Source organism: Pseudomonas sp. MCal1, assembly GCF_026341415.1.
Classification (GTDB): Bacteria; Pseudomonadota; Gammaproteobacteria; order Pseudomonadales; family Pseudomonadaceae; genus Aquipseudomonas.
Map to the genome: position 1 here is coordinate 1 of NZ_JAKUMP010000008.1, position 55,352 is coordinate 55,352.

At 59.5% G+C, this 55,352-nt stretch carries 56 protein-coding genes, 1 tRNA gene and 1 pseudogene; 39 read left to right on the top strand and 19 right to left on the bottom strand.

The window, feature by feature from the left end:
- The first annotated feature begins 914 nt into the window (after positions 1-914).
- Positions 915-1,370, top strand: a complete 456-nt coding sequence (locus tag MKZ87_RS14330) for a DUF2214 family protein (protein WP_234204804.1) — start codon at positions 915-917, stop codon at positions 1,368-1,370.
- 204 nt (positions 1,371-1,574) lie between these two features.
- On the opposite strand, the gene csrA is transcribed toward MKZ87_RS14330, so the two are convergent.
- Positions 1,575-1,769: a carbon storage regulator CsrA gene (csrA, locus tag MKZ87_RS14335; protein ID WP_003179932.1), complete on the bottom strand. Its 195-nt coding sequence runs from the start codon at positions 1,767-1,769 to the stop codon at positions 1,575-1,577.
- Between the two features lie 250 nt (positions 1,770-2,019).
- Here csrA and MKZ87_RS14340 point away from each other — a divergent pair, with 250 nt between their 5' ends.
- Together MKZ87_RS14340 and MKZ87_RS14345 are read left to right on the top strand one after the other, a co-directional pair.
- A complete protein-coding gene (locus tag MKZ87_RS14340; protein ID WP_085705379.1) occupies positions 2,020-2,385 on the top strand; it encodes a penicillin-binding protein activator LpoB in 366 nt (121 codons plus the stop codon).
- A gap of 87 nt (positions 2,386-2,472) precedes the next feature.
- Positions 2,473-3,375 (top strand): siderophore-interacting protein, encoded by a 903-nt coding sequence (locus MKZ87_RS14345; RefSeq protein WP_085705377.1) that lies wholly within the window; start codon positions 2,473-2,475, stop codon positions 3,373-3,375.
- Positions 3,376-3,428: 53 nt separating this feature from the next.
- Here the strand turns inward: MKZ87_RS14345 and MKZ87_RS14350 are convergent, their stop codons facing one another.
- The 3 genes from MKZ87_RS14350 to MKZ87_RS14360 all read right to left on the bottom strand — a co-directional run bounded on the left by MKZ87_RS14350 (position 3,429) and on the right by MKZ87_RS14360 (position 5,667).
- Positions 3,429-4,118, bottom strand: coding sequence for an endonuclease (locus MKZ87_RS14350; RefSeq protein WP_085701235.1), 690 nt, complete (start codon positions 4,116-4,118; stop codon positions 3,429-3,431).
- Positions 4,119-4,122: 4 nt separating this feature from the next.
- The gene (locus tag MKZ87_RS14355; RefSeq protein WP_371917949.1) at positions 4,123-4,392 is read right to left on the bottom strand and encodes a DUF1654 domain-containing protein; all 270 of its coding nucleotides are present in this window, start codon (positions 4,390-4,392) and stop codon (positions 4,123-4,125) included.
- Positions 4,393-4,578: 186 nt separating this feature from the next.
- A complete protein-coding gene (locus MKZ87_RS14360) occupies positions 4,579-5,667 on the bottom strand; it encodes an asparaginase (protein ID WP_007956004.1) in 1,089 nt (362 codons plus the stop codon).
- 349 nt (positions 5,668-6,016) lie between these two features.
- Between MKZ87_RS14360 and MKZ87_RS14365 the strand changes: the two genes are divergently transcribed.
- From MKZ87_RS14365 to MKZ87_RS14400, 8 genes are all read left to right on the top strand, one after another.
- Positions 6,017-6,469: a hypothetical protein gene (locus tag MKZ87_RS14365; protein ID WP_085705375.1), complete on the top strand. Its 453-nt coding sequence runs from the start codon at positions 6,017-6,019 to the stop codon at positions 6,467-6,469.
- A 199-nt stretch (positions 6,470-6,668) separates the two neighbouring features.
- A complete protein-coding gene (locus MKZ87_RS14370; RefSeq protein WP_007956008.1) occupies positions 6,669-7,625 on the top strand; it encodes a sugar ABC transporter substrate-binding protein in 957 nt (318 codons plus the stop codon).
- 55 nt (positions 7,626-7,680) lie between these two features.
- Positions 7,681-9,234, top strand: coding sequence for a sugar ABC transporter ATP-binding protein (locus tag MKZ87_RS14375; RefSeq protein WP_085701232.1), 1,554 nt, complete (start codon positions 7,681-7,683; stop codon positions 9,232-9,234).
- Positions 9,231-10,208 carry an ABC transporter permease gene (locus tag MKZ87_RS14380; RefSeq protein ID WP_007956013.1) on the top strand — a complete coding sequence of 326 codons (978 nt, stop codon included), beginning with the start codon at positions 9,231-9,233 and terminating at the stop codon, positions 10,206-10,208. The genes MKZ87_RS14375 and MKZ87_RS14380 overlap by 4 nt, the downstream gene beginning before the upstream one ends.
- 3 nt (positions 10,209-10,211) lie before the next feature.
- Positions 10,212-11,231 carry a LacI family DNA-binding transcriptional regulator gene (locus tag MKZ87_RS14385; protein WP_085705373.1) on the top strand — a complete coding sequence of 340 codons (1,020 nt, stop codon included), beginning with the start codon at positions 10,212-10,214 and terminating at the stop codon, positions 11,229-11,231.
- A 23-nt stretch (positions 11,232-11,254) separates the two neighbouring features.
- Positions 11,255-12,172: a ribokinase gene (gene rbsK / locus MKZ87_RS14390; protein WP_085705371.1), complete on the top strand. Its 918-nt coding sequence runs from the start codon at positions 11,255-11,257 to the stop codon at positions 12,170-12,172.
- The gene (gene rbsD, locus MKZ87_RS14395; protein ID WP_085701228.1) at positions 12,169-12,573 is read left to right on the top strand and encodes a D-ribose pyranase; all 405 of its coding nucleotides are present in this window, start codon (positions 12,169-12,171) and stop codon (positions 12,571-12,573) included. Before rbsK ends, rbsD begins: the two co-directional genes overlap by 4 nt.
- Before the next feature lie 43 nt (positions 12,574-12,616).
- Positions 12,617-13,645, top strand: coding sequence for a nucleoside hydrolase (locus MKZ87_RS14400; protein WP_085705368.1), 1,029 nt, complete (start codon positions 12,617-12,619; stop codon positions 13,643-13,645).
- A gap of 33 nt (positions 13,646-13,678) precedes the next feature.
- Here the strand turns inward: MKZ87_RS14400 and MKZ87_RS14405 are convergent, their stop codons facing one another.
- The gene (locus MKZ87_RS14405) at positions 13,679-13,891 is read right to left on the bottom strand and encodes a hypothetical protein (protein ID WP_085701226.1); all 213 of its coding nucleotides are present in this window, start codon (positions 13,889-13,891) and stop codon (positions 13,679-13,681) included.
- Positions 13,892-14,019: 128 nt separating this feature from the next.
- Here MKZ87_RS14405 and MKZ87_RS14410 point away from each other — a divergent pair, with 128 nt between their 5' ends.
- Positions 14,020-14,325, top strand: coding sequence for a hypothetical protein (locus tag MKZ87_RS14410; protein WP_085705387.1), 306 nt, complete (start codon positions 14,020-14,022; stop codon positions 14,323-14,325).
- A gap of 167 nt (positions 14,326-14,492) precedes the next feature.
- A complete protein-coding gene (locus MKZ87_RS14415) occupies positions 14,493-14,810 on the top strand; it encodes an I78 family peptidase inhibitor (RefSeq protein ID WP_085701225.1) in 318 nt (105 codons plus the stop codon).
- A gap of 72 nt (positions 14,811-14,882) precedes the next feature.
- On the opposite strand, the gene MKZ87_RS14420 is transcribed toward MKZ87_RS14415, so the two are convergent.
- Both MKZ87_RS14420 and MKZ87_RS14425 read right to left on the bottom strand, forming a co-directional pair.
- Positions 14,883-15,095, bottom strand: a complete 213-nt coding sequence (locus MKZ87_RS14420) for a cold-shock protein (protein ID WP_017904083.1) — start codon at positions 15,093-15,095, stop codon at positions 14,883-14,885.
- Positions 15,096-15,385: 290 nt separating this feature from the next.
- On the bottom strand, positions 15,386-15,688 hold the full coding sequence (locus MKZ87_RS14425; protein WP_266201171.1) for a hypothetical protein: 303 nt from the start codon (positions 15,686-15,688) through the stop codon (positions 15,386-15,388).
- 371 nt (positions 15,689-16,059) lie between these two features.
- Here MKZ87_RS14425 and thrS point away from each other — a divergent pair, with 371 nt between their 5' ends.
- The 9 genes from thrS (at position 16,060) to MKZ87_RS14470 (ending at position 23,515) form a co-directional block, all read left to right on the top strand.
- Positions 16,060-17,982: a threonine--tRNA ligase gene (gene thrS, locus MKZ87_RS14430; RefSeq protein WP_007956031.1), complete on the top strand. Its 1,923-nt coding sequence runs from the start codon at positions 16,060-16,062 to the stop codon at positions 17,980-17,982.
- Positions 17,982-18,533: a translation initiation factor IF-3 gene (gene infC / locus MKZ87_RS14435; protein ID WP_170929631.1), complete on the top strand. Its 552-nt coding sequence runs from the start codon at positions 17,982-17,984 to the stop codon at positions 18,531-18,533. The genes thrS and infC overlap by 1 nt, the downstream gene beginning before the upstream one ends.
- 60 nt (positions 18,534-18,593) lie before the next feature.
- Positions 18,594-18,788 (top strand): 50S ribosomal protein L35, encoded by a 195-nt coding sequence (gene rpmI / locus MKZ87_RS14440; RefSeq protein WP_002553160.1) that lies wholly within the window; start codon positions 18,594-18,596, stop codon positions 18,786-18,788.
- 30 nt (positions 18,789-18,818) lie between these two features.
- Positions 18,819-19,175: a 50S ribosomal protein L20 gene (gene rplT / locus MKZ87_RS14445; protein WP_002553161.1), complete on the top strand. Its 357-nt coding sequence runs from the start codon at positions 18,819-18,821 to the stop codon at positions 19,173-19,175.
- A gap of 109 nt (positions 19,176-19,284) precedes the next feature.
- Positions 19,285-20,301 carry a phenylalanine--tRNA ligase subunit alpha gene (gene pheS / locus MKZ87_RS14450; protein ID WP_011333387.1) on the top strand — a complete coding sequence of 339 codons (1,017 nt, stop codon included), beginning with the start codon at positions 19,285-19,287 and terminating at the stop codon, positions 20,299-20,301.
- 26 nt (positions 20,302-20,327) lie between these two features.
- The gene (pheT, locus tag MKZ87_RS14455) at positions 20,328-22,706 is read left to right on the top strand and encodes a phenylalanine--tRNA ligase subunit beta (protein ID WP_085705366.1); all 2,379 of its coding nucleotides are present in this window, start codon (positions 20,328-20,330) and stop codon (positions 22,704-22,706) included.
- A 3-nt stretch (positions 22,707-22,709) separates the two neighbouring features.
- Entirely contained in the window at positions 22,710-23,012 is a 303-nt protein-coding gene (gene ihfA, locus MKZ87_RS14460; RefSeq protein WP_002553164.1) for an integration host factor subunit alpha, read from the top strand.
- The gene (locus MKZ87_RS14465) at positions 22,993-23,349 is read left to right on the top strand and encodes a MerR family transcriptional regulator (RefSeq protein WP_003179985.1); all 357 of its coding nucleotides are present in this window, start codon (positions 22,993-22,995) and stop codon (positions 23,347-23,349) included. The genes ihfA and MKZ87_RS14465 overlap by 20 nt, the downstream gene beginning before the upstream one ends.
- Before the next feature lie 89 nt (positions 23,350-23,438).
- Positions 23,439-23,515, top strand: a tRNA-Pro gene (locus MKZ87_RS14470).
- 347 nt (positions 23,516-23,862) lie between these two features.
- Here the strand turns inward: MKZ87_RS14470 and MKZ87_RS14480 are convergent.
- Positions 23,863-24,120 carry a hypothetical protein gene (locus MKZ87_RS14480; RefSeq protein ID WP_085705364.1) on the bottom strand — a complete coding sequence of 86 codons (258 nt, stop codon included), beginning with the start codon at positions 24,118-24,120 and terminating at the stop codon, positions 23,863-23,865.
- 341 nt (positions 24,121-24,461) lie between these two features.
- Entirely contained in the window at positions 24,462-26,063 is a 1,602-nt protein-coding gene (gene rtcR / locus MKZ87_RS14485; protein WP_085705362.1) for an RNA repair transcriptional activator RtcR, read from the bottom strand.
- Between the two features lie 206 nt (positions 26,064-26,269).
- Here rtcR and MKZ87_RS14490 point away from each other — a divergent pair.
- The 5 genes and pseudogenes from MKZ87_RS14490 to MKZ87_RS14510 all read left to right on the top strand — a co-directional run bounded on the left by MKZ87_RS14490 (position 26,270) and on the right by MKZ87_RS14510 (position 31,553).
- A pseudogene (locus tag MKZ87_RS14490) lies at positions 26,270-27,816 on the top strand (RNA-binding protein).
- A gap of 238 nt (positions 27,817-28,054) precedes the next feature.
- Entirely contained in the window at positions 28,055-29,281 is a 1,227-nt protein-coding gene (locus MKZ87_RS14495) for an RtcB family protein (RefSeq protein WP_085705385.1), read from the top strand.
- Between the two features lie 39 nt (positions 29,282-29,320).
- Complete coding sequence (locus tag MKZ87_RS14500; protein WP_085705361.1) at positions 29,321-30,109, top strand: nucleotidyltransferase domain-containing protein; 789 nt, start codon at positions 29,321-29,323, stop codon at positions 30,107-30,109.
- Positions 30,110-30,117: 8 nt separating this feature from the next.
- On the top strand, positions 30,118-31,149 hold the full coding sequence (rtcA, locus tag MKZ87_RS14505) for an RNA 3'-terminal phosphate cyclase (protein WP_085705359.1): 1,032 nt from the start codon (positions 30,118-30,120) through the stop codon (positions 31,147-31,149).
- 74 nt (positions 31,150-31,223) lie between these two features.
- Positions 31,224-31,553, top strand: coding sequence for a hypothetical protein (locus MKZ87_RS14510; RefSeq protein WP_064378879.1), 330 nt, complete (start codon positions 31,224-31,226; stop codon positions 31,551-31,553).
- Between the two features lie 57 nt (positions 31,554-31,610).
- Here MKZ87_RS14510 and MKZ87_RS14515 read toward each other — a convergent pair whose 3' ends face one another.
- The 4 genes from MKZ87_RS14515 to MKZ87_RS14530 form a co-directional block, all read right to left on the bottom strand.
- A complete protein-coding gene (locus MKZ87_RS14515; RefSeq protein ID WP_085701217.1) occupies positions 31,611-32,024 on the bottom strand; it encodes a VOC family protein in 414 nt (137 codons plus the stop codon).
- A gap of 158 nt (positions 32,025-32,182) precedes the next feature.
- Positions 32,183-33,127, bottom strand: coding sequence for an alpha/beta hydrolase (locus tag MKZ87_RS14520; protein WP_085701216.1), 945 nt, complete (start codon positions 33,125-33,127; stop codon positions 32,183-32,185).
- A gap of 112 nt (positions 33,128-33,239) precedes the next feature.
- The gene (locus MKZ87_RS14525) at positions 33,240-34,238 is read right to left on the bottom strand and encodes an NAD(P)H-quinone oxidoreductase (protein WP_085705357.1); all 999 of its coding nucleotides are present in this window, start codon (positions 34,236-34,238) and stop codon (positions 33,240-33,242) included.
- Positions 34,239-34,302: 64 nt separating this feature from the next.
- The gene (locus tag MKZ87_RS14530) at positions 34,303-35,523 is read right to left on the bottom strand and encodes a YbfB/YjiJ family MFS transporter (RefSeq protein WP_085705355.1); all 1,221 of its coding nucleotides are present in this window, start codon (positions 35,521-35,523) and stop codon (positions 34,303-34,305) included.
- 112 nt (positions 35,524-35,635) lie between these two features.
- Here MKZ87_RS14530 and MKZ87_RS14535 point away from each other — a divergent pair, with 112 nt between their 5' ends.
- Positions 35,636-36,511 carry a LysR family transcriptional regulator gene (locus tag MKZ87_RS14535; protein WP_266201174.1) on the top strand — a complete coding sequence of 292 codons (876 nt, stop codon included), beginning with the start codon at positions 35,636-35,638 and terminating at the stop codon, positions 36,509-36,511.
- Positions 36,512-36,617: 106 nt separating this feature from the next.
- Here MKZ87_RS14535 and MKZ87_RS14540 read toward each other — a convergent pair whose 3' ends face one another.
- On the bottom strand, positions 36,618-37,340 hold the full coding sequence (locus MKZ87_RS14540; RefSeq protein WP_085701212.1) for a pirin family protein: 723 nt from the start codon (positions 37,338-37,340) through the stop codon (positions 36,618-36,620).
- 210 nt (positions 37,341-37,550) lie between these two features.
- Here MKZ87_RS14540 and MKZ87_RS14545 point away from each other — a divergent pair, with 210 nt between their 5' ends.
- On the top strand, positions 37,551-38,501 hold the full coding sequence (locus MKZ87_RS14545) for a GlxA family transcriptional regulator (RefSeq protein WP_266201175.1): 951 nt from the start codon (positions 37,551-37,553) through the stop codon (positions 38,499-38,501).
- A 90-nt stretch (positions 38,502-38,591) separates the two neighbouring features.
- Positions 38,592-40,064 (top strand): ATP-binding protein, encoded by a 1,473-nt coding sequence (locus MKZ87_RS14550; RefSeq protein ID WP_266201176.1) that lies wholly within the window; start codon positions 38,592-38,594, stop codon positions 40,062-40,064.
- On the opposite strand, the gene MKZ87_RS14555 is transcribed toward MKZ87_RS14550, so the two are convergent.
- Positions 40,026-42,812, bottom strand: coding sequence for an ATP-binding protein (locus tag MKZ87_RS14555; protein ID WP_266201177.1), 2,787 nt, complete (start codon positions 42,810-42,812; stop codon positions 40,026-40,028). The genes MKZ87_RS14550 and MKZ87_RS14555 overlap by 39 nt on opposite strands.
- A 333-nt stretch (positions 42,813-43,145) precedes the next feature.
- On the opposite strand from MKZ87_RS14555, the gene MKZ87_RS14560 reads away from it, so the two are divergent.
- The gene (locus MKZ87_RS14560) at positions 43,146-43,715 is read left to right on the top strand and encodes a flavodoxin family protein (protein ID WP_085701208.1); all 570 of its coding nucleotides are present in this window, start codon (positions 43,146-43,148) and stop codon (positions 43,713-43,715) included.
- Positions 43,716-43,722: 7 nt separating this feature from the next.
- Here MKZ87_RS14560 and MKZ87_RS14565 read toward each other — a convergent pair whose 3' ends face one another.
- Positions 43,723-44,124, bottom strand: coding sequence for a helix-turn-helix domain-containing protein (locus tag MKZ87_RS14565; RefSeq protein WP_085701207.1), 402 nt, complete (start codon positions 44,122-44,124; stop codon positions 43,723-43,725).
- A 244-nt stretch (positions 44,125-44,368) separates the two neighbouring features.
- Here MKZ87_RS14565 and MKZ87_RS14570 point away from each other — a divergent pair, with 244 nt between their 5' ends.
- From MKZ87_RS14570 to ycaC, 7 genes are all read left to right on the top strand, one after another.
- Positions 44,369-45,352, top strand: a complete 984-nt coding sequence (locus MKZ87_RS14570) for an MBL fold metallo-hydrolase (RefSeq protein ID WP_085701206.1) — start codon at positions 44,369-44,371, stop codon at positions 45,350-45,352.
- Between the two features lie 45 nt (positions 45,353-45,397).
- The gene (locus MKZ87_RS14575) at positions 45,398-46,321 is read left to right on the top strand and encodes a LysR family transcriptional regulator (protein WP_085701205.1); all 924 of its coding nucleotides are present in this window, start codon (positions 45,398-45,400) and stop codon (positions 46,319-46,321) included.
- A gap of 350 nt (positions 46,322-46,671) precedes the next feature.
- Complete coding sequence (locus tag MKZ87_RS14580; RefSeq protein WP_266201180.1) at positions 46,672-47,049, top strand: DUF6124 family protein; 378 nt, start codon at positions 46,672-46,674, stop codon at positions 47,047-47,049.
- Between the two features lie 234 nt (positions 47,050-47,283).
- The gene (locus MKZ87_RS14585; RefSeq protein ID WP_085698570.1) at positions 47,284-47,700 is read left to right on the top strand and encodes a DoxX family protein; all 417 of its coding nucleotides are present in this window, start codon (positions 47,284-47,286) and stop codon (positions 47,698-47,700) included.
- Positions 47,693-48,319, top strand: coding sequence for an antibiotic biosynthesis monooxygenase (locus MKZ87_RS14590; RefSeq protein WP_085698571.1), 627 nt, complete (start codon positions 47,693-47,695; stop codon positions 48,317-48,319). The genes MKZ87_RS14585 and MKZ87_RS14590 overlap by 8 nt, the downstream gene beginning before the upstream one ends.
- A gap of 45 nt (positions 48,320-48,364) precedes the next feature.
- Entirely contained in the window at positions 48,365-50,203 is a 1,839-nt protein-coding gene (locus tag MKZ87_RS14595; RefSeq protein ID WP_085698572.1) for an amidohydrolase, read from the top strand.
- Positions 50,204-50,269: 66 nt separating this feature from the next.
- Positions 50,270-50,896, top strand: a complete 627-nt coding sequence (ycaC, locus tag MKZ87_RS14600) for an isochorismate family cysteine hydrolase YcaC (RefSeq protein WP_040068711.1) — start codon at positions 50,270-50,272, stop codon at positions 50,894-50,896.
- A 58-nt stretch (positions 50,897-50,954) separates the two neighbouring features.
- Here ycaC and MKZ87_RS14605 read toward each other — a convergent pair whose 3' ends face one another.
- Together MKZ87_RS14605 and MKZ87_RS14610 are read right to left on the bottom strand one after the other, a co-directional pair.
- On the bottom strand, positions 50,955-52,382 hold the full coding sequence (locus MKZ87_RS14605) for a mechanosensitive ion channel family protein (RefSeq protein ID WP_266201182.1): 1,428 nt from the start codon (positions 52,380-52,382) through the stop codon (positions 50,955-50,957).
- 63 nt (positions 52,383-52,445) lie between these two features.
- Positions 52,446-53,462 carry an alpha/beta hydrolase gene (locus tag MKZ87_RS14610; RefSeq protein ID WP_085698574.1) on the bottom strand — a complete coding sequence of 339 codons (1,017 nt, stop codon included), beginning with the start codon at positions 53,460-53,462 and terminating at the stop codon, positions 52,446-52,448.
- Positions 53,463-53,624: 162 nt separating this feature from the next.
- On the opposite strand from MKZ87_RS14610, the gene MKZ87_RS14615 reads away from it, so the two are divergent.
- Positions 53,625-54,524, top strand: coding sequence for a LysR family transcriptional regulator (locus MKZ87_RS14615; protein WP_266201183.1), 900 nt, complete (start codon positions 53,625-53,627; stop codon positions 54,522-54,524).
- 152 nt (positions 54,525-54,676) lie between these two features.
- Here the strand turns inward: MKZ87_RS14615 and MKZ87_RS14620 are convergent, their stop codons facing one another.
- Positions 54,677-55,348, bottom strand: coding sequence for a hypothetical protein (locus MKZ87_RS14620; RefSeq protein ID WP_266201184.1), 672 nt, complete (start codon positions 55,346-55,348; stop codon positions 54,677-54,679).
- Positions 55,349-55,352 lie beyond the last annotated feature (4 nt).

Below are 55,352 nucleotides of genomic sequence, written 5' to 3' on the forward strand. Positions count from 1 at the left end.
GAAATACAAAACACCCGATGCGGTGCATCGGGCGTTTTGAGGCTGAAACAGGTGTAAACCTATTTCAGGACTAGACAGCTGAAACAGGTGTAAACCTATTTCAGGACTAGACACTGCGATTTCACAGCATTTGCAAATTTCGGTTCGGTCGATCACAGCTGCACTCCGGCACATTTGCAGGAATGTATTCATGATTCGCCAACTCAGGCGCGCGGGTTCAGGCGATATTGAAAGTTTGTTGAAGAATGATTCAGTCGCTGGAAAAGATAGCTTCTGTCGCAAGAGCCGTCAGAGTAGGGAGAGCGCTGGTTTGCATGCGAGATGAGCGCTCCCTCCGGCTACGGATGCCTGGGTCTAAATTTTCACAGTGAGTTGTTCATACGTCTTGTGGTCGTCTCCAGTGCGAACAGGCGTTGCGGCGTGGGACGACTGATACGTCCAACTCGCTGATGCGAGAGCTGCTGATCAATCTCGGGTATCCGCACAGCGGAACGGTGAAGAACCTTGATCCGGGCGATCCTGACTCATTCTTGTAAAATCCTGTGTCAGGCGCTTATTGGCTGCGATGGATTTTGATCCATTCGTCGCCGATTTCGCGATCTCCCTTTTAAATAGTGTGGATATTTAATGGGTTACGTATTTTATTAACCATCCGGTTATCAAAAATACGTTGTTACAAGACGAATAAATCAGTAATATCCGCCCCGCGTTCACCACCACGGTTTATGCATTTTTAAATCCCAAGCTTCCATCAGCTGCTTGGGATTTTTTTTGCCCGCGATTTGCCTTTCCCACACCTCTGCCCGTTTCTCGTCTCGCTCGCTCCTGTTTCCGGGAAGGGTGACAGGCAAGTCCACACTTTTTCGACTACTACTGTCAGGCGGATTTCAACTCTGCCGGACGGGAGCACATCGATGCTGGTTCACTGGTTTCTTGCGGCGATACATTTACTGGCATTTGCCATGGGTTTCTGGGCGGTGTTGACCCGTGGGACGTCTTTCAGCCGCCTGGCGTCCGGCTCGGGTGTGGTGGGGCGCGTATTGCTTGCCGACAATCTATGGGGGCTTTCGGCGCTGGTGTTGCTTATCACCGGTGGCATGCGGGCTTTTGGAGGTTATGAGAAGGGAACCGATTACTACCTGCACCAGCCGCTGTTCCATCTAAAGATGATGTTGTTTGTGCTGATTCTGCTTCTGGAGCTTTTGCCGATGATCACCCTGATCAAATGGCGCGTGGCCAAGGCGCGCGGCACTGCCCCTGATACTGGGCGAGCAAAGGTGTTCGCGCGGATCAGTCATGCCGAAGCGCTGCTGTTGATATTGATGGTCGTGGCGGCTACCGGGATGGCGCGTGGCGTCACATTTGGTTAAGCAGGCGAGATTCCCGGCTGCTATTCGGAAATGTCCGACAGCCAGCCCATTGAATGAAGGTTAGTATCGGTTGCGAAAAGGCTTGAGGCAGGAAGGGGCGTGGCGCGCGCCGTCACCAGGGAGGTGGGGGAATGGCAATACGGCGCTTGAATCTTTAGCCAGTCATTGCGCGCAGGCAAAACTGGCTACTGACTACGATAGGGCTCAGGGCGTTTGTGGCTTGTCCGGTGCGGTCAGGCCAGCCTGGATGCGCTGGTAGATTTCTTCCCGGTGCACTGCAACGTTCTTTGGAGCATTGATGCCGATTCGAACTTGCTGGCCGCTGACGCCAAGAATGGTGATCGTGATGTCATCACCAATGTTTATGCTTTCACCGACTTTGCGGGTGAGTATCAGCATGGTCTTCTCCTTGATTGCTTTGTAGGGCACCTGATTCAGACAGTGCAGAGGTCGGTGGTACGTATAGATTAGTGCGAAGTCTTACTGTTTGGGTGCCTCTTTCTGACGCGCAGCAGCGGCATTAATTCCCAGCGCGTAACTATACAGGGGCCGCCAGCATCAATCTCGTAGTTTTGTGCCCATTTTGCGGGGCTCCGAAACTATTCTCGAATGTTAAGATCGCCGCTTTGAAAATTCAGAGGGAAGCGTTGTGCGCAAATTGGTCTGGGTAGTCGCGGCACTGGCACTGGCAGGATGTGGCGAAGGCAAGAGTGTGGATGCGCAAAAGCCGAAACCGGCGGTGGTAACGGCGCCTGCTGCGGTGGGCCCGCAGTGGGATCTCGAAGTGCGCGGTGAAACACCTCAAGCCGTCAGCGACCTCAGCGGCTGGCTGATCGAGCATGGCTTTGTGGCCAGTGTCATCAAGGACGCCAGCGGCAAGACCCGGATTCTCCTTGGCCCTTTCAATTCGAAGGCTGACGCCGAGGCGCGTCAGGCGGATGTGGATGCCGCGCTGATCAAGGCGAAGAAGCAGAACATCGAGACGCTGGTACTTGCGCGCACGGCCGCGCAATAAGCGATCCATTCGGCGGAGCTGACTAAAGGGTGTCTCACGTGATTCGTTTTTAAAGCCATCACTGAAGATACTCAAAAGGAGCTCCGCATGGCCTCCACCAATCCTTACAAGTTGTTCGACGTTGTTTTGCGTCACAAGCAGCAGTTGAGCCCGCATCTCATGCGAGTCACGCTCGCAAGCCCCGCTGTCACCGAGATGGCAACCTGGGCACCGGATCAGCGAGTGAAACTGTTTTTTCCGGCAGCAGACGGTTCGCCCGCCAGGCTTTCTGAGGGGGAGGGGTGGTATGCCCGGTTTCGCTCGATGCTGGTTGATCGTCGCCCGGTGATGCGCACCTACACCATCCGTCATTTGCGCGCTGAGTCAGGTGAGGTCGATATCGATTTCGTCCTGCACGGCGAGACCGGCCCGGCCTCCCGATGGGCGTTGCGAGCACAGCCCGGCGAGTCGATGCAGATCCTGGCCCCCGACAGCCAATTTTCGGCACAAGAGGCGGGGGGATTTGAATGGAAGCCTCCGCAAACGCTCAAGCAACTTCTCCTGGTCGCCGACGCGACAGCATTGCCGGCCGCCATGGGAATTCTGGAAGAGCTGGCGACTCTGGCTGAACCGCCGCAGACTCAGGCGTTTTTTGAAGTCGAAAGTCGTGAAGACATGTTGGCCGTTCCTGACTGGCCCGGGCTTTCGGTGCAATGGCTGATTCGCGATCACGCGGCTGCGGGTACGTTGATGGTGGAGGCTGTGCGGCAGGCGACGTTGCCTGTTGACGCATCGCCGGTTGGGCAAGCGGTCGAACTGGCGGATGTCGACATCGAAGAAGAGATTCTGTGGGAGATCGCCGATACGGCCAGCGAGGGATTCTATGGTTGGGTCGCAGGAGAATCCGCGGCGGTCATGAGCCTGCGCAAATACCTGATAAAGGAGCGCGGCATCCCTCGCGAATCACTCAATCTGATGGGTTACTGGCGTTACAACAAGTCCGGCGGTTGAGCAAAAAAAGGCCTTGAGTTTATCGCTCAAGGCCTTTTCTTTTGATCAAGCAATCATCCGCAGGCTTTTAGGTTCACCGGACCGACGAAATCGTTGCCGCGTCCCATCACACACGCCACGCTCTGGTTTCGCTGGCGTTCCCAGTCTTGCACCGGGTAAGTCTTGTCCCAGGCTTCGTACAATTGCCGATCCTGCTTCGACAAGCGCAAGCCATATTGTTTGCTCATGTAAAAGTAGGTGCGGGCGATCATGCCGCGAATCGAAGGGCGGGGCATGACCTTCTTTGCCTTGAAGTCAACCTGTGTCAGGCATGAGCCGTACTGACCTTTTTCGACCGGCAGCCAACCGTAGCTGAAATTACTGCGGTCACCATTCACCTCGCCGATGCTCGGCACCAGATTGTGCAGGTCGGCTTCGGCTTTCTGATAACTCGGGTCGTAGCGGGTGCAATTCTTGCGTCCGCCTTCCTGCCAGCATTGGCGCTGATGGCCGAACTGCCAGGCCGGAACAATGTGCTCCCATTCGATGCGGGCCGCTCGCTTGGCGTTCTTGCGCGGGACATAGCCGCAGGCGGCCAGATCGACTTTGTTGCCGGTGTATTTGCACCCGCAATAGAACTCGGTGGATTGTGGGGCGTAGAGCTTCCAGGCGACCTTCTTGGCCTCGGTGAAAGTACGCGGCGCGCCAGCTTGCGCACCCACGGAAATGAACAGCAACAGCACAGCAGCAAAACGCAGAATCATTGAATCAATCTTCCTTCGGCACAACCCAGAAAATCTGCACGCCGCCATCGTCGCGGTAGGCGAGGGTGACGTTGTCGTTTTCGTCGATCTCTTCCAGCAAGCGCTCCCACTCATCCACCGGTTCGTCCGGAAGGCGGAAGATCAGTGCGGCTTTGGCTTTTTGTGCGGTGGGGGAGTTGATGATTTTCTGAACGCGCATGCCCATGCGTTCGTAAGCGTCAGGAGCATCAGGGGAAGTGACCACGAGGTTATCCTTATTAAGCTGTACGTGCATACAGTATTTAACTGTAGGCATTTTCGCAACTGCTTAAAATTCAAGAAAATCCTCTGACAATGGTTTTCCGGTTTTGATGTCACGCAGATGAAATTTTTCTTTGAGCGAGGCGGGAGCTTCACCCTCCGTCAGGTTGACGAAGGGTGAAACCAGTGGCCGATCAGGAAAGGATCGGACGAAGGCAAATCAATATTCCCAGAACATCCGTTGCAGCTCTTTGCTGTCGTTGGTCTTGGTCAGCGCGACCATGGCCAGGATGCGGGCTTTCTGTGGGTTCAGGTCGTGAGCCACCACCCAGTCGTATTTGTCATCAGGCTGTTCGGCGTTACGCAGGACGAAACCGCCGGCATTGACGTGTGACGAGCGAATGATCTGCACGCCGTCCTTGCGCAGCGCTTGCAGGGTCGGAACTACGCGGGAGGAAACGGAACCGTTGCCGGTGCCGGCATGGATGATCGCCTTGGCGCCGGACTGGGCGAGAGCCTTGTATGCGGTGTCGCTGACATTGCCATAGGAATAGGCGATCTCTACATCAGGAAGGCTCTTGATGTTCTTGATATCGAACTCCGAATCCATGGTGTGGCGCTTGGCTGGCAGACGGAACCAGTAGGATTTGCCTTCAACCACCATGCCGAGCGGGCCCCAGGCGCTTTTGAAGGCTTCGGTCTTGATGTTGATCATCTTGCTGACATCGCGACCCGACTGGATTTCATCGTTCAGGGTCACCAGTACGCCTTTGCCGCGAGCCTCTTTGCTGCTGGCGACGGCCACGGCGTTGTACAGGTTCAGCATGCCGTCCGCCGACATGGCAGTGCCCGGGCGCATGGAGCCGACGACGATGATCGGCTTGTCGGTTTTTTCCACCAGGTTCAGGAAGTACGCGGTCTCTTCCAGTGTATCGGTGCCGTGGGTGATGACGATGCCGTCGACGTCTTTGCTGTCGGCCAGTTCGGAAACGCGACGACCCAGTTGCAGGAGGTTTTCGTTGGTGATGCTTTCCGAGGCGATTTGCATGACCTGTTCGCCACGCACATTGGCCAGCGTACTCAGTTCGGGGATGCCGGCGATCAATTGTTCGATGCCCACTTTCGCAGCCTGATAGGTCGCGCTATTGGCTGCACTGGCGCCAGCGCCGGCGATGGTGCCACCGGTGGCCAGTACCACCACGTTGGCCAGTTTGGCCTGGGTTTCAGCTTCTTTTGCCTGGAGGGCGGTGGGCAGGAGCAGGAGAAGGGCCAAAGCGCCCGGAACGAAACTCTTCAAAGCAGATGTCATTATTTTTCTCTCTAGTAGTGAGACGGTGCTGATGCAGGTTCATCTAGATGCGCCCCGGGCCAATCTGAATGCCAGGGGTGCAGGTAGGGAGCAGGATCTGTACCAGTCGTAATCTGCTTCAGAGAAATGTTTAACCTTATGATTTAAATCAATATTTATTCGAAGGCTGGCTGTGAACTTCCGTCACTCATCCGGGTTTCCGAACGCGGGATGTTTTCTTGTTCGGCTCACCGAAAAGGACTACGAATCTCGTCCACAGCCTGAGCTGGCAGCTTTTCAGATCTCAGCTAAAGAAAACGGTGCGTTAGCCGATGCGTCTTGATAGGGATCCAATTTTTCAGGAGTTCAAATGTCATTGACTATCGGTTTGCCAAATCCCGGCGCGGTCACTATCGGCGGAAAAACGGCTGCTACGATCAATGCAATGAGTGAAGCTGAAGCCGACGCGTCTGCTCAGGCACTGGGTATCGAGAAGGTTGAAAGCAATCAGGTCAGAACCGGTGGTCCTGCCCAGGAAGCAAGCGCGCGCGAGGCTGAAGGCGGTGACAATCTGAGCGTCACTATCAAGACGCTGTTGAAACGCATGCAGGAATTGCAAAAGCAGCTTCAGGAGCAGCAACAGCAACTGGCTGCCGCGCAGGCTGCGAGTTATCCAACACCCGAAGCCAAGTCGCAAGCGGTGATGTCAATCCAGGGGCAGATCGCCCAAACCAGCGGTGCGCTGCTGGAGGTCTCCGCAGCACTGGTCAAGGAAATGTCGAAGGGCTCCTCCGCCGGTAACGTGGTCAACACCACGGCTTGAGCACTCCAGGGGCGGATCGATGGATTCGCCCTGCAACGCAATACCGATTTCTGATTGTTGACAAATGTCGGCGTGATTCGCATAGTTCGGTCTACGCAAACGTTTGCGCGGCCTTCGCGATGATTGATCGTCGTGGGGTGCAGCGAGCTTACGCCAGTGCAAGCGTTGCTCACAATAATCATAAGATCGGAGTGAACCCATGAAGCTGCCATTCGCTGGACGTCTTCTTGCTGTCGCCATGCTGGCTGCCGCATCCGCCGCACTGCCTGTCTCTTCGGCTTTCGCCGAATCCCCTGAAAAACCCAAAGTCGCCCTGGTCATGAAATCCCTGGCCAACGAGTTCTTCCTGACCATGGAAGACGGTGCCAAAGCCTACCAGAAAGAACATTCCGCCGATTTCGACTTGATCTCCAACGGCATCAAGGACGAAACCGATACGGCGGGGCAGACGCGCATCGTCGAGCAGATGATTCTGGCGAAGGTCAACGCTCTGGTCATCGCACCGTCTGATTCGAAGGCGATGGTGCCGGTGATCAAAAAGGCGGTCGATGCCGGTATCACCGTGATCAACATCGACAACCAGCTCGATCCGGCCGTGATCAAAAGCAAAAACATCAGCGTTCCGTTCGTAGGTCCGGACAACCGCAAGGGCGCGCGTCTGGTGGGCGAATACCTGGCCAAGCAACTGAAGGCCGGTGACGAAGTCGGCATCATTGAAGGTGTCTCCACGACGACCAACGCCCAGCAGCGTACTGCTGGCTTCAAGGATGCGATGGAAGCTGCGCAGATCAAGGTTGTTTCCCTGCAGTCCGGCGATTGGGAAATCGACAAAGGCAACAAGGTGGCCGCTTCGATTCTCAGCGAATACCCGGACGTCAAGGCGCTGCTGGCCGGTAACGACAGCATGGCCGTGGGTGCTGTTTCCGCCGTGCGCGCTGCCGGCAAGGCCGGTCAGGTGCAGGTTGTCGGTTATGACAACATCAATGCCATCAAGCCAATGCTGAAGGACGGCCGCGTTCTGGCGACTGCCGACCAGTACGCCGCAAAACAAGCGGTGTTTGGCATCGAGACCGCGCTGAAAATCATCAAGGGCGAGAAAGTCGACAGTGGTGCAAATGGCGTGATCGAAACGCCGGTCGAGCTGGTCACCAAATAAGTCCTTTGGCGACACAACGGCGCTCGTCCGTCCGGGCGAGCGCATGGAGATTTTTATGTCAGTTTCCGCTCCGAACGCTGTCCTCTCGGTCAGCGGTATCGGCAAGACCTACGCGCAACCGGTTCTGACCGGCATCGACCTGACGTTGATGCGCGGTGAAGTACTGGCGCTGACCGGTGAGAACGGTGCCGGCAAAAGCACCTTGTCGAAGATCATCGGCGGGCTGGTCACACCCACCACCGGCCAGATGCAGTTCCAGGGCAAGGAATATCGTCCCGGCAGTCGCACGCAAGCTGAAGAGCAGGGTGTGCGCATGGTCATGCAAGAGCTCAATCTGCTGCCGACGCTTTCGGTGGCGGAGAACCTGTTCCTCGACAATCTGCCGAGCAACGGTGGCTGGATCAGCCGCAAGCAACTGCGCAAGGCCGCCATCGAAGCCATGGCTCAAGTCGGCCTCGATGCCATCGATCCGGACACACTGGTCGGCGAGCTGGGCATCGGTCACCAGCAAATGGTCGAGATCGCCCGTAACCTGATCGGCGATTGTCATGTGCTGATTCTCGACGAGCCGACCGCGATGCTGACCGCCCGCGAAGTCGAGATGTTGTTCGAGCAAATCACCCGGTTGCAGGCGCGCGGCGTCTCGATCATCTACATCTCTCACCGTCTCGAAGAACTGGCCCGGGTCGCACAGCGCATTGCCGTGCTGCGCGACGGCAACCTGGTTTGCGTCGAGCCGATGGCCAATTACAACAGCGAGCAACTGGTCACCCTGATGGTTGGCCGCGAGCTGGGCGAGCATATCGATCTGGGGACTCGCCATATCGGCGCGCCGGCCTTGACGGTCAAAGGCCTGACCCGCTCCGACAAGGTTCGCGACGTGTCCTTTGAAGTGCGCGCCGGTGAGATTTTTGGCATTTCGGGGCTGATCGGGGCAGGGCGCACCGAGCTTTTGCGGCTGATCTTCGGCGCCGACGTCGCGGACAGCGGCACGGTGGCGCTCGGTTCGCCGGCCAAAACGGTGAGCATTCGTTCGCCCGTCGATGCTGTGCGCAACGGCATCGCCTTGATCACCGAAGATCGCAAGGGCGAAGGCCTGCTCCTGAGTCAGTCGATCAGCGCCAACATTGCCTTGGGTAACATGCCGGAAATTTCCAGCGGCGGGTTCGTCAACAACGGCGATGAAACGAAGCTCGCGCAGCGGCAGATCGACGCCATGCGCATCCGCAGTTCCAGCCCGACCCAGTTGGTGTCCGAGTTGTCCGGTGGCAACCAGCAAAAAGTCGTGATCGGGCGCTGGCTGGAGCGCGACTGTTCGGTGCTGCTGTTCGACGAGCCCACTCGCGGTATCGATGTCGGCGCCAAATTCGACATTTATAACCTGCTTGGTGAACTGACCCGTCAGGGCAAGGCGCTGGTTGTGGTGTCCAGCGACCTGCGCGAGCTGATGCTGATCTGTGATCGCATTGGCGTGCTGTCGGCAGGGCGCCTGATCGACACTTTCGAGCGCGACAGCTGGACCCAGGACGACTTGCTTGCTGCCGCGTTCGCCGGCTACCAGAAACGTGATGCGTTGCTCAACGAAGCAGCGCCTAGGGATCTCCCATGAAAACTGCATCTTCCGCCGGCAAATCCAGTGGCAATTTCTACGGCCTCGGCACTTATCTGGGCCTGGCCGGCGCCTTGCTGGCAATGATTGCGCTGTTCTCGGTCATGAGCAGCCATTTCCTGTCGTACAACACCTTCAGCACTCTGGCCAACCAGATTCCCGATCTGATGGTTCTGGCGGTGGGCATGACGTTCGTCCTGATCATCGGCGGGATCGACCTGTCGGTAGGCTCGGTATTGGCACTCGCGGCATCCACTGTCAGCGTGGCGATTCTTGGCTGGGGCTGGAGCGTACTGCCGGCTGCCTTGCTGGGTATGGCCGTCGCGGCGTTGGCCGGCACAGTTACCGGCTCGATTACCGTGGCGTGGCGAATTCCATCATTCATCGTGTCTTTGGGTGTCCTGGAAATGGCCCGTGGCCTGGCCTATCAGATGACCGGTTCGCGCACCGCCTATATCGGTGATTCCTTCGCCTGGCTTTCGAACCCGATTGCCTTCGGCATTTCGCCATCGTTCATCATTGCCTTGCTGGTCATTTTTATTGCCCAGGCCGTTCTGACCCGTACCGTGTTCGGTCGCTACCTGATCGGCATTGGCACCAACGAAGAAGCGGTGCGGCTGGCAGGAATCAATCCAAAACCCTACAAGATCCTGGTGTTCAGCCTGATGGGGCTGCTCGCCGGCATTGCGGCACTGTTCCAGATTTCCCGGCTGGAAGCAGCCGACCCGAACGCCGGTTCCGGCCTGGAGCTACAAGTGATCGCCGCTGTGGTGATCGGCGGTACCAGCCTGATGGGCGGGCGTGGTTCGGTGATCAGTACCTTTTTCGGCGTGTTGATCATCTCCGTGCTGGCGGCCGGTCTGGCGCAGATTGGCGCGACCGAGCCGACCAAGCGCATCATCACCGGTGCGGTGATCGTGATCGCCGTGGTGCTCGACACCTACCGCAGTCAACGCGCAAGCCGACGGGGCTGATAAATGGCAACGATCAAGGATGTGGCGGCACTTGCAGGAATTTCCTACACGACCGTGTCCCACGTAGTAAACAAGACCCGACCGGTGAGCGAAGAAGTGCGGCTCAAGGTCGAGGCGGCGATCAAGAGTCTCGACTATGTGCCGAGCGCCGTGGCCCGTTCGCTGAAAGCGAAAACCACTGCAACCATCGGTTTGTTGGTGCCCAACAGTCTCAACCCGTACTTCGCCGAACTGGCGCGCGGGATCGAGGATTACTGCGAGCGTAACGGTTACTGCGTGATCCTCTGCAACTCCGACGACAACCCGGACAAACAGCGCAGCTATCTGCGGGTCCTGCTGGAAAAACGCATCGACGGCCTGATCGTCGCCTCTGCCGGTGGTGACAGCGGCCTGGCGCAAGGGCTGGCGGGCGTGAAGACGCCGATGGTGATCGTCGACCGTGGACTCGAAGGCGTAGACGCCGACCTGGTGCGCATCGACCACGAATATGGCGCGTACCTCGCGACACGGCATCTGCTTGAACTCGGGCATCGCGACATCGCCACGATCGGTGGTCCTGCCAGTACCAGTGTTGCGCAAATGCGTCAGGCCGGTTTTTCTCGAGCGCTGAAAGAGGCCGGGACTGAAGTGTCCCCGTCGCGCGTGCTGGAAAGCGACTACACCAGCACCGGCGGTTACAACGCGGCTTCGGTCCTGCTTGAACGCAACCCGCCGAGCGCGATTTTCGCTGGTAACGACATGATCGGCATCGGTGTGTTGCGGGCTGCGGCGGAACGCAACGTGCGCGTGCCCGCCGAGCTTTCAGTGATCGGCTTCGACGATATCCAGATGAGTCGCTACGTATATCCCGCGCTGACGACCGTGGGTCAGTCGATCCTTCAGTTGGGAGAAATGGCGGCGGAAGTGTTGTTGCGAAGAATTGCCGCTCCGGGTCTGGCGACGGATCAGCGGATCGTGACCCCGAGTATTGTCCTGCGTGAATCGACTGCACCGCTGTCCGGCGTGTTCACCGAATACCGCTGAAACGAATTGAAGAGTAGTGATGTATGTCCGCAAATGTAGTGGTAATAGGCAGCCTGAACATGGACCTGGTCACCCGGGCGCCGCGTTTGCCCCGGGGCGGTGAGACGCTGATCGGCCATTCCTTCGCGACCGTGTCCGGTGGCAAGGGCGCCAATCAGGCGGTGGCCGCTGCTCGATTGGGTGCGCAAGTGTCGATGGTTGGTTGTGTCGGCAATGATGACTATGGCCTGCAATTGCGCGACGCGTTGCTGGCCGAGCAGATTGATTGTCAGGCAGTCAGCGTGGTGGAGGGTTCCAGTGGTGTGGCGCTAATCGTGGTCGATGACAATAGCCAGAACGCGATTGTCATCGTGGCCGGCGCCAATGGTTCGATGACCCCGGCGGTCATCGACCGGTTCGACGCAGTGCTGCAGGCGGCCGACGTGATCATCTGCCAGCTGGAAATTCCCGATGCGACTGTGGGCCATGCGCTGAAACGCGGGCGTGAACTGGGCAAGACGGTCATCCTCAACCCGGCGCCGGCCAGTCGTCCGTTGCCGACGGACTGGTTTGCCGCCATCGATTACGTGATTCCCAACGAGAGCGAGGCCGCCGCCCTCAGCGGTTTGCCGGTGGATTCGCTGGAGGCCGCCGAGAAAGCCGCTGCACACCTGATTTCACTGGGCGCTGGCAAGGTCATCATCACACTGGGCGCTCAAGGTTCACTGTTCGCCGATGGCAAGGGTTACCAGCATTTTCCGGCACCCAAAGTGGAGGCAGTCGATACCACCGCCGCCGGGGATACCTTTGTCGGCGGATTTGCGGCTGCACTGGCGGCCGGCAAAACCGAGGACGAGGCCATTCGTTTCGGGCAAGTCGCGGCGGCCCTGTCGGTTACCCGGGCAGGTGCCCAGCCGTCCATTCCCACCAACTCCGACGTACAGGCATTCAAATCCGCATGAAAAAGACTCCTTTGCTCAATGTCGCCCTGTCGAGGCTGGTTGCCTCCCTCGGTCACGGCGACATGGTCGTGATCGGTGATGCCGGCCTGCCGGTGCCGCCGGGTGTTGAACTGATCGATCTGGCGTTGACGCACGGCGTCCCGGATTTCGTCAGCACCCTGAAAGTCGTGCTCAGCGAGATGCAGGTGGAAAGCCATGCGCTGGCCAAGGAGATTTTCGACAAGCAACCGACCGCGCTGTCCACGCTGGAAGAGCTGAATGACGAAGGCTCGCTCGGGCGGCGCGATCTGCTCAGTCACGAGCAATTCAAGGTACTCAGCCGACAGGCACGAGCGATTGTTCGTACGGGAGAATGTCAGCCGTACTGCAACATCGTGCTGGTGTCCGGAGTTACATTCTGACGGGGTTCGCCCCTTTTGATTTCATCTGCACAAGGAATGCGCCATGCAACGCTATGCTCAAAAAATGCATCAATTGATTCGGAGTCTGCTGCTTTTGTCCGTGATAACAGCGACCGGCGCCCACGCGGCGGAAAAGATCGACCTGATCATCGATACCGATCCGGGCGCCGACGACGTGGTCGCCCTGTTGTTTGCCCTGGCCTCCCCGGAGGAGCTGAACATTCGCGCGTTGACCACCGTGGCTGGCAACGTCCGTCTGGACAAGACTTCGCGCAATGCCCGGTTGGCCCGTGAGTGGGCAGGGCGGGAAGAGATTCCGGTATACGCCGGTGCGCCTAAACCGATGATGCGTACGCCGATCTACGCCGAAAACATCCATGGCAAGGAAGGCCTTTCGGGTGTCACGGTACATGAGCCGAAGAAAGGCCTGGCTGAAGGTAATGCGGTCAATTACCTGATCGACACTCTGAAAAAAGCCAAGCCGCACAGCATCACCATCGCGATGCTCGGTCCGCAGACCAACCTGGCCCTGGCACTGATTCAGGAGCCGGAGATTGTTCAGGGGATCAAGGAAGTGGTGATCATGGGCGGCGCTCACTTCAATGGCGGCAACATCACGCCAGTGGCCGAGTTCAACCTGTACGCCGACCCGCAAGCGGCTGAGGTGGTGCTCAAGAGCGGTGTGAAACTGACTTACCTGCCGCTGGACGTGACCCACAAGATCCTGACCAGCGATGCACGCCTCAAGCAGATTGCGGCACTGAACAACAATGCGAGCAAGATTGTCGGCGACATCCTCAACGAGTACATCAAAGGGGATATGGAGCACTACGGCATTCCGGGCGGTCCGGTGCATGACGCTACCGTCGTGGCTTATCTGCTCAAGCCTGAGCTGTTCACTGGTCGTTCGGTGAATGTGGTGGTCGACAGCCGTGAAGGCCCGACGTTCGGCCAGACCGTTGTCGACTGGTATGACGGTCTGAAGGCGCCCAAGAACGCCTTCTGGGTGGAGAACGGCGACGCCCAGGGCTTCTTCGATCTGCTGACCGAGCGTCTGAAGCGTCTGAAATAAGCCATGCGCCTGCAGGTGCCAGTTTGCGGGCTTTTACTCCCTCTCGGTACCCGATGTCCCTTTGAAGGCATCGGGATACTTTTCGAACAGCTGGGCAATGAAGGATTGCGCGCCCTGTGTTCCCAACGTCTTCACCAGCAAGTCGATGCTGATCAATGCCAATTCCTCCGGGCTGCCCGGACTGTAAGAGCTATGCCCTTGTGGCCAGGTGGCCTTTATGTCGGCGGTGATGCTTACGGTGGTCATGGCGGGGCTCGGTCACGGGATCGGAGTTTTGAGTTAACCACTTTGCCGAGTGTTTGGCACTGCGACTTAGGCATGAGCGCAGGGCTATGCGACACTTGGTCATTTCCGCAAAAAACAAGGATTGCGCTGTGCAGATCGATTTGAACAGCCCCGACGGCCTGACTCTTCATGCTGTGCGTCGCATGCTGGCGTCGGCCAGTGATGACGAGCACACCCAGCTGCGCGTGACCAAGGGCGGCATCGCTTATATCTCTTCGGGCGTCACTGGCGGCCAGGACATCGATGGCCTGCTGTTTCGTCTGGAGACCTGGGCAAAAGGCTCGGGATACGTGGGAAATGTCGCGGCCAGCGACGAAGTCTGGGTCATGCAGATTTTCAATGCGCTCAAGGACAACTGGCCGAACCCGCCCTATGACTACATTGATGTCTATTGAACGTCATTAATATTCAGTGACGTTTTACGGGGTGATGCTTCAGGTGATGCTCAGGCACACTCGGCGTTTTTCCGATCGTAGGGCAGGGTGATAGCACTCACCGTGAAACCAAACGCTGTATTGGCGGTCGCACGATCTCTGCTCAAAATTGAAATAAGGAGGCTTCAATGCCTTGCAAGTTCGCGTCACTGGGTGCACTGATGGTCGTTGCTCTTTTGGCTGGTTGCTCTACAACCTCCAGCGAGTCGCAGAAGGATCCCGTGGCGACTGAGGCTGGCCATGGTCGTTGTGAGGCATCTGCTGCGGAGTTCGCTCTCGGCAAGAAAGCTTCGCCGGAGCTGTTGGAGCAGGCACGCAAAAAGGCCGGTGCGCAGAACGCCCGGTTCCTCAAGCCCAATGACATGATTACTCTGGAGTACCGATCCGATCGCCTCAACCTGAATACCGATCAGAACCTGGTGGTCACACGCGTCAATTGTGGCTGAGCCTTTCGGGCTTTTGTTTCACCCATAAAAAACCCCGTCACATGGACGGGGTTTTTTTAGTGCGCCGGGAAATTACTCTGGGCGAACTTGTGCAGCTTGCATACCCTTTTGGCCTTTCTCAGCCACGAAGGAAACGGTTTGGCCTTCTTTCAGGCTTTTGAAACCGTCAGCTTCGATAGCTTTGAAGTGTACGAACAGGTCGTCACCGCCACCTTGAGGAGTGATGAAGCCGAAGCCTTTTTCATCGTTGAACCATTTAACGGTGCCGGTTTGGCGATTAGACATGGTGTATCTCCAAGAAACATATATTTTCAGTAGTACTGTGCTGCTCAGGCCAACTGGGCACACCGGGGTATCATAGTCGAAATGTTCGCTTTGGTAGCCCCCCGGACGTGCTGTTTGCCAATCGGTCTTGTTTTCTTGTCTGCCTGTTTCGGCTGGAGGCCCCGGTTTAAAAGGCCTCGAGCGAAAAATAAAGACAATAAAAAAACCTGTAAAACCTGCATAAATCGTACGAAAAAGCCTGAATCAGATGCTTTTCAGCGGTGCCGGAGGCATTGAAAAGGCATGTTTCATCATTTTTTTGCCGGGACGTTGGCCTTGCATTTGGCAATTTGTCCCAGGGCTTTCTGCTGCAATTTCTGACTGGCCTTATTGTCCATCAGCGCCTGAATATCGCTGGCAGGGTAGGACTTGATGGCATCGGCGCCGCATGCACAGTGGGATTTCGCGGCAGCAGCACCGATTTGCGGAGTCGCGGCCTGGGTGCACTGAGCCATGTATTTCTCACGCTCGCCCTTGGGCCAGTCGGCGTGGGCGCTCAACGGCAGCAGCAAAACGAGAGGTGCGACTGCGGCAAGCAGGGTGTTAAGACGCATGCGGGGATGCTCCTTGTGGGTCAATGTCTTGTTATCTGAGGGCCTGAAGGCCGATCAAGTTCAGCACTCTCGCATAAAACAGACGATTTGCCTCCCGGTAAAAACCAGAGTGCATCGGTGACCGTTCATCTGTGCTAGCATGCCTCGCTCGGGCGTTCGCAGGCTCCGGATGACCTTCAGTCCCGGTGGCGGCAATGTACGAATTTCTGATTTGAATCCCAGTCACTCTGGTTCGGTTTTCCGGTTGGCCGCAAGGCTCCTGCCGCTGTAAGGCAGGCGTTCGTCATTGAATGGCCTGGATCGGATCTTGTACTGGCTCATCCCAACCCACGTGACCTTTGGTAGGGGTCACCACTAGGAGAGGAGGCGCCATGCCAACTATTACTCTTCCCGACGGCAGTCAACGTTCATTCGATCACCCGGTTTCCGTAGCCGAGGTCGCCGCATCCATTGGCGCAGGTCTGGCCAAAGCCACCGTGGCCGGCAAGGTCAACGGCAAGCTGGTCGACGCCTGCGACATCATCGACAGCGACGCGACGCTGCAAATCATCACGCCAAAGGATGAAGAGGGGCTGGAGATCATTCGCCACTCTTGTGCCCACCTGGTCGGCCACGCGGTCAAGCAACTGTACCCGACTGCAAAAATGGTCATCGGGCCGGTTATCGACGAAGGCTTCTATTACGATATCGCCTTCGAGCGTCCTTTTACTCCGGACGACATGGCGGCCATCGAACAGCGCATGCAACAGCTGATCGATACAGAATATGACGTCATCAAGAAAGTCACTCCGCGTGCCGAAGTGATCGAAGTGTTCAAGGCCCGTGGCGAAGACTACAAGCTGCGTCTGGTCGAAGACATGCCGAACGAGCAGGCGATGGGCTTGTACTATCACGAAGAATACGTCGACATGTGCCGCGGTCCGCACGTGCCGAACACCCGCTTCCTGAAGTCCTTCAAATTGACCAAGCTGTCCGGCGCCTATTGGCGCGGTGATGCCAAGAACGAGCAATTGCAGCGCGTTTATGGCACCGCTTGGGCAGACAAGAAGCAGCTGGCAGCTTACATCCAGCGTATCGAAGAAGCTGAAAAGCGCGATCACCGCAAGATCGGCAAGCGCCTGGGCCTGTTCCACACCCAGGAAGAAGCGCCGGGCATGGTGTTCTGGCACCCGAATGGCTGGACGCTGTACCAGGTGCTTGAGCAGTACATGCGCAAAGTGCAGCGCGACAACGGCTATCTCGAGATCAAGACGCCGCAAGTCGTTGACCGCAGCCTGTGGGAAAAGTCCGGGCACTGGGCCAACTACGCCGACAACATGTTCACCACTGAGTCGGAAAGCCGCGACTACGCGATCAAGCCGATGAACTGCCCATGCCATGTGCAGGTGTTCAACCAAGGCCTGAAGAGCTACCGCGAGCTGCCGATGCGACTGGCCGAGTTCGGTGCCTGCCACCGTAACGAGCCATCGGGTGCCCTGCATGGCATCATGCGTGTCCGTGCATTCACCCAGGATGATGCCCACATCTTCTGCACCGAAGAGCAGATGCAGGCTGAATCCGCTGCGTTTATCAAACTGACCATGGATGTTTATCGCGACTTCGGCTTTACCGATGTCGAGATGAAGCTGTCTACTCGCCCGGAAAAACGCGTCGGTTCCGACGAGCTGTGGGATCGCGCCGAAGCGGCCCTGGCTGCAGCGCTTGATAGCGCCGGCCTGCCATACGATCTGCAACCGGGTGAGGGGGCGTTTTATGGTCCGAAAATCGAATTCTCGCTGAAAGATTGCCTCGGTCGTGTGTGGCAGTGTGGTACCTTGCAGCTCGATTTCAACCTGCCTGTGCGCCTGGGAGCCGAATACGTCTCCGAAGACAACAGCCGCAAGCATCCAGTGATGTTGCACCGTGCGATCCTCGGTTCGTTCGAGCGTTTCGTCGGGATTCTGATTGAGCACTACGAAGGTGCATTCCCTGCGTGGCTCGCGCCAACCCAGGCGGTGATCATGAATATCACTGATAAACAGGCAGATTTCGTCGCTCAGGTCGAAAAAACTCTCAACGAAAGCGGGTTTCGTGCCAAGTCCGACTTGAGAAATGAAAAGATCGGCTTTAAAATCCGCGAGCATACTTTGCTCAAGGTTCCATATCTCTTGGTTATTGGGGATAAGGAAGTCGAGATGCAGACTGTCGCTGTGCGTACTCGTGAAGGTGCTGACCTGGGCTCGATGCCCGTCGCCCAGTTCGCTGAGTTTCTCGCGCAAGCGGTTTCCCGGCGTGGTCGCCCAGATTCGGAGTAATTATTATTAAGCGTGAAATGAGACAAGATAAACGAACTGCACCGAAAGCCCCGATCAACGAGAATATCTCGGCACGCGAGGTTCGGTTAATTGGCGCTGATGGCGAGCAGATTGGCATCGTCTCGATTGATGAAGCGCTTCGTATTGCTGAAGAAGCAAAGCTTGATCTGGTAGAAATCTCTGCCGACGCAGTCCCACCGGTTTGCCGTGTGATGGACTACGGCAAATCGATCTTCGAAAAGAAGAAGCAGATTGCTGCGGCGAAGAAAAACCAGAAGCAGATTCAGGTAAAAGAAATCAAGTTTCGTCCAGGGACGGAGGAAGGGGATTACCAGGTAAAACTGCGCAACCTGGTACGTTTCCTGAGTGACGGGGACAGGGCCAAGGTATCCTTGCGATTCCGCGGCCGTGAGATGGCCCACCAGGAGCTGGGGATGGAGCTTCTCAAGCGGGTTGAACAAGACCTGCTCGAGTACGGTTCGGTCGAACAGCATCCTAAGATGGAAGGACGCCAGCTGATCATGGTCATCGCCCCGAAAAAGAAGAAGTAATCAACAGGGCACGGCAGGCCTTCTGATTATGTTTATCAACTGAATGCGGAGTATCCGAACATGCCAAAGATGAAAACCAAAAGTGGTGCTGCTAAGCGGTTTCTGAAAACTGCTAACGGTATCAAGCACAAGCACGCTTTCAAGAGCCACATCCTGACCAAAATGTCGACCAAGCGTAAGCGTCAACTGCGCGGTAGCAGCTTGCTGCATCCGTCTGACGTGGCAAAAGTCGAGCGCATGCTGCGCCTTCGTTAATTTTTGGATCAAGAATAGAGGAAGTAACTCATGGCTCGTGTAAAGCGTGGCGTCATTGCCCGTAAACGTCACAAAAAAATTCTGAAACTTGCTAAAGGCTACTACGGCGCACGCTCCCGCGTATTCCGTGTTGCCAAGCAAGCGGTAATCAAGGCAGGCCAATACGCCTACCGTGACCGTCGTCAGAAAAAACGTCAGTTCCGCGCTCTGTGGATCGCTCGTATCAACGCTGGTGCTCGTGTTAACGGTCTGTCCTACAGCCGTTTCATCGCTGGCCTGAAAAAAGCGTCCATCGAGATCGACCGTAAGGTTCTGGCTGATCTGGCAGTGAACGAAAAAGCGGCGTTTGCTGCGATTGTCGAGAAAGCTAAAGCCACCTTGGCTTAAGTACCCCCGACAGTCACCCGGCTTCACCTCTGTGGGGCCAGGTGTTAAACGTCATAAATAGGGGAAGAGCCTTCAAGCTCTTCCCCTATTTTGTATCTGGAGTCTGTACATGGAAAACCTGGATGCGCTGGTCTCTCAAGCACTAGAGGCTGTGCAAAGCGCTGAAGATATCAATGCCCTGGAGCAAATCCGGGTTCAATACCTTGGCAAAAAGGGTGAATTGACTCAGGTGATGAAGACCCTGGGGAATTTGCCGGCAGAAGAGCGTCCGCAGGTCGGCGCGCTGATCAACGTTGCCAAGGAACGTGTCACAGGCGTTCTCAATGCGCGCATGGCTCTGTTTGAGGAAGCCGAACTGGCTGCCAAGCTGTCTGCCGAATCCATTGACGTGACCCTGCCGGGCCGCGGTCAGACCTCCGGTGGTCTGCATCCGGTAACCCGGACTCTGGAACGTATCGAACAGTTTTTCACCCATATCGGCTACGGCATTGCCGAAGGCCCTGAGGTCGAAGACGACTATCACAACTTCGAGGCGCTCAACATCCCAGGTCATCACCCGGCCCGGTCGATGCACGACACCTTCTATTTCAATGCGAACATGTTGCTGCGCACCCATACCTCGCCGGTACAGGTCCGCACCATGGAATCGAAAAAGCCGCCGATCCGCATCGTCTGCCCAGGCCGTGTGTATCGCAGCGACTCCGATATCACCCACTCGCCGATGTTCCATCAGGTCGAAGGCCTGCTGGTTGATCGCGACATCAACTTCGCCGACCTGAAAGGCACCATCGAAGAGTTCCTGCGGGTGTTCTTCGAAAAAGAACTGGCCGTGCGTTTCCGTCCCTCGTACTTTCCGTTCACCGAGCCTTCCGCCGAAGTCGACATGGAATGCGTGATGTGCAGCGGTAAAGGCTGCCGCGTCTGCAAGCAGACCGGCTGGCTGGAAGTAATGGGCTGCGGCATGGTTCACCCGAACGTGCTGCGCATGTCCGGGATCGACCCGGAAGAATTCTCGGGCTTTGCCTTCGGCATGGGCGTCGAGCGACTGGCCATGCTGCGTTACGGCGTGAACGACTTGCGTCTGTTCTTCGACAACGACTTGCGGTTCCTCGCGCAATTTCGCTAGTCGTAACGAATTCTTAGGAGAGCAGGATGAAATTCAGTGAACAATGGCTGCGTGGCTGGGTCAGCCCGCAGGTAGATCGCGACGCGCTGGTTGCACGTCTGTCGATGGCCGGTCTTGAGGTCGATAGCGTTACGCCGGCCGCCGGTGTTTTCAGTGGCGTGGTGGTGGGCGAGGTGCTCAGCACCGAGCAGCATCCCGATGCCGACAAACTGCGCGTTTGCCAGGTCAGCAATGGTGCGGAAACTTTCCAGGTCGTGTGCGGTGCGCCAAACGTGCGTCCGGGCCTGAAGATTCCGTTCGCGATGATCGGTGCCGAGCTGCCGGGCGACTTCAAGATCAAGAAGGCCAAGCTGCGCGGCGTCGAGTCCAACGGCATGCTGTGCTCGCAATCCGAGCTGCAGGTCGGTGAAGGCAATGATGGTCTGATGGAACTGCCGGCCGATGCGCCGGTGGGCGAAGATTTCCGTGTTTATCTGGACCTGGAAGACGCCAGCATCGAAGTCGACCTGACTCCGAACCGTGGCGACTGCCTGTCCCTGGCCGGTCTGGCCCGTGAAGTCGGAGCGCTGTACGACGCTCCGGTCACTCGCCCGGTGGTGATGACCGTTCCGGCGGTGCACGACGAAGTGCGTTCGGTAGAGGTCCTCGCACCTGCTGCCTGCCCGCGTTATCTGGGCCGGGTCATCCGTAACGTTGACCTTTCCAAGCCTACGCCGCTGTGGATGGTTGAACGCCTGCGTCGCGCGGAAGTCCGCAGCATCGACGCTGCCGTCGACATCACCAACTACGTGATGCTCGAGCTGGGTCAGCCGCTGCACGCGTTCGATCTCGCCGAAATCAATGGCGGCATCCGGGTACGCATGGCGGAAGAGGGCGAGAAGCTCGTGCTGCTCGACGGTCAGGAAGTCAGCCTGCGTAGCGATACGCTGGTGATCGCCGACCACACTCGCGCTCTGGCCATTGCCGGCGTGATGGGTGGCGAGCACAGTGGTGTGTCCGCGACCACTCGTGACGTATTCCTTGAAAGTGCGTTCTTCGATCAGATCGCTGTGGCGGGCAAGGCTCGGTCCTACGGTCTGCACACTGACGCTTCGCACCGCTACGAGCGCGGGGTGGACTGGCAACTGGCCCGTGAAGCCATGGAGCGCGCCACTGGTTTGCTGCTGGAAATCACTGGTGGCGAAGCTGGCCCGATCATCGAAACCGTCAGCGAGCAGCATCTGCCGTCGATCGCGGCCATTACTCTGCGTGCTCAGCGCATCACCCAGATGCTGGGCATGGAAATGGATTCCGCCGAAGTCGAGCGTCTGCTCAATGCTTTGGGTTTGAAGGTTTGCGCCGACGGAGCTGGGCAATGGCGCGTGGAAGTGCCAAGCCATCGCTTCGATATCAGCCTGGAAGTCGATCTGATCGAAGAGCTGGCGCGTCTGTACGGTTATAACCGCCTGCCGGTTCGTTACCCGCAAGCTCGTCTGGCGCCACAAGCCAAGGCTGAAGCGCGTAGTGATCTGCCAGAGCTGCGTCGTCTGCTGGTAGCTCGTGGCTATCAGGAAGCAATCACTTATAGCTTCATCGATCCGAAGCAATTCGAGCTGTTCAACCCGGGCGTCGAGCCGCTGCTGTTGGCGAACCCGATCTCCAATGACATGGCTGCCATGCGTTCGTCGCTGTGGCCAGGGCTGGTCAAGGCGTTGCAACACAACCTCAACCGTCAGCAGGATCGTGTCCGCCTGTTCGAGAGCGGTCTGCGCTTTGTCGGTCAGCTGGAAGGTCTGAAGCAAGAGCCGATGATCGCCGGTGTGGTGTGCGGCAGCCGTCTGCCGGAAGGCTGGGCGCAAGGTCGCGAGACCGTGGATTTCTTCGACGTCAAGGCTGACGTAGAAGCGGTGCTGGGTTTTGCCGGTGCGCTGGATCAGTTCACTTTCGTACCGGGCAAACACCCTGCGCTGCATCCGGGTCAGACCGCGCGCATCGAGCGGGAAGGGCGTGAAGTCGGTTTTATCGGCGCGATTCACCCTGAGCTTTCGAAATCCCTGGGTCTCGACCGTCCGGTCTTCGTCTTCGAGCTGGTTCTGGCCGAAGTCGCTCTGGGGAAAATGCCGAAATTCCACGAGTTGTCGCGCTTTCCTGAAGTGCGTCGTGACCTGGCACTGATTGCGCACAAAGACGTTGCAGCCTCGGCTGTACTGGACGTAATCCGTGAAAATGCAGGCGAATGGCTGACAGACCTCAGGCTATTTGACGTGTATCAGGGTAAAGGCATTGATCCTGATAGAAAAAGCCTCGCAGTCGGCTTGACCTGGCAGCATCCATCGCGCACTCTTAATGACGATGAGGTGAATTCGACGACGCAAAATATCCTCACCTCGCTCGAACAAAGGTTGAACGCCACGTTAAGGAAGTGACGTATGGGGGCTTTGACGAAAGCAGAGATGGCGGAACGTCTGTATGAAGAGCTGGGCCTGAACAAGCGGGAAGCCAAGGAATTGGTTGAACTGTTTTTCGAGGAAATCAGGCACGCTCTTGAAGACAACGAGCAGGTCAAACTGTCGGGTTTCGGCAATTTCGACCTTCGGGACAAACGCCAGCGGCCTGGCCGCAACCCGAAAACGGGGGAAGAAATCCCGATCACGGCTCGCCGTGTGGTCACCTTTCGTCCAGGGCAGAAGTTGAAGGCCCGAGTTGAGGCTTATGCTGGAACCAAGTCATAACGACGAACTACCCGTCATCCCGGGCAAACGCTACTTCACCATTGGTGAAGTCAGCGAGCTGTGTGCGGTAAAACCGCACGTGCTGCGCTACTGGGAGCAGGAGTTTCCTCAGCTCAACCCCGTCAAACGCCGCGGAAACCGCCGGTATTATCAGCGCCAGGACGTGCTGATGATCCGGCAGATCCGCGCGCTCCTTTACGATCAGGGGTTCACCATCGGCGGCGCGCGCCTGCGTCTGTCCGGCGATGAAGCCAAAGACGACACCACCCAATACAAGCAAATGATCCGCCAGATGATCGCCGAGCTCGAAGATGTGCTGGTGGTTCTCAAGAAATAATTTCCTGCTTTTAAATACTTCCAGTTTTCAAAAGCTTGCGATATATTCTTGAGCGTTCTTCGAGATGAAGAACGAGTTTCAAACCTAGTCGGGGCGTAGCGCAGTCCGGTAGCGCACTAGCATGGGGTGCTAGGGGTCGAGTGTTCGAATCACTCCGTCCCGACCATAATTCCTGAGTAACATCAGACACTTAAGCCGATCATCTGGATCGGCTTTTTTGTGCCTGCGCAAAACCCTCGCAAAATTACCCGGTAATTTCGCTGATATTCAGGTCCGAAGCTGCGTCCGACCAGACGATTTTCGCACGGTCCTTCTGTTAGTTTTTGGTCATGCTCTCACTGGTATGGCCTGCGATTTTCTGCCCATCCTTTCCGACTTTCTGATACAGGTTGCAGCGGCAATCCTCGTACATCATAGAAGCCCTGCATTTCCTCTTCTTTCCATCCCTTGTAACAACCAGCCGCCCCTCGAGCCTTTTTATGCCTGCAAAAACTTATGAGGCGGCTAACTCGCTCAGGGCTTCTTTTCTTTCATCCCATCCTTTGAGCCGCTGGACGTTTGCGCATCCTTCTCGGTTTCATGGGCCTCTGCACCGGAGTTCGAGCCCGAGGCCTCTTCACCCTTTTTGTCGGCCTTTTCTTCCTTGGACTCGGTGCCTCCCTGGTTGACCCCGGGAATGCCGGTTGGCGGGACGCTGCTTCCCGCCATTGCGAGGGAGGCATTGGCGGATAAAAGACTTCCAAGCATGAGGGCTGCAATGGTTCGTTTCATCGTCGGGCTTCCGCGTCATGTTGATAGACGTTGGAAGTTCTGACGCGGGGTAAAGTGCCGGTCAACTGACGGGCGGAACTCATAGCTATTCGTTCACGGATGCCCGTTATAGATGTGGCTCAGTAAGAACAGCTCGATGATCGCCACAAAGACGCAGGTCACTACAAATCCGCGGGTGAAGACTCTGCGAGGCTTTTGGCCGGACGTCTGGAAGCTATTCAGAGCCGATAGCAGGTTTGAAAAAAACTCCAGTAAGTCCATCCGTGTTTGTCCTTTGTTCGGTGCCGGTATCGCGGTGCGGCGCAGTTTATCTCATCGATCCAATTGGCTACGGTCATGTTTCACTGCTCGCGCAACTGGTTCCAGTCAATGCCGAACCGCCCGAGGTACTTCCTCAATCGGTCGGCATCATTGGGCTGCGCTTTGGCCTGTCGCGACACGCCGAACAGTCGTCTGCCGGCATCCGACAGGCTGTCTGCCTGGCGGCAAACTTCCAGCACCGCCTTCAATTGCAATCGATCGAACAGGTCCAGTGTCTCGGCATTGCCCGGCAGTTCATCAGTCACGCCTGTCGGTTGCGCCAGCCCCCACGCGTACCGCAGTCGATCAATTTCCTCCTCGACCTGCGCTTCATCGATTCGCCCGCTGTCGGCCAGTGTCGCCATGCGCGTGATCGAGGCCGAAAGCTCGCGGAAGTTACCCAGCCACGCAGCTTCCCGTGAGCTGGCAAACCCCAGGTAGCGCCGTCGGGCTTCAAGGTTAAAGCGCACCATTTGGCCGTGTTCGCGCGCGTGGCGTTCAAGCTCGAAATCGATGTTGGGTTCGATGTCTTCGCGGCGGCCCGCCAAGCCTGGCAGGTCGAACGTCCAGAGGTTGATCCGAGCGTAGAGATCTTCCCGGAACAGGCCTTCGGCGACACGACTGCGCAGGTCGCGGTGGGTGCCTGCGATGATCAGGAAGTCGCTGTCGACTTCCTTGTCCGAGCCCAGCGGGAAGAAGCGCTTCTCTTCGATGGCCTTGAGCAGCATGGCTTGTTCGTCCGTGCCCAGTTCGCCGATCTCATCGAGAAACAACATGCCGCCGTCAGCCGCTCGCAATAGGCCGTCGCGTGCGTTTTGTGCGCCGGTAAAGGCGCCTTTGACGTGGCCGAACAGCGCGGACATTGCACCGTCCCCACGCAGGGTGGCGCAGTTGACTTCAACGAAGCGTCCCTGCATTTGATGGCGACTGCGTTTGAGCTCGTAAATGCGTCGGGCGAGAAAAGACTTGCCGGCGCCGGTCGGACCGATCAGCAGCATCGGCGCTTTGGAGCGTACGGCCACGCGTTCGATCTGTTCGATGGAACGGTTGAACGCGGTGTTTCGGGTGGCGATGCCGGACTTGAGAAACTCCAGGCCTTCCAGGCGTCTGTGAGTGAAGCGAGAGGCAATCCGGTCGTAGCGCGACAGATCCAGGTCAATCAGGGCGTGTGTGCCGGTGGCCGGTTCTTCTTCGTTCTTGCGGCGGGCGGGGGAGGTCTGGATCAGGCGTGCCGGCAGGTAGCGCGCCTCGGTCAGCAAGAACCAGCAGATCTGCGCGACGTGGGTTCCTGTGGTGATGTGCAACAGATAGTCCTCACGCTCGGTATCGAAAGTGTATTCGGAGGTGAAGTCATGGAGCGCGCCGTAGACCTCTTCGAAATCCCAGGGATTACGCAACGGCATCGGGTGCAGGCGCACTTCTGTGCCGGGCGACACCTGATGGATGTCCTCGCGAATGCGTTCGGCCAGGCTCGTGTCCCGGGCGTCTGTGCCGTGTATCAGTTCCAGTCGATGGATCAATACATCTGGTTGCTGGCACAGGCCCACGCTAGGCCGCCAATGGTTCCAGCGGTTGGCGCCTTTGCCTACGCGATCAAGGGTGGCGCCGATGAAGCCGATGGCGACGGTGCGCTTGCCGGACATTGATGATCCTTAAAGATAAATGACGATACCCAATGATAATGTTTAAGCGTGTTATTTGTCGTGATGAGAGTTAATAGGTAATTGAAACTAAAATAAAATCTTTAAAAATCAAATAGATAAGAATAATTTTCGAACTTTTTCAAAAGCTGGCACAGCGACTGCAGCACCTGTCGCAACGAACAGGACAACATAGCGAGACGCCACGAATGGCCAATTTCAACCTCTTCAATACGCAATCGAAAGCCTGCCGGCGTGCGACGCCTTGAATGCTTCCGGTGCCGCGGCTTATGCCTACACACCCAAGCATCAACTGGCTCAGCTGGCTGTCACCGGTTGCCTGAATTCGACCTTTTACGCATCTGCTCAAAGTCAGTTGGATCAGGTGTTGAAGCTGGTTGCGGAGCTGGACAGCCGCTTCGTGGCAAAAGCCGCTCTTTACGCTCGCCAAAAAGGACACATGAAAGACATGCCGGCCTTGTTGCTGGCGGCGCTGGCCGCTCAGCGTTCGGCTCTGGTGCCGGAGGTGTTCGAGAAGGTCGTGGACAGCGGCAAAATGCTGCGCAATTTCGTGCAAATCCTGCGCAGTGGCGCCACCGGTCGCAGCTCCCTGGGTTCTCAGCCCAAGCGTCTGGTGCAGAACTGGCTGAACAGCGCGACCGAACGCCAGCTCTTGCAGGCATCGATCGGCAATCAGCCTTCGCTGGCGGATGTGGTGAAGATGGTTCACCCAAAACCGTCCGAGGCCTGGCGCGAAGCGTTTTTTGCCTGGGTGATCGGCAAACCGGTTGATGCACAGGCGTTGCCCGGATTGACTCGCGATGTGCTGGCATTTCGCAGCGGAGCGAGTGATCAAGTGCCTGAAGTGCCTTTTCAATTGCTCGGTAACGAAACGTTGAGCAAGGAACAATGGGCAGAGCAGGCGCGAAACATGGGCTGGCAGGGGCTGCGGATCAACCTCAATACGCTTGCGCGCCATGGTGCTTTTGAAGTGACGGGTTGCACCGAAACCGTGGCCGCACGGTTGGCGGATCCCGAAGCAGTGGTCAGGGCACGGGTGTATCCGTACCAGTTGCTGGCAGCGTACCGGATGGTCGGCGATGACGTGCCGGCGCTGATTCGCGAGGCTTTGCAGGATGCGCTGGAGCTGTCGTTGGCCAATGTGCCGAAGCTTCAGGGGGCTGTGGTGGTTTGCCCGGATGTTTCCGGATCCATGGGTAGCCCGCTGACCGGTTATCGTCAGGGCGCGACCACCGCGGTGCGCTGCATCGATGTGGCGGCGCTGATTACGGCGGCGGTGTTGCGTAAACAGCCGACGGCACGGGTGATGCCGTTCGAATGGAAGGTGGTGGATATCACCCTCAACCCGCCCGACAGTGTGATCAGCAATGCCGAAAAACTTGCGGGCATTTTCGGCGGCGGAACCTGCTGCTCGGCGCCGTTGAAGAAACTGGCGGACAGCAAGGCCAGGGTCGATACGTTGCTCATGGTGTCGGACAACGAATCCTGGATCGATGCGCGACGTCAGGGCGCCAGCGAGACAATGTTGCAATGGGAGCGAATAAAGCGGATCAACCCGCAGGCACGCCTGATTTGCATTGACCTGCAACCAGGTTGGGCGACACCGGTGGCGGATCGTGACGACATCCTGAATGTCGGCGGTTTCAGTGATGCGGTGTTTGATGTGATCGAGCAGTTCACTGCCGGCCGGTACGGACCGCAGCACTGGGTCGAAGCGATTGAATGCATGGGATGAGGCAATCAGCCACCCAATGAATTGATTTGTCACGGGCACTGAATGCCGGTGGGACTACATCCAAGACGTCTCACCAAACCCTTGTCAGTGCGCGTGACGGCACGAATGCCGATGGCTGTACATCTGAGGCCGGCTAATCCCGGTGCGCGGTAACGCGCAACAGTCACCAACCTTTGTCGTGCCACCTTTTTTGAATCTGCCGGCGAATACCGGTGGAACTACCTGAAGAATCGAGATGATGAAAGAACACACTTACCAACTGCTGGAAGTCGTCAACGGCAAACCGATCAAGCTCTGGACTGAGGGCGTCCCGGTGGAAAACGAGGCGCGCGAGCAGTTGATGAACACGGCGAAGATGCCCTTCATCTTCAAGCATCTGGCTGTCATGCCGGACGTCCATCTGGGCAAGGGCTCGACCATCGGCAGCGTGATTCCCACGGTCGGCGCGATCATCCCGGCAGCGGTCGGGGTGGACATCGGTTGCGGCATGATTGCCGCGCGCACCTCGCTGACCGCGGCCGATCTGCCGGACAACCTGCATGGCCTGCGCAGTGCCATCGAGCAAGCGGTGCCTCATGGCCGCAGTTCGACCCGATCGCGCCGTGACAAAGGCGCCTGGGACGAGATTCCGCAACAGGCGGATCAGGCCTGGGCGGCGCTGAACCCACGGTTCAAGGCGATCACCGACAAGTACCCGAAACTGGCCAACACCAACAATCGCGGGCACCTCGGAACACTGGGCAGCGGCAATCACTTCATCGAAGTGTGCCTGGATGAGGCCGACCGGGTCTGGTTTATGTTGCACAGCGGCTCGCGCGGTGTCGGCAACGCCATCGGCAACCTGTTCATCCAGATGGCCCAGGCGGATATGCGCCAGCACATCGCCAACCTGCCGGATCGTGATCTGGCGTATTTCGAAGAAGGCAGCCGGCACTTCGATGATTACGTGGAAGCCGTGGGCTGGGCCCAGGATTTCGCCAAGCAGAACCGGGCGCTGATGATGCGAGCGGTGATTCAGGCCACGCGGCAGATCATCCGCAAGCCGTTCGAAGTCGCGCTGGAAGCGGTGAACTGCCACCACAACTACGTGCAGAAAGAGCGGCATTTCGGCGAGGACATTCTGGTCACCCGCAAAGGCGCGGTGTCAGCGAAGAAGGGCGAGTTGGGGATCATTCCCGGTTCGATGGGCGCCAAGAGTTTCATCGTGCGTGGTCTGGGCAACGAAGAATCGTTTTGCTCCTGCAGCCACGGTGCCGGTCGGACCATGAGCCGTACCAAGGCCAAAAACACCTTCACCGTCGAAGATCAGATCCGCGCCACCGCGCATGTTGAATGCCGTAAGGATGCTGCGGTGATTGATGAAATTCCGATGGCCTACAAGGACATCGACAAAGTCATGCACGCCCAGCGTGAGCTGGTTGAAGTGCTGCACACCCTGCGTCAGGTGGTGTGCGTCAAGGGATAGCGCGTGCCGAAAGGCGCGCCGGAACAAGGATTGAAAGACATGAAGTTCGAAGAACGACATCCACTGTGCAGCGCCATGCGCGCCCGGGTGCTGGAAGAACTGGCGCGCATAGAGCGTGAGCGCAATGTCACGGTGCTGTATGCCTGCGAATCAGGCAGCCGGGCCTGGGGTTTTGCCTCGCCGGACAGTGATTACGATGTGCGCTTCGTTTATGTAGAGAAACCGGAGTGGTTCGTCCAGGTCGATGCGCCAGGTGATGTCATCGAGCGGCCGTTGGATGACGAGCTGGATGTCAGTGGCTGGGAGCTGCGCAAGACCCTCGGGCTGTTGCGCAAATCCAACCCGACCTTGCTGGAGTGGCTCGACTCCCCGCTGGTTTATCGCAGCGAGACCGCAGCGGTTGCGCAACTGCGGGCGCTGGCCGAGGCGTTCTACAGCCCGCCAGCCGCGCGCAATCATTATCTGTCGATGGCGAAGAAGAACTTCCGTGGTTATCTGCAGGGTGAAAGCGTGCGGTTCAAGAAGTATTTCTACGTACTGCGGCCGCTGCTGGCGGTGCGCTGGATCGATCAGGGGCGTGGTCGGCCGCCGATGACGTTCAGCGATCTGCTGAGTACCGTCGATGATCGTGCATTGCTCGATGAAGTCGACGAACTGCTCGCGCTCAAACGCAATGCCAACGAGAGCGCTTACGGTCCTCGTCGTCCGGCATTGCATGCGTTCATCGAGGCGGAACTCGAGCGTGCGGTGCCGGCATTGCCAAGAACCCGGGAAGATTCGCGGCAGCTCGATCGATACCTGCGGGAAACCGTTGGTTTGTACGCATAAGGAAAAAAATGAAACAGGACGTTATTGAACTGGACGGCGCCATCGGTGGTGGCCAGGTGTTGCGCAGTGCGCTGAGTCTGTCGATGGTGACGGGCCAGGCGTTTCGCATCGAGCGGATTCGGGCCAGACGCAGTCGTCCCGGACTGTTGCGCCAGCACCTGACCGCCGTGACGGCGGCGGCTCAAGTCTGTGGTGCAAAGATCCAGGGGGCTGAGCTGGGCTCGCAGACATTGAGCTTCGAGCCGGGGCCGATTCGCGGTGGCGATTTTCGCTTTGCCATTGGAACCGCCGGCAGTTGCACATTGGTGTTGCAGACCTTGCTGCCCGCTTTATTGCTTGCGCCGCAAGCCAGCCGCGTGCGGATCAGCGGCGGCACGCATAATCCGCTGGCGCCACCGACCGACTTTCTCAGCCGCAGCTGGTTACCGCTGCTGCGACGGATGGGCGCGGAGGTTGAACTGACGTTGCTGCGCCACGGGTTCGTACCGGCGGGTGGCGGTGAAATCGACGTCAGGGTGCAACCATCGAAGTTGTCAGCACTGCACCTGTGCGAGCGCGGCTTGCCGCTCTCGCAACAGGCGTGTGCGCTGACGGCGGGACTGGCGCCGAGTGTTGGTGTCCGCGAGCTCGAAAGGGTGGCCCAGCGATTGAACATGGCGTCAGCGGAGTTGAACGCGGTCATTCTTGATCCGGCCTGCGGACCGGGCAACGTGTTGCTGCTGGAATATGCGTTTGAACACGTCACCGAAGTTTTCAGCGCTTTCGGTCAAGCGTCTCTGCGTTCGGAGAAGGTGGCGGACGCCGTGATCGATCAGGCGGCCGATTGGTTGCACAGCGGTGCAGCGGTGGCAGAACATCTGGCGGACCAGTTGCTGTTGCCGATGGTGCTGGCCGGAGGTGGATCGCTTACCACGCCCAGGATGACCGAGCATTTGCACAGCAACATTTCGGTGATCGAGCGTTTTGTACCGATCGTCATCCAGTGCGAGGAAGAGGGCGCATCCCGGTTGAGGGTTGAAGTTCGCGCACGAAAGCAATAGGCGGCAAATTGCTGGCCCCCGAATGTTTCCGGTCCCGGCAAACTCGCCTTTTTTCAAAAGGTTAGGTGGGCTATATGCGGACGATTGTCATCACCGTAGCAACGCTTTCCCTCGCTCTGTTCGCGGTGGAGGCCCAGGCCAGGGAACTGAGCAAGAGCCATCGTTTTGCTTGTACCTGGGGGTCGGACATCGCCGCCGGCGCACAACAGTCGAAGCTGTCCGGGATTTCCCTGTATGGCGCACGCAAGCGCTTGCAGGCGCGCAAGTTTCAGCAACCCTGGATGCGCATGACCGCCATGGGCATCACCGAGCAGACCTACGACAGCGCGTCGCGGCTCAAGCCGGCGGCCGTCAAGCAGACCTATTACGAACAGTGCGTTCGGCACGAGTTGGCCCAACGTTGAACGAAAAAGCCCGACCTGAAGAGGTCGGGCTTTTTCATGTCCGGTGCAATGACAGCATCATTTGTCACTTTCGCAATTGACCATCCACGACACGCCAAAACGATCCACCAGCATGCCGAAGCGGGCGGCCCAGAAGGTGGCTTCCAGCGGCATGTCGATGCGACCGTCTCTGGCCAGCGCGTTAAACACTCGTTCGGCCTCGGCGATGCTGTCGACATTCAGCGAAATCGAGCATCCGCTCATGCCTTGGGTCGGGCGGTCGGGTGTGGTGTCCGAAGCCATGAGCATCTGGTCACCGACTTTCAGGCAGGTGTGGATGATCAGGTTGTGATGCTCTTTGGGCACATGTTCGGCGGCTGGGGTTTCGCCGAAGGTCATCATTGCTTCGAGCTTGCCTTGCAGGCATTGCTCGTAAAACGTGAAAGCTGCGCGGCAATCGCCGTTGAAGATCAGGTACGGGTTGATTTTCATGGTAGTGCTCCCGAATAGGCAGTGGAACGCTGCGCGGCCGGGTGTGCCGAAACAGCATCATGGATTGACTCCATCCAGCAAAGCGTTGGAACGCCGGTTTGCCAGCCGATGCTGCAAGAATTTCCTGTCGGGGCGACCGATGGTCTGCGCAGAGGGCGTCAGGAGTCGCGCGGGTTCTTCTGCACCGCTGCGCCCGCCACCCGGGCGACAGGTCGGGTTTGCATCAGCGCATCGATCGCTTTGCGATAGTTCTGTCCGCCCAGCGCCATGCTGTTGTTGTGCGTTGCGCCGGGCACCAGCAGCAGGTGTTTCGGCTGCCGGGCGGCGGCGAACAGTTGCTCGCTGAAACGTGACGGCACAAACGCATCGGCAAGACCGTGTACCACCAGCAACGGCATGTGGATCTCGGCGATCTTGTCGATGGAGTCGAACTTCTGCGACAGCAACCAACGGACTGGAAGGGAGGTGTTGGCCACGGCTGCCGCTACATCCGCCAATGAAGTGAAGGTGGATTCGATGACCAGTCCGCGCACCGGCAATGGGGTGTGATTTCTGGCGGCATCGCGGCCGAGTTCGGCAGCCAGGTCGACGGCGACCGCGCCCCCCAGCGAGTGGCCGTAGATCAGGCGTTTGTTCGGATCAGGTTGCAACAGCTGGAAGCGTTCCCAGGCCACACGGGCATCTTCGTAAACCGTGCTTTCCGACGGCAGATCACCACGGCTTTGGCCGAAGCCGCGATAGTCGATGGCCAATACCGAATAACCCGCCGCGCGCAGTTGCTCGATACGGAACAGTTGCCCGGTCAGATTCCAGCGTACGCCGTGCAGATAAAGGATGGCCGGCGCATCGGCACGTTCCGCCGGCCACCACCAGGCGTGAATGTTTTGCCCGGCCTTGAAGCTTTTCGGTTGCAGGTCGAGTTCCTGCACGCTGCCGGGCAATCCGTGATACCAGCCGGCGGTGCCCGGTTCGATGCGAAACAAGAGTTTGCGTTCGGTGTGTTCCAGCACGGCACAACTCGCCGGCACGCCGATGATCAGGGCAGCCATGCAGGCGAACGCCAGACGGCGGCGTCGAAGTCGGGTCATGAAGGCAAGGAACATTAAACGTTTCACCACGGCGTGGACAAAGAACGCTTTTTACCAGATGCCTTGACCGGCGCGTGACATTTTCGACCGCCGCACGCCTGCAACGATTACAAAATGCTGCAACGACTCAGTTGAACTTCAGCACGATCTTGCCGATGTGGTCGCCCGCTTCCATGCGCGCATGGGCTTTGGCCGCTTCGGCGAGCGGGAAGATCTGGTCGATGATCGGCAGGCAGCGTCCGGCGGCCAACACCGGCCAGACGTGTTCGCGCAATTGATCGGCGATGGCTGCCTTTTCCGCAGAGGTCCGGGCACGCAGGAGGGAACCGGTGACTACCGCACGCTTGCCGAGGATCGCCAGCAGATCGATGTCATTGGCTCGCGCGCCACCGAGGAAACCGAGCATCACCAGCCGCCCATCCATCCCCAAGGCGCTGATGTTCCCGTTGAGGTACGAGCCGCCCATGATGTCGAGGATCACATTAACGCCCTGGCCGGCGGTTTTCTCGGCGATAACAGTCGCGAAATCCTGTTCCCGGTAGTTGATGGCTTCGCCGCCCAGACTGCGGATCACTGCGCATTTGTCCGCGCTGCCGGCGGTGGCGAAGGCTTCGATGCCAAACTCGCGGCACAGCATCAGCGCGGTGGTGCCGATGCCACTGGTGCCGCCATGGATCAGGGCGCGCTGACCACGGCTGGCGCCGCCGAGGCCGAACAGATTGGCCCACACCGTGAAAAAGGTTTCCGGAATTGCCGCTGCCTGAATCCAGTCCAGCCCATCGGGGATTGGCAGGGCCTGGCCGGCCGGGACTGTGCAGTACTCGGCATATCCTCCGCCGTTGGTCAGCGCGCAGACCCGGTCACCCACCGCAAATCTGCTGACACCGCTGCCAATCGCCACAACCTCGCCGGCCACTTCAAGGCCCGGAATCGGGTTCATGCCGGGTTTCATCGGGTACTTGCCGGCGCGTTGCAAAGCGTCCGGGCGATTGATGCCGGCGGCGTGCACGCGGATCAGTATTTCGCCTTCTGAAGCAATCGGCAGCGGCACGCGTCGGGATTGCAGAACTTCGGGCCCGCCCGGTTCGGTGATTTCGATGCGGGTCATTTCAGTGGGCAATGTCATTTTCAATTCCTCTTGAAACAAGTGATCAGTAGATGGGAGCGCAGTCAGGGCCTAATGATTCCCGTCAATGGGCGCAGCGGCGTTGTTCGATCGAGGAGGGCAGCAGTTTCATGACGTGCTCAAGTATCAGTGCGATCACGATGGCACCGCCGGCAATCACGAAGAGCAGCACATGCTGTCCACCTGTGGCGTTGAACAGCGCCGAATAGGCGAAACCGGCCAGCGCCTGAAACGTGGCGAACGACACCGTGGCGCGGCTCCACGCCACCTGTTGGCGATGATGATCCGGTACCAGCTCATGCACCCGGGCCAACGCCAGCGGGACAATGCCCGGCGGAAACGAACCGAGCACAACCGCCAGCAGTGCCAGCGCCACGAACGAATGCGAAACGGCCAGCAAGCCAAGAGTGATCGCCTGTATCACAAGCACCAGACGAATGCCGGTCCGCGCACCGAGATGGTCGGCGAGAAAACCATAGCTCACCGGGCCGACGATGGCGCCCAGACCGTACATGACCCAGACCAGCGCGCCGACGTGCGCCCCGGCGCCCAGCCCACGGGCGACGTAATCCACCAGGAAAACCATGGCTGGCACCAGCCCGGCGGCCATGAACGCGTACTGGGCAAACAACAGATACACCGCAGGCGGTGTGGGTTCTGCCGGATCCACCTGAGTCGTTGTAGTAATTGCTTGGGGCAGCTCAGAAGGCCAGCCGAACCAGCTCAATGCCGTCAGTGCCAGCGACAGCGCGCCCAGTCCCAGCCATGTCGCTTGCAGGCCCAGACTCAACAGCAGGGGGACGATCGTGCCGGAGCCGGCGATGCCCAGACCGATGCCGAGGAAAATCGCACCACTGGCCAGGCCCTTGCGCGCGGCAGGCACATGGGGCAATACAGTCGCGGCCACCAGCACCATGATCGCGCCGCCCGCGATGCCGGACAGCAGGCGCCAGCCGAAATACCAGCTCACCGATACGGGGTATGCACAGGCAAAAAACGCCACGGTCACCGCCAGCATCATCAGGCGCAGAGCTGTTCTCTGGGTGACCCGGCGTGCCAGCGGGCGACCGAGGAGGGCGCCGATCAGGTAACCGACCAGGTTGGCCGCGCCGAGGTAAACCACATCATGGGCGGAAAACCATTGCGCCTGAATCAGCGAAGGGATCAGCGGTGTGTAGGCGAAACGCGCCAGTCCGATGCTGACCAGGCTGGCGCAGAGTCCGGCGAAGATCGCCAGCCAGACACTCGTGTCCGGGCGTTCGGGCGAAGCAGTTGAAGTGCGCATGATGGCGGTCCTGTGGAAAGGTTTATGGCGCCCAGCATATCGGCTATCGTTGCTGCGTTAATGCAGCGAGTTTGCGTAGTTATGATGCGTTTATGCATCAATGGGGAATGTTATGAACTGGGATGATGCAAGGGTCTTTCTTGCGGTCTGCCGCGAGTCGACATTACGCGGCGCTGCGCGCGTGCTGGGCGTGGATCAGGCGACGGTCGGGCGACGCATCACGGCGCTGGAAAAGTCGCTGGGCGCGACTTTGTTTCTGCGCACCTCCGAGGGCTATGCGTTGACGGCAGTCGGTGAAGCCGCGCTCAAGTCAGTGGAAAAAATGGAGCATTCGGCGCTCGAGCTGGAGCGGCGTATCCAGGGCCTGGACGATCGCCTGACCGGCAGCGTTCGGGTCAGCACCACCGATTCACTGGCCATCGATTTCCTGATCCCGGCCATTGCGCAGTTGCACGAACAGCATCCGGACGTGCGCGTGCAGCTGGACGCTTCCACGCAGATCCTCAGCCTGGCCAAACGAGAAGCGGACATCGCCGTGCGCAACACCCGCCCGGACAACCCGGACCTGATCGCCCGGCGCATCGCGCGTTGGCCGGTGGGGTTGTTCGCTTCGCAGGCCTATGTCGACCACCATGGCGTGCCGGCGCCGGGCAGTGCATTCGAGGGCCATGATCTGGTGGTGTACCAGCCGTATCTGCAAGTCAACAAGGACCTGACTTTGGTGAACGAGCCCGTGACTCGCGGGCGGATCGTCGCCGGTCTGAGTTCCAGCTTGCTGGTACGACGCTCGATTGCCGCCGGTCTGGGTGTAGGAGAAATACCGGTTTACATGGGCGAGCGCGATGGTCTGGTCAGACTGTGGCCGGAGCGCACGCGGCCGCTGCCTTATGAAGTGTGGCTGGTGACCCATGCGGATTTGCGCCATACCGCGCGGGTCAGGGCGGTGATCGAACACATTGTCGAAGCGTTCGTACTGGAGAATGAGTAGTTCATTGAGGCTGTGCAAGACGGCTACATCAGTTGGCGATCTTGCCTGCAGAATGAAAAACGGCCTTCAATGAAGGCCGTTTTTGTCGAGCGATGAAACCACCGAATCATGGCATTTCCGGCAGTTCCTGCGGGCGCAGATCAAACACCAGGACTTCGGCGTCCTGGCCATTGCTCAGGGTCAGTGCCTGCTCTTCACGAACCCGTACGCCGTCGCCTTCCTTCAACTGCAGGCCGTTGAGTTCAACGCTGCCGCGAGCAACATGTACATAGGCGAAACGGTTGGCAGGCAGCTTGAGGGTGGCACTTTCCTCGCCATCGAACAGTCCGGCATACACCCGTGCATCCTGGCGCACTTTCAGCGAGCCGTGGTTGCCTTCGGGCGAGATGATCAGTTGCAGACGACCGCGTTTTTTCTGCTCGCTGAAGTGCTCTTGCTGGTAACGCGGTTTCGCGCCGCTGACGTCCGGTACGATCCAGATCTGCAGGAAGTGCACAGGTTTGGTCGCCGAATGGTTGAACTCGCTGTGGGCCACGCCGCTGCCGGCGCTCATCAGTTGCACATCGCCGGGGCGAATCACCGAGCCGGTGCCGAGGGTGTCCTTGTGTTCCAGGGCGCCTTCGAGCACATAGGAGAAAATCTCCATGTCCCGGTGGGGGTGTTGGCCGAAGCCCTTGCCGGCGGCGACGCGGTCATCGTTGATCACCAGCAGGTCGGAGAAACCCTGTTCACGCGGGTCACGGTAGCTGGCGAAGGAAAAGGTGTGGAACGACTTCAACCAGCCATGATTGGCCAGACCGCGGTCGGAAGCTTTACGAAGGGTCAGCATGATGAAATCTCCTTTCAGGACGTTGATTCGTCCGAGTGAGGAGAAGGTTACTGGTAACCCTGGGATGCAATAAGTAGATGAAAATTGAAATACTGTCCCTTTAGAGTTGACAGTTGTGTGCACTGGATCACGTATTCTTTCCGACGGCTCCAGCGTATCCGGCCATAATGCGCAGACTTATGATTTTGCATGGATTTTGGTGATACCCCCATGAAGACCGTGGCAATGGTGCTGTTCCCGGAGTTTCTGCTGCTCGACATGGCCGGGCCGCTGGAGGTCTTTTCAGTTGCCAACCGTTACCTGAAACCGCAAGCCCACTATCACCTGACGACCCTGGGCACCGAGGACGGGCCGTTGCGTGCGTCCAATGGCGTCCTCGTGCACGCCGATCGGCACATCGACGAAGCCGATGAGCGTTATGACTTGTTGCTGGTGCCGGGCGGCCCCGGCGCCTACAACGAAAAACACCCGCCGTTGCTCGCCTGGCTGCAGGGCGCGGTCACGCGTGCCGGGCAATATGGCTCGATCTGTACCGGTGCCTTCGTGCTTGGACACGCCGGTTTGCTCGACGGCTACCGTGTAACCACCCACTGGAATTACACCGAACGCCTGATCAAGGGCTTTCCAATGGCAAACGTCGCAACTGACCAGATTTTTGTCGAGGATCGCAATCTGATCACGTCCGGGGGCGTCACGGCCGGCATCGATATGGCGTTGGCGGTGGTCGCTCGCGATCATGGCAAAAAGATTGCCCAGGACGTGGCCAAGGTGTTGCTGGTGGTGATGAAACGTCAGGGCGGACAAGCGCAGTTCAGCCCGTTGATGGCAGCAGTGGCGCCCCAGCAAACACCGATTACCCGGGTGCAGAACCATGTGCTGGAGCATCTGGAGGAAGCTTTCACTGTCGAGCGCATGGCAAGTCTTGCGAACATGAGTGCACGACACTTCGCTCGGGTGTTTGCCCGCGAGGTCAACATGACACCCATGGAATTCCTGCAAAGTGCGCGCATCGATTGCGCGCGCAACCTGCTGGAAACCAGTGATCTGCCGTTGAAGACCGTTGCCTATAAAAGCGGTTTCGGCAGCGTGCGGCACATGCGTTTTCTGTTCGGCGAAAAGCTCGGGCTGACCCCCACGCAATATCGCGAACAGTTCAGCTAGAGCGGTTCTGTCCGTTACGGGCATCCGGATGTCCGTGTTGGACCTCGCGTGGTGGTTGTTCCGTCATCGAGGCCTGCGAAGATAACGGACATGAACAGCCTCAACGAATTGAACTCGGCGTCGGTCCTGCGTTTCGGGCCGTACGCGTTCCATTTGCGTCAACGGCTGATCCTCGAAGGGGATCGGCAATTGCGCATGGGCGGTCGTGCGCTGGACATCCTGCAGGTGCTGGTCGAGCGCGCCGGGCGGGTGGTCAGCAAAGAGCAGTTGATTGCTCTCGTGTGGCCGACCTCGGTGGTCGAGGAGATCAACCTGCGGGTGCACATCGCCGCGTTGCGCCGGGCCCTCGGCGACGGCGAGAACGGTCAACGCTACATCGTTAATGTGCCGCAATGCGGGTACAGCTTCGTGGCACCGGTGCAGGGCGACAGCGTTGCTCAGGTGGTTTTCGAAAGCCTGCAAGCGCCCCAGCACAACTTGCCCGCACGGCTGACGCCGGTCACCGGGCGCGACTCACTGGTCGGCGGTCTGGTCCGGCAACTGCCGTTGTCCCGGCTCCTGACGGTGACGGGACCTGCCGGCGTCGGCAAAAGCACCGTGGCGCTGCGCGCAGCGGAACTGCTGCTGCAACATTTTCGTGACGGCGTTTGGCAGGTCGATCTCTCGCTGATCGATGAAGACATTCCGCTCCTCGATCACCTGCTGAAAACCCTCGACATCGACTTCCCCACACTGGCCGCGCGCCACGCCTTGCTGGTGCTGGACAACTGCGAGCACCTGCACGAAGCCTGCCGGAGCCTGCTGGAAACGTTGCTCGACGTTGCCCCCCGTCTGTCGATTCTTGCCACCAGCCGCGAACCGTTGCGTCTCGGTCTGGAAGTATTGCAACCACTGCCGTCCCTGACACTTCCCAAAGCCACGGCGCTTAACAGCGTCGATGAGGTCATGGGCTATTCGGCGGTGCAGTTGTTTGTCAGTCGTGCCCGTGCGCGTCAACACGGGTTCGGTCTGCGTGAGCAGGATCTGGAAACGGTGCGCGATATCTGTCGACGACTCGACGGCCTGCCGCTGGCGATCGAACTGGCAGCGGCGCAGATCGATGCGCTGGCGCTGGTCGGCCTTCAGACGCAACTGGATCAAGGTCTGCAAGTCCTGAGTCACGGTCGCCGCACCGCCGTGCCACGCCATCAGTCGATGAAGGCTGCGCTGGACTGGAGCTATCAGCGCTTGAGCGAGCAGGAAAAACGTGTGCTGCAAAGGTTATCGGTGTTCAAGATGGCATTCACCCTGGACGCCGCCATCGGCGTGATCAGTTGTGCCCAATTACCACCCTCGACGCTGGTGGCTGTGGTTGAACGGTTGGCGTCCAAGTCGCTGCTGACAATGGATCGATCCAGCGGAGCACTGCGCTATCGAATGCTCAACACCACGCGCCGATACGCCCGCGAGCAACTCGAGCAGAGCGGCGAACTGAACGATGTCGAGCGTCGGCACGCGCGTTACCTGGGCCGCACACGACCAGCCTCACGCAGCCGGCTGACCGCCCAATTCGTCGAGCAGTAAACGCACTTTGCGCAAATCGGGGGTGGCATAGCCTTCGGTGAAGCGCTGGTAGATCGGTGTCAGCAATTGGAGTGCTTCACGCAAACGCGACTGGCGCTGCCACAACCGAGCCAGCGACGTTGCGCTGCGCAGTTCCCAGGCCAGTGCGCCTTGTGTCCGGGCGATCTCAAGGGACTGCTGCAAGGCGCTTTCGACCGTGTGATGGCAGGGCGATTCAGCCGCCAGCAATCGCTCGGCGCGGGCCCGCAAAATCTCCGCAGTGCTCCAGCCGGCCGCTCCGCTTTGTGCTCGTTCGAGCAAAGCATCATCAACGAAAACCGGATCCAGCGTGACCATGATCTCCCTGACCAGACCGCTATCGGCGGGCGGGGTGGCGGGGGCCTTGTCGGCGTCGATCACCTGCGCGTAGTGCCGCGCCCAGGTGTAGAACAGCAGCACCGAATGCTTCTGCGCCTGTTCGAGCAGCAGTTGCAGCAGCGCGCGAGCGTTCTGCACATCGCCGTTGTAATGGGCGATCAGGCACGAGGCGAGTGCCAGGGTGTAGCAGATCGAGGTGCCGTGGTTGATTTGCACCGCGATGTCCAGCGCCTGCCGCGCCGTGCGCCAGGCCTGCTCGGGAAAACCTTGCAGCCACAGCACCCGGGCGAGGACGGTCAGCGAGGCGACGCTCTGATCGTATTGCACGCCGAAACCGTGCGTGAAGCGGTTGAGGTGGCCGCTGTGGGCCATGCGCTGGATCACCTGTTCGGCGTGGATCCGAGCCTGATGCTGATCGCCGGCGTAATGCAGCGCGAGCACCCGCAAGCGGTGGGTACTCAAGGACAACTGCGCATCGCCGTGCACGCCGAGGCTTTCGAATTGCTCGCTCTGCTCCAGCGCCATCTGGTAATGCCCGCAACTGAGATTGACCGCCATGTGCCCCGATATGGCGCGCAATTGCCCGGCCATGTCGTCGTGCCGTTGCGCCAGCAGACGGGCGCTGACGAAGGCTTCGATGGTTTCCGGTGTGCCGCCCCAGGTGTGATAGCAGGCGCTGCCGAGGGCCAGTTTCAAGGCGATTTCCAGTCGCGGGCAGGGCTCGTCGGATGACGCCAGCAATGCGAGTGCCCGCCGCACGTGAACGCCGTATTCCTTTAGCAGAGACAACTCTTGCCACAACGGCGCCGAGGTCGCCGTCAGTCGAACGCCGAGAGGGCGCGAGCCTTCGTCATTCAGCGTCCAGTCCAGCGCCGCGCGCAGGTCTTCGAGGCTACGGGCGTAGCGCTCGATCCAGACTTCAGTCGCGGTGTTCTCCCAGTCGGCCTGGGCCTGGTGCATCAGCGCCAGGCTGCGTTCGGCATGGCGTTCGCGGGTTTCGCCGAGCTCGGCAGCCTGATCGAGTTTTTCCAGTGCATAGCGGCGGGTGGTGTCGAGCAGGCGATAGAACACCTCTTCATCACCGACCTCTACGGTGAGCAGCGACTTGGCCACCAGTTGCGTGATCGAGGCGAACACTTCGTTCGGCTCGATGTGCTGACCGACGATGACCGCCGCCGCAGATTCCAGCGTGAACGCGCCACGGAACACGCTCAATCGGCGCAGGCCGGTCTGTTCGCAGGCGTTGAGCAGATTGAAGCTCCAGTCCAGCGTAGCGCGCAGCGTTTCGTGCCTGCCGAGACGCGTCTGATTGCCTGCCGGCAACCGCCCCTGAAGTTGACTCAGCAAACCGTCCAGCCCAAGGCCCGCCACCTGCGCGGCGGCCAGTTCCAGTGCCAGCGGGATGCCATCCAGTCGGCGGCAGATTTCGATGATCGAGGGCAGATCAGCGTTGCCCGGCTCAAAGTGTTCGTGGGCCGCCATCGCCCGTTCGACGAACAGTTGCAGCGCAGAAAACCCCATCGCCTGATCACGTTCGAGCACCGCAATCGGCGGTGGACAATCAAGAGACTCCAGGCGCTGCACATACTCGCCCTCGGCTCGCAGGCTTTCGCGGCTGGTGGCCAGAATATGCACCTGCGGCGCGCCGCGCAGAATGCTTTCACTGAGCAACGCCACGGCATCGATCAAATGCTCGCAGTTGTCGATCACCAGCAGCATCTGCCGCTCTCGCAGACTGTTGATCAGGCATGCCATCGGTTCACTGTCGTGCAGCGAAAGATCCAACAGGGCGGCGAGGTGCGAGCAGATCGAAGCAGGGTCATCGAGCGGTGCCAGATCCAGCAGACGAATACCGTTGCGATAACGGCCGATCAGTTGCTCGGCGACGCGCAGGGCCACGGTAGTTTTGCCGATGCCACCGGGGCCGACCAGGGTGATGCAGCGCTGGCGCGGCAGTTGGGTCATCAGGCTGTCGACCACCGACTGGCGACCGATCATCCGCGTGCGACGCAGTGGCAGGTTATGCTGGCCGAGGTGGGTGGCGGCGGGGCGTTGTTCAATCGATTGCAGCACGACCGGCGCGACGAAACTGTAACCGCGTTGCGCAACGGTGATGATATAGCGCTGGCCGTTCTGACCGTCGCCGAGGGCCTTGCGCAGCGCGGCCATGTGCACTCGCAGATTGATGTCTTCCACCACACTGTCCGGCCATACCCCGGCGATCAGTTGCTGCTTGCTCACCACCTCGCCGGCGTTGGCCAGCAGGATCAGCAGAATATCCATGGCACGCCGGCCCAGGCGCAAAGGCTGGTCGCCTTCAAGCACCAGCCGCTGGCCGGGGTGGATCCGATAGGGGCCGAAACCGATGGCCTGATTCGGGGAAAGACTCAACCGCTCACTCCTTCGACGTTTTTTTTGATCCTGATCCGTCGGGGTGAAGAATCCGTGACGGGCAGGGCGCAGAGCGACTCGAAGGTCACGCAAGCCGTCTGATCCGCAGTATCCGGGCATATTCCTCAGGATTTGCCGCCAGTGCAACTTGCGCGAGAGGCAGGCGTTCGGGCACCGCTCGGCATCCAGCGCCTTCACCACTGTATTTAAAGGGCAGAACCTGTGCCTGCTCACCCGACAGCCGGGAAAAATTAACAACGATTAACTCGTCCGCGCCCGCGTCAGAGCCAAAACTCCGGGGCAATGGAATGCATACGTCCGGAGGACGCTGCGATGAGTAAAGTAGTGGTGGTCTATCACAGTGGCTACGGGCACACCCGCGTCATTGCGCAGGCAGTGGCCCAGGGGGTGGAGCGCCACGTGGGCAGCACCTGCCTGTTGCTGGCGGTGGAAGACGTCGAAACCCGCTGGGATGACCTGCACCGCGCCGACGCCATCATCTTCGGCGCGCCGACTTACATGGGCAGCGCCTCGGCCGCGTTCAAGCAATTCATGGAGGCCACGGCGTCGTTCTATCTCGCCCGGCCATGGCGCGACAAACTCGCGGCAGGCTTCACCAATTCCGGCAGCCTGTGCGGCGACAAACTCAATACCCTGCTGCAAATGGCGGTGTTCGCCGCCCAGCATTCAATGATCTGGGTCGGGCTCGATCTGCTGCCGGCGCGTGCGTGCGAAGGGGTGTTCGACGGCCAGTTGAATCGCCTCGGCAGCTCCCTCGGGGCGATGTCCCAGTCCTCGGTCGAGCAACCGCCTGAACAAGCCCCTCCGCCGGAAGACCAGTTGACCGCCGCACACTTGGGCGAGCGGGTGGCACGCCTGGCTCAGCGCATGGCTCGGGACTGAAACCGCCTCAGCGGTTTTTCATGACCTGACACCGCCACGCAAACGGATTGATCCCTTCGCTGCGGGTGAAGATGTGGCAGAAGTGCGCCTGATCGCAGAATCCGCATTCCAGGCTGATCTGTGTAAGGCTGTGGTTGGTGTGCTGGATCAACAACTTGGCCCTGGCAATGCGCTGGGTACGGATCCAGTCTTGCGGCGAGTACCCGGTGCTGCACTTGAACGCCCGGGAAAAATGGCTGCGAGAGAGTGAGCAGGCGCTGGCCAGTTCGGTGACTTCGAGGCTGTCGCCCAGGCGTTCGAGTATCAGTTGTTTCACCAGCCGCTCCCGCTGCGGGCTGAGGCCGCCCGTACCGGTTCTGCGTGGTTCGATGGCAGGAGCGAGGGCGACGGTTTGTTGTGAATGAGCCATGGCCAGGGTCCGTGTCGGGGGGAATGCACTGTCAGGCTTTCCCTTGGTTCAAAAAACAACGTTGCGCAGAGGGTTTCATTGTTCGGCGAGGGGCGAGGGCTGACGAGTTAAACGTTGTTAATTACGCTGGCTGAACCTGAACTCAGCACACCGCTGCAAGTCCTCGCGGCGCAGGCCGGGCAGGATGGCAAGGACAGGCGGACCATTGGGGGCCGCAGTTTCGGGCTCGACCAAGGGGATACGCATGAAAGGATTGTTCAGCGCCGTGACTGGCCTGGCGCTTGCCGGTGTGATGAGCAGTGCTATGGCGCAAGCGCCACAGATCGGTACTCAGGCACCTGGTTATTTCCGTCTGGCACTGGGCGATTACGAAGTCACCGCGTTATTCGACGGCTACAACGATCTGTCACCGAAACTGTTGCAGGGCCTGAGCCAGAGTCAGATCCGTGCATTGCTGGCCCGTCGCTCGATTGAAACGCCGGGTGTGCAGACCGCGTTCAATGCGTTTCTGGTCAATACCGGCAAGCAACTGATTCTGGTCGATACCGGCGCGGGCCAGTGCATCGGCGCCACCGCCGGCCAGTTGTCGGCAAACATGCAGGCCGCCGGATACAGGCCTGAACAGGTCGATGCGATTCTGCTGACCCATCTGCACCTGGATCACGTTTGTGGATTGGTCGACGGCCAGCAACAGCCGATCTTCGCCAACGCTACGGTCTACGCCGCCAAGGCTGAAGCCGATTACTGGCTTGATCCGCAGGCAATGGCCAAGGCGCCGGCCGGTGCCCGGGAGTTTTTCAAGATCGCCCAGGACTCCACTGCGCCTTACGTGGCGGCCGGGCGCTTCAAGACGTTCGCAGAGGGCCAGTCGCCTTTGCCGGGTGTGGTCGAAGCTACACTGGAAGCCGGGCACACGCCGGGCAGCACCACCTACCGCTTCACTTCGCAGAACCAGAGCATCGTGTTCATGGGCGACCTGGTGCACAACCTCGCGGTGCAGTTCGATCATCCCGAAGTGTCGATCAGTTTTGACGTCAACAATCAGCAAGCGATCAAAAGCCGTCATGCAGTGTTCAGCGCAGCGGCCGCCAGCAAAACCTGGGTGACGGCCGCGCATTTGCCGTTTCCGGGTATCGGCCACATCACGGCGGTCGACAAGCACTTCCAGTGGGTACCGGTTGAATACGGCCCCTACAAACGCGCGGCCAAAGTACCGCTGATCGAGTAAAGTGCCCACCTTTCACGTCAGGCTCAAACAAGGAAAACGTGCCCTATGAACCGTAATGATCTGCGCCGCGTCGACATGAACCTGCTGGTGATTTTCGAAGCCCTGATGTTCGAAAAAAACCTGACCCGCGTTGCTGAAAAACTGTTCATGGGCCAGCCGGCGGTAAGCGCGGCGCTGGGCCGTTTGCGCGATCTGTTCGACGATCCACTGTTGCTGCGCAACGGTCGCGGCATGGAGCCGACGGCGCGGGCGCTGGCGATTCTTCGGGAGCTCCAACCGGCGATGGACGTGATTTCCGGCGCGGTCAGTCGGGCCAAGGAGTTCGATCCGGCCACCAGCTGCGACGTGTTCCGCATCGGCCTGTCGGATGACGCCGAATTCGGTCTGTTCCCGCCATTGCTGCGCCAGTTGCAGGAAGAGGCGCCGGGGATCGTGGTCGTGGTGCGCCGTGCCAACTACCTGCTGATGCCGACGTTGCTGGCCTCCGGGGAAATCTCCGTCGGCGTGAGTTACACCACCGATCTGCCGGCCAACGCCAAGCGCAAGAAACTGCGCGACATCCCGTGCAAGGTGCTGCGCGGCGACAACCGCCCGGGCCCGCTGACTCTGGATGAATACTGCGAGCGGCCTCATGCGATGGTGTCTTTCTCCGGCGACCTGAGCGGCAACATCGACGTGGACCTGGCCAAGGTCGGTCGCAGCCGTCGTGTGGTGCTCGGCGTGCCGCAATTCAGCGGTTTGCGCGCGCTGCTGGCCGGCACCGAGATGATCGCGACCGTGCCGGATTACGCGGCGTGTGCGTTGGTTGAGGGGTGTGCGTTGCGGGCTGAAGATCCACCGTTTCCGATTGATGCGGCGCAACTGTCGATGGCGTGGAGCGGGGTGCATGACAACGATCCGGCGGAGAAATGGCTGCGTTCGCGGATCAGTCAGTTCATGTCGGTGTCGCTGGATATTCCGGCGGTTTAGCGCGGTGTTGAAAGGCGTTTAAGGTTACTTCCGGTAAGCCACAACGCCTTGCGCCTTTGCCTACGTGTACGCCAGAATCCGCCGGCTTGTGCGCCTAGGGGTTGGGTCTTATCGTTTCCGGGTCGCTGACGAATCAGCGACCGGATTTGACCGTCCGACTCAATCAAGGCGCGCCAGTACCACCAGACCAGACTCAGATTTTTTCTGAATCCCGGTTTCGCGGTGGCTGTGCGTGGGACACCTTCGGGTGTGCCGGATCCCTTGATTCCGGTCGGTCAACCCGCGTACAGCTGCCACCTTGTTCGATTGACCGCGAAGGGTTGCAGCTCCATCTATCAAGGAGCTTCACAATGATCAAACCAACACCCAACCCACCCGAAACCGACCCCACCTCGCCCTACGAAACCCTCGACTCCAAGAAATTTCACGAAGCCGCCGAACGCGCCCTCGATCACTATCTCAATCCGCTGCTCCCCCGCAAACCGCTGCTCAAACCCAACACTCGCTACCTCATCGCCCCCGGCATCGACAGCGAAGAACTGCTGGCCGACGCCTGCGAAACCCTGACCTCGGCCAAGGTCATGGCCAATGACTTCGCCGGACTGGTGGACGGCCCGCAGCGGCATGTGCTGTTGGGGATTGCGCAACTGATCATGCTGGGGGAACTGGCGGTGAATCGGGTGCTGGATAATCTGGAGGTGAAGGCTGCGGCGCCCGCTATAGCCTGATCGTTTCCACTGATCGTTCCCACGTCGAGGCGTCGAACCGTCCGCGTGGGAATACCTCATTGGACGCTCTGCGTCCGCTCTTTGGGACGCGGAGCGTCCCGGGCTGCATTCCCACGCAGAGCGTGGGAACGATCACGGTTCCGGCCCTGAACACGCCAAAGAGAGCACACCCATCCAATTTCCCCCCGATCAATCGTTGCACCATGCCTGCAATGATTGATCAAGGATGGGCCCATGAACGCTGTACAACGCAATGACCAGGCGCAAAACCTCGGCCTGCTGTTCCTGCGGGTCACTGGCGGGTTGTTTCTGCTGTTCGTCCACGGCTTGCCCAAGCTGCTGGACTTCACTGCGCAGCTGCAACTGATCGAAGATCCGTTCCACCTCGGTGCCCACCTCACTTTGATTCTGGCGATCTTCGCCGAAGTCCTCTGTCCGCTACTGATCGTCGCCGGGGTGCTGGCGCGTCTGGCGTGCTTGCCTATTCTGTTTGTGTTGCTGGTGGCGCTGCTGCTTGTGCATCCGCAATGGAGTGTGGCCGAAGGGCAGTTTGGCTGGTTGCTGTTGATCCTGTTCACCACTGTTCTGATCGCCGGGCCCGGACGGCTGGCGCTCAATGTTCGTTTGCCCGGAGTACTCCGTTATGCCTGATGCCCAGACCCTGAAAAAACCGGGGCCCGAAGAAACCGTGACGCTGATCGTCAAGCACCGGGTCAAGGCCGGTTTTGAGCAGCCGTACGAAGCCTGGCTGCGCAATATCGTCAGTGTGGCGGGGCGCGAAGAAGGGCATCTGGGCGTGGATGTGATGCGCAGCCAGCAGGGCGGGCTCGCGCTGTTCACCTGCGTGCTGCGTTATTGCTCGACCGACGCGATGCAGCGCTGGCTCGATTCACCGCAGCGTCAGAAGCTGATCGACGAAGCGGCACCGATGCTCGCCGACGGCGACCAGACCGAAGTCAATACCGCCAGCGAATTCTGGTTCACGCCGACCGACGAGGCCGGTTCGCCGCCACCGCGCTGGAAGCAGGCCGTGGTCACGCTGCTGGTCATCCTGCCGCACACCTTGCTGGTGCCGCTGATCTGGGGGCCGCTGCTGCAGCTCAATGCCTTCCTGTCCAACTACGTGGTCGCCACGTTCCTGATCACCCTGACCATCGTGCTGTCGGTGGTCTACGTGTTCATGCCGCCCGTGACCCGTCTGTTCGCGCCGTGGCTGGAAGCCGGCCAGTCACACAAACACCTTGAATCCAATGCCAATCCGCCGCGCTGAAGTGGTGGGTCCGGGCTCCGTTTCACTTATCTCGAAGGAACTGCGATGAACGCCGATCTGATTCTGTTCAATGGCCAATTTCATACGGTAGACCGCGAAAAACCCCTCGCCAGCGCCGTGGCGATCAAGGACGGGCGCTTCGTCGCCGTCGGTAACGATGCCGAGGCGATGGCGCTCAAAGGTGCAGGCACTCAAGTGGTCGACCTCAAGGGGCGCTGCGTGATCCCCGGCCTCAACGACTCGCACTTGCACCTGATCCGTGGTGGCTTGAACTACAACCTCGAACTGCGCTGGGAAGGCGTGCCGTCGCTGGCCGATGCGCTGCGCATGCTCAAGGATCAGGCCGACCGTACGCCGACCCCGCAATGGGTACGCGTGGTCGGTGGCTGGAACGAATTCCAGTTCGCTGAAAAACGCATGCCGACCCTTGAAGAGATCAACCAGGCGGCGCCGGACACCCCGGTGTTCATCCTGCACCTGTATGACCGCGCGCTGCTCAACCGCGCCGCGTTGCGCGTCGCCGGCTACACCCGCGACACGCCGAACCCGCCGGGCGGCGAGATCGTGCGCGATGCCAATGGCAACCCGACCGGCATGCTGGTGGCGCGGCCGAACGCGATGATTCTGTACTCGACGCTGGCCAAGGGGCCGAAGCTGCCGCTGGAATATCAGGTCAACTCGACCCGTCAGTTCATGCGCGAACTCAATCGCCTCGGCCTGACCAGCGCCATCGATGCCGGCGGCGGTTTCCAGAACTACCCGGACGATTATCAGGTGATCGAGCAACTGGCCAAAGACGACCAGTTGACCGTGCGCATCGCCTACAACCTGTTCACCCAGAAGCCCAAGGAAGAACTGACCGATTTCCAGAACTGGACCGGCAGCGTCAAGTTGCATCAGGGCGACGACTTCCTTCGCCACAACGGCGCCGGCGAGATGCTGGTGTTCTCGGCGGCGGACTTCGAAGACTTCCTCGAACCGCGCCCGGACCTGCCGCAGACCATGGAGCAGGAACTGGAGCCGGTGGTGCGCCACCTGGTCGAACAACGCTGGCCGTTCCGTCTGCACGCGACCTACAACGAATCGATCAGCCGCATGCTGGATGTGTTCGAGAAGGTCAACCGCGACATTCCGTTCAACGGCTTGCCATGGTTCTTCGACCACGCCGAAACCATCACCCCGCAGAACATCGAGCGGGTGAAAGCGTTGGGCGGCGGCATCGCGATTCAGGATCGCATGGCATTCCAGGGCGAATACTTCGTTGACCGTTATGGCAAACAAGCCGCCGAAGCCACGCCGCCGATCAAACGCATGCTTGCCGAAGGCGTGCCGGTCGGCGCGGGCACCGATGCCACGCGGGTGTCGAGCTACAACCCGTGGACTTCGCTGTACTGGATGGTCAGCGGTCGCACCGTCGGCGGTCTGGCGCTGTACGAAGAAGGTCTGCCACGCAGCACCGCGCTGGAACTGTTCACCCATGGCAGCGCCTGGTTCTCGTCCGAGCAGGGCAAGAAGGGCCAGATCAAGGTCGGGCAACTGGCGGATCTGGCAGCGTTGAGCGCGGACTTCTTCAGTGTCGAGGAAGAAGCGATCAAGTGGATCGAGTCGGTGCTGACCGTGGTCGGCGGCAAGATCGTTTATTCCGCCGGCGACTTCGAAGACCTCGGCCCGCGTGCCTTGCCGGTGCTGCCGGACTGGTCGCCAGTGGTGAAAGTCCCGGGCCACTGGCGCCCGAATTCGCCATTGCAGGCCCAGGTCCACCAATGCAGCGGCCCGTGCGCGGTGCATACCCACAGCCATGAAAAAGCGCGGATGTCGAATGCACCGGTCAGCGATTTTGCCGGTTTCTGGGGCGCGTTCGGTTGCTCCTGCTTCGCTTTCTGATTCCGTAAACGGCGCCGGTCTTCGTGGCCGGCGCTTGCCGCATCACCCATCCCCGAGGAGTTTCACATGAGCAACGTTCCTTACAAACGCCTGAACAAAGACGACGCCGTGGTCCTGCTGGTCGACCACCAGACCGGTCTGATCTCGCTGGTGCAGGATTTTTCGCCGAACGAGTTCAAGAACAACGTGCTGGCGCTGGGTGACATCGCCAAGTTCTTCAACCTGCCGACCATCCTCACCACCAGTTTCGACAGCGGTCCGAACGGCCCGATCGTGCCTGAACTGAAAGAGCAATTCCCGGACGCGCCGTTCATCGCCCGCCCTGGCCAGATCAACGCCTGGGACAACGAAGACTTCGTCAAGGCCATCAAGGCCACCGGCCGCAAGCAACTGATCATCGCCGGTGTGGTGACTGACGTGTGCGTGGCGTTCCCGACTCTGTCGGCCATCGCTGAAGGTTTTGAAGTGTTTGTGGTGACTGACGCTTCCGGCACTTTCAACACCACTGTGCAGCAAGCTGCTTGGGCGCGTATGTCCGCTGCCGGTGCACACCTGCTGAACTGGTTCGCCGTGGCTTGCGAGCTGCAAGTCGACTGGCGCAACGACATGGAAGGCCTGGCGAATCTGCTGTCCCAGCGTCTGCCGAACTACCGCAACCTGATCAACAGCTATACCAAGTTCACTGCCAAGTAAGCTTGTAACGAAGAGGCCCGCCAAAGTGGCGGGCCTCTTTTTGTCTTCTGAAAAGGGCTCAGCGTTTTTGCAACCAGCCCAGGAATCCACCTTTCCTCACTGGCGCAGGCTTGGCCATCAACGCCAACCGGCTATTCTGCTGCCGTACCGCCTGCAGTTTATTCAACGCCCGACCCACTTCACTGCGCTGCTCCATGCACTGGCGAGTCAGGTTCTTGTCGAGGCGATAAATGATCGAAGACGTCAGCGCCGTAAACGTCGCCTGCGAGGGCGTATCCGCGAGGATGCTCTGTTCACCCATGACCTCACTTGGCCCCATACGCCCGGCCTCGGTGAATCCGTTGCCGTCGGGCACGCTGGCGCTGACCACGCCGGTAGCGATCACGAACAGACTGTCCGGGACTTCCTCCAGATTGAGCACCACCTGCCCGGCGCTGTACTGCTGCGCGACCATCGATTCGGCAAGACGATCGCGTTCCTCATGGCTCAGCGAGCGGAAGATTTTCACTTCATCGAGCAACGCGCGAGCGCGGCTCGAAGGTTCGATCACGCCGTCCGGGTGCCGAGAAATTCCGGCGGCTTCGAGGTGGCGGTGGGCGAGGTCGAACAGCTGATTACGTACGTCACTTTTCTTGCCCAGTTCGGCGATGAATCCGCTGGCCACGTACTCGGACATTTCTTCGCCGGCCTCTTTCAGCACCGCTTTCGGTGCAGGCGACAGCAACAGACTGCTGCTGCCCTGCAGCGTGCGGTCGAGGGCGTCGAGTACCCGGCGCGGGCGGATGTGGTTCGGCACCTTGATGCTGATCGACACGCCGTGCAGGTTGTTCGGGCGGCTGAGGTTGACGATCTTGGCCTTGGCCGCCACCGAGTTCGGCACCACGGCCAGGGTGCCGGTGCTGGTCAGCAGGTGCGTGGCGCGCCAGTTGATGTCGAGCACTTTGCCTTCGACGCCGTCGATGACCACCAGATCATCCACCTGATACGGCTTGGTGGTGTTGAGCACGATGCCGGAAAACACGTCGGCCAAGGTGCTTTGCAGCGCCAGACCGATGACGATCGCCACCACGCCGGAGGTCGCGAGCAGACCTTTGACCGGCAGATCCAGCACATAACCGGCTGCCGCGACGATGGCCGCCAGAAACACCAGCGCACCGATCACGTCCTGCAACAGACGGCCGCTGTGGCCGATGCGGCGCATCAGGATCAGGCCGATGATTTCGGTGAGCACCCGCGCGGCGTAAAGCCACCAGAGAATCCCCAGGGCCGTCGCCCCGAGTTGCGCCACCGGGTCATCGGCGAACATGGGCACCTGCAACGGGCTGACGCCGGCGTTGATGACCAGTGCGTTGAAGGCCAGAAACAGCACCAGTCGCACAGCGACCCGTTGCGCGCGATGCTTGAACGGCGCGAGGTGCCAGATCAGCGCGTCGAGCACCAGCAGCAGGGCACTCCAGGACAGCAGATGGGCAGAAAAAAGGCTCATGAGGTGAACTCCGGCGGGCACAAAAGAAAACGCCACACCCGAAGGTGTGGCGAGGGGTTGCACTCAGTTCAGGTGGGTCTTGAGTTCTGCCGCTGCCTGGCGCACGGCGGCTTTCACCTCGGGGATGCCGTTCAGCGGGTTGAGCAGACCGAAGTCGTGAATCATCCCGTTGTAGCGTACCGAGGTCACCGGCACACCCGCCGCGTCGAGGTGGCGGGCGTAGCCTTCGCCTTCGTCACGCAACACGTCGAACTCGGCGGTCTGCACCAGCGCGGCGGGCAGGCCCTTGAGCTGTTCGGCGCTGGCGTTGAGTGGCGAGGCATGGATCTGCGCACGCTCGGCCGGGTTGGTGGTGTAGTTGTCCCAGAACCACTGCATCATGCCTTTGGTCAGGAAGTGGCCCTCGGCGAATTGCTGGTACGAGCCGTTATCGAACCCGGCGTTGGTCACCGGCCACATCAGCAGCTGGAAGCGCAGGGCCGGGGTTTTCTGCTCCTTGGCCATCAACGCCACGACCGCCGCCATGTTGCCGCCGACGCTGTTACCGGCCACCGCCAGACGCTTGCCGTCGACCCCGATGTCCTTGCCGTGCTCGGCCACCCATTTGGTTGCCGCGTAAGCCTGATTGATCGCAGTCGGGTACTGCGCTTCCGGCGACGGCGTGTAATCGACATACACCGCAACCGCGCCAGAGCCCACCACCAGATCACGGATCAAGCGTTGGTGCGTCGGGAAGTCCCCCAGCACCCAGCCGCCACCGTGGAAGAACATGAACACCGGCAGCTCGCCCTTGACCTTGGCCGGACGCACCACTTTCAGGTTGATCGTCTGGCCATCGACCTTGATCGCCTTGTCGCTGACTTCAACGCCGGACAGGTCAACCTTCACCGAAGCCTGGGCACCGGTCAGCACCGCACGGGCGTCTTTCGGGCTCAGTTGCTCAAGTGGTTTGCCACCACCGGCGGCGAGGGCATCGAGGAACGCCTGGGTGTTGTGTTCGACGCCAGTGTTCTGGGCGGCGAATGCGTTGCCGATGGACAGGGCGAGGAGGGACGCGGCGAGGGTTTTCTTGATGTTCATGTGTAATTCCTTTTTAAGTCGTTTGAGTTTTTGTATGCCTTGGGATCGGGCTGCTGTGGCGCTGGGCTTCAGGCCTCAGCAACACCGTGAGCACAGATTAATGAGGTGCCGGAAAGTGAAAAAGCGGCTATAAAGCGTTTAACTGTCAACCAGAGAGTGACAATGAACCCGTTCGAAGACATGCGTATTTTTTGCCAGGTGATGGACTCCGGCAGCTTTACCGCGGCGGCCGATCAATTGGGCCTGTCCAAGCAGTTCGTCAGCCGTCGGTTGATGCAGCTGGAAGAACGCCTCGGCGTTCGATTGCTCAACCGCTCGACCCGGCGCCTGGACGTGACACCGCTGGGCCAGAGCTATTACGAGTCGGCGCTGCGTTTGCTCGGCGAAGTGGAATCGGTGGAGCAGAGCATCGCCGGGCAGACCGCCGAGCCGCGCGGGGCGATTCGCGTGAGCGCACCGCTGTCGTTTGCACTGGCGCATTTGGGCTGCCTGCTGCCGCCGTTTCTGCAGCGTTATTGCGAGGTCACGGTGGAAGTGGACCTGAGTGATCGGCCGGTGGATCTGCTGGGCGAGGGTTACGATCTGGCGCTGCGTATCGGTGTGCTGGAAGACTCGACCCTGATCGCCCGCCGCATCGCATCAATCGAGCGGGTTTACTGCGCCAGTCCGGGGTATTTGGCCGAGCGCGGTACACCGGTCAAACCGGAAGATCTGCTCGGCCACGACTGCCTGCCTTACGGCCACGGGCGTTCGGTGCAGTGGCGGTTCAACGCGGGGCAGGGCAAGCCGCTGCTGGTGAATGTCACCGGGCGGATGCGCGTCAACAACGGTGAATTGCTGCGGGATGCGGCGGTGGCGGGGATGGGGATTACCTATCTGCCGACGTTCATTGTCGGCGCGGCGCTGAAGGATGGGCGGCTGGTGCCGGTGCTGGACGAGTTTCGGCCCGAACCGCTGACGTTGTCGGCGGTGTATCCGCAACATCGTCAGGCGTCACGGCCGGTGCAGGCGTTGATCGAGTTTTTGCGTGAGCGGCTGGATAAGGCACAAGCGATTTTGTAGCCGCTCAAAGATTCAGTAGCCGATAACTGTGGGAGCGAGCTTGCTCCGGGCGGCGTTCCGACGAAAGCTCTCTGTCTGCCAGCGAAGAGGTTGTGTGTGCCGACGCCTTCGCGAGCAAGCTCGCTCCCACAGGTGGTGTGTTTCAACGTGAGTCAGTTGGCCCGCTTGTCATCGCCAGGTTCACCGCCGACATGTACGCCGCGATCATCACCGGGTTCGCCCGCCGCATGCTGGCCCCGGTCATCGCCGACTTCACCGGCACGGTGCACGCCATGGTCATCGCCGACTTCGCCGGCGCGGTGTACGCCATGGTCATCGCCGACTTCGCCGGCGCGGTGTACGCCATGGTCGTCGCCGACTTCGCCCGCGCGATGCACACCGTGGTCATCGCCGGGTTCCGAATGCGTTCCGCTGCGACCCGATGACGCCGTGCTGCCGGAATGGCCCGAACCGTGGTCACTGCCGCTGTGGCCACTGTTGCCTCCGCCACCGCCACCACTGCCACTGTTGCCACCACTGCCGCTGCCGCCGTGACCACCACCATTGCCACCGCCGCCACCTCCATTACCGCCACCACCGCCTCCGCTGCCGCCGCCTCCATTGCCGCCACCACCGCCTCCGCTGCCACCTCCGCCGTTACCGCCTCCACCACCGCCGTGTCCACCGCCGCCGCCACCGCCACTACCTCCACCACCGCCGCCACCGCTACCCCCTTCCTTGGCCTGAACACTCGACATCCCGGACAGGTTGTCAGGAATCAGTACGGTAGACGCCGACAGGACTGCGCCGATGGCCATTGCGAGCACTAGCTTTTTAATGTGCATATCG

Bases quoted from the DNA above. Each gene is read 5' to 3' on its own strand.
- rtcR (WP_085705362.1), bottom strand. From the start codon at position 26,063: ATGTCCGGCAAGCGCACCGTCGCCATCGGCTTCATCGGCGCCACCCTT.
- MKZ87_RS14580 (WP_266201180.1), top strand. From the start codon at position 46,672: ATGATCAAACCAACACCCAACCCACCCGAAACCGACCCCACCTCGCCC.
- rbsK (WP_085705371.1), top strand. From the start codon at position 11,255: ATGTCCGCAAATGTAGTGGTAATAGGCAGCCTGAACATGGACCTGGTC.
- MKZ87_RS14520 (WP_085701216.1), bottom strand. From the start codon at position 33,127: ATGTTCCTTGCCTTCATGACCCGACTTCGACGCCGCCGTCTGGCGTTC.
- MKZ87_RS14605 (WP_266201182.1), bottom strand. From the start codon at position 52,382: ATGAGCCTTTTTTCTGCCCATCTGCTGTCCTGGAGTGCCCTGCTGCTG.
- MKZ87_RS14615 (WP_266201183.1), top strand. From the start codon at position 53,625: ATGAACCCGTTCGAAGACATGCGTATTTTTTGCCAGGTGATGGACTCC.
- MKZ87_RS14610 (WP_085698574.1), bottom strand. From the start codon at position 53,462: ATGAACATCAAGAAAACCCTCGCCGCGTCCCTCCTCGCCCTGTCCATC.
- MKZ87_RS14540 (WP_085701212.1), bottom strand. From the start codon at position 37,340: ATGCTGACCCTTCGTAAAGCTTCCGACCGCGGTCTGGCCAATCATGGC.
- MKZ87_RS14400 (WP_085705368.1), top strand. From the start codon at position 12,617: ATGCAACGCTATGCTCAAAAAATGCATCAATTGATTCGGAGTCTGCTG.
- MKZ87_RS14360 (WP_007956004.1), bottom strand. From the start codon at position 5,667: ATGACATCTGCTTTGAAGAGTTTCGTTCCGGGCGCTTTGGCCCTTCTC.
- MKZ87_RS14515 (WP_085701217.1), bottom strand. From the start codon at position 32,024: ATGAAAATCAACCCGTACCTGATCTTCAACGGCGATTGCCGCGCAGCT.
- MKZ87_RS14345 (WP_085705377.1), top strand. From the start codon at position 2,473: ATGGCCTCCACCAATCCTTACAAGTTGTTCGACGTTGTTTTGCGTCAC.
- MKZ87_RS14560 (WP_085701208.1), top strand. From the start codon at position 43,146: ATGAGTAAAGTAGTGGTGGTCTATCACAGTGGCTACGGGCACACCCGC.
- MKZ87_RS14575 (WP_085701205.1), top strand. From the start codon at position 45,398: ATGAACCGTAATGATCTGCGCCGCGTCGACATGAACCTGCTGGTGATT.
- pheS (WP_011333387.1), top strand. From the start codon at position 19,285: ATGGAAAACCTGGATGCGCTGGTCTCTCAAGCACTAGAGGCTGTGCAA.
- MKZ87_RS14595 (WP_085698572.1), top strand. From the start codon at position 48,365: ATGAACGCCGATCTGATTCTGTTCAATGGCCAATTTCATACGGTAGAC.
- MKZ87_RS14590 (WP_085698571.1), top strand. From the start codon at position 47,693: ATGCCTGATGCCCAGACCCTGAAAAAACCGGGGCCCGAAGAAACCGTG.
- MKZ87_RS14370 (WP_007956008.1), top strand. From the start codon at position 6,669: ATGAAGCTGCCATTCGCTGGACGTCTTCTTGCTGTCGCCATGCTGGCT.
- MKZ87_RS14510 (WP_064378879.1), top strand. From the start codon at position 31,224: ATGCGGACGATTGTCATCACCGTAGCAACGCTTTCCCTCGCTCTGTTC.
- MKZ87_RS14565 (WP_085701207.1), bottom strand. From the start codon at position 44,124: ATGGCTCATTCACAACAAACCGTCGCCCTCGCTCCTGCCATCGAACCA.
- MKZ87_RS14385 (WP_085705373.1), top strand. From the start codon at position 10,212: ATGGCAACGATCAAGGATGTGGCGGCACTTGCAGGAATTTCCTACACG.
- MKZ87_RS14425 (WP_266201171.1), bottom strand. From the start codon at position 15,688: ATGCGTCTTAACACCCTGCTTGCCGCAGTCGCACCTCTCGTTTTGCTG.
- rtcA (WP_085705359.1), top strand. From the start codon at position 30,118: ATGAAACAGGACGTTATTGAACTGGACGGCGCCATCGGTGGTGGCCAG.
- MKZ87_RS14495 (WP_085705385.1), top strand. From the start codon at position 28,055: ATGAAAGAACACACTTACCAACTGCTGGAAGTCGTCAACGGCAAACCG.
- MKZ87_RS14620 (WP_266201184.1), bottom strand. From the start codon at position 55,348: ATGCACATTAAAAAGCTAGTGCTCGCAATGGCCATCGGCGCAGTCCTG.
- MKZ87_RS14545 (WP_266201175.1), top strand. From the start codon at position 37,551: ATGAAGACCGTGGCAATGGTGCTGTTCCCGGAGTTTCTGCTGCTCGAC.
- ycaC (WP_040068711.1), top strand. From the start codon at position 50,270: ATGAGCAACGTTCCTTACAAACGCCTGAACAAAGACGACGCCGTGGTC.
- MKZ87_RS14535 (WP_266201174.1), top strand. From the start codon at position 35,636: ATGAACTGGGATGATGCAAGGGTCTTTCTTGCGGTCTGCCGCGAGTCG.
- MKZ87_RS14585 (WP_085698570.1), top strand. From the start codon at position 47,284: ATGAACGCTGTACAACGCAATGACCAGGCGCAAAACCTCGGCCTGCTG.
- MKZ87_RS14570 (WP_085701206.1), top strand. From the start codon at position 44,369: ATGAAAGGATTGTTCAGCGCCGTGACTGGCCTGGCGCTTGCCGGTGTG.
- rplT (WP_002553161.1), top strand. From the start codon at position 18,819: ATGGCTCGTGTAAAGCGTGGCGTCATTGCCCGTAAACGTCACAAAAAA.
- MKZ87_RS14405 (WP_085701226.1), bottom strand. From the start codon at position 13,891: ATGACCACCGTAAGCATCACCGCCGACATAAAGGCCACCTGGCCACAA.
- MKZ87_RS14550 (WP_266201176.1), top strand. From the start codon at position 38,592: ATGAACAGCCTCAACGAATTGAACTCGGCGTCGGTCCTGCGTTTCGGG.
- thrS (WP_007956031.1), top strand. From the start codon at position 16,060: ATGCCAACTATTACTCTTCCCGACGGCAGTCAACGTTCATTCGATCAC.
- rbsD (WP_085701228.1), top strand. From the start codon at position 12,169: ATGAAAAAGACTCCTTTGCTCAATGTCGCCCTGTCGAGGCTGGTTGCC.
- ihfA (WP_002553164.1), top strand. From the start codon at position 22,710: ATGGGGGCTTTGACGAAAGCAGAGATGGCGGAACGTCTGTATGAAGAG.
- MKZ87_RS14350 (WP_085701235.1), bottom strand. From the start codon at position 4,118: ATGATTCTGCGTTTTGCTGCTGTGCTGTTGCTGTTCATTTCCGTGGGT.
- MKZ87_RS14530 (WP_085705355.1), bottom strand. From the start codon at position 35,523: ATGCGCACTTCAACTGCTTCGCCCGAACGCCCGGACACGAGTGTCTGG.
- MKZ87_RS14480 (WP_085705364.1), bottom strand. From the start codon at position 24,120: ATGAAACGAACCATTGCAGCCCTCATGCTTGGAAGTCTTTTATCCGCC.
- MKZ87_RS14355 (WP_371917949.1), bottom strand. From the start codon at position 4,392: ATGCACGTACAGCTTAATAAGGATAACCTCGTGGTCACTTCCCCTGAT.
- pheT (WP_085705366.1), top strand. From the start codon at position 20,328: ATGAAATTCAGTGAACAATGGCTGCGTGGCTGGGTCAGCCCGCAGGTA.
- MKZ87_RS14525 (WP_085705357.1), bottom strand. From the start codon at position 34,238: ATGACATTGCCCACTGAAATGACCCGCATCGAAATCACCGAACCGGGC.
- MKZ87_RS14420 (WP_017904083.1), bottom strand. From the start codon at position 15,095: ATGTCTAATCGCCAAACCGGCACCGTTAAATGGTTCAACGATGAAAAA.
- MKZ87_RS14380 (WP_007956013.1), top strand. From the start codon at position 9,231: ATGAAAACTGCATCTTCCGCCGGCAAATCCAGTGGCAATTTCTACGGC.
- MKZ87_RS14365 (WP_085705375.1), top strand. From the start codon at position 6,017: ATGTCATTGACTATCGGTTTGCCAAATCCCGGCGCGGTCACTATCGGC.
- MKZ87_RS14375 (WP_085701232.1), top strand. From the start codon at position 7,681: ATGTCAGTTTCCGCTCCGAACGCTGTCCTCTCGGTCAGCGGTATCGGC.
- MKZ87_RS14330 (WP_234204804.1), top strand. From the start codon at position 915: ATGCTGGTTCACTGGTTTCTTGCGGCGATACATTTACTGGCATTTGCC.
- MKZ87_RS14465 (WP_003179985.1), top strand. From the start codon at position 22,993: ATGCTGGAACCAAGTCATAACGACGAACTACCCGTCATCCCGGGCAAA.
- rpmI (WP_002553160.1), top strand. From the start codon at position 18,594: ATGCCAAAGATGAAAACCAAAAGTGGTGCTGCTAAGCGGTTTCTGAAA.
- csrA (WP_003179932.1), bottom strand. From the start codon at position 1,769: ATGCTGATACTCACCCGCAAAGTCGGTGAAAGCATAAACATTGGTGAT.
- MKZ87_RS14500 (WP_085705361.1), top strand. From the start codon at position 29,321: ATGAAGTTCGAAGAACGACATCCACTGTGCAGCGCCATGCGCGCCCGG.
- MKZ87_RS14415 (WP_085701225.1), top strand. From the start codon at position 14,493: ATGCCTTGCAAGTTCGCGTCACTGGGTGCACTGATGGTCGTTGCTCTT.